Source organism: Pseudomonas sp. Wu6 (assembly GCF_019891515.1).
Classification (GTDB): domain Bacteria; phylum Pseudomonadota; class Gammaproteobacteria; order Pseudomonadales; family Pseudomonadaceae; genus Aquipseudomonas; species Aquipseudomonas orientalis_A.
This window is the reverse complement of the sequence record NZ_JAFLXH010000034.1, coordinates 1-57671: the sequence shown is the minus strand read 5'-3', so window position 1 is coordinate 57671 and position 57671 is coordinate 1. Positions and strand designations below refer to the sequence as shown.

The 57671-nt window shown below is 61.6% G+C and carries 47 protein-coding genes and 1 pseudogene (1 of these 48 running past the window's edge); 35 read left to right on the top strand and 13 right to left on the bottom strand.

Annotated features, from left to right (window positions below; genetic code table 11):
• The 6 genes and pseudogenes from J1G34_RS21145 to J1G34_RS21120 form a co-directional block, all read left to right on the top strand.
• Positions 1-99: the final stretch of a carbohydrate ABC transporter permease gene (locus J1G34_RS21145; protein ID WP_065887345.1), read on the top strand. It extends 732 nt beyond the left edge of the window; the window shows 99 of its 831 coding nt (coding positions 733-831); its start codon lies beyond the left edge, outside the window; it ends in the stop codon at positions 97-99.
• 23 nt (positions 100-122) lie between these two features.
• Positions 123-1226: an ABC transporter ATP-binding protein gene (locus tag J1G34_RS21140; protein ID WP_222994584.1), complete on the top strand. Its 1104-nt coding sequence runs from the start codon at positions 123-125 to the stop codon at positions 1224-1226.
• An 18-nt stretch (positions 1227-1244) separates the two neighbouring features.
• Positions 1245-2726 (top strand): mannitol dehydrogenase family protein, encoded by a 1482-nt coding sequence (locus tag J1G34_RS21135; RefSeq protein ID WP_122462872.1) that lies wholly within the window; start codon positions 1245-1247, stop codon positions 2724-2726.
• Positions 2727-2865: 139 nt separating this feature from the next.
• Positions 2866-4347 carry a xylulokinase gene (gene xylB / locus J1G34_RS21130; RefSeq protein WP_222994583.1) on the top strand — a complete coding sequence of 494 codons (1482 nt, stop codon included), beginning with the start codon at positions 2866-2868 and terminating at the stop codon, positions 4345-4347.
• A 12-nt stretch (positions 4348-4359) separates the two neighbouring features.
• Entirely contained in the window at positions 4360-5298 is a 939-nt protein-coding gene (locus J1G34_RS21125; RefSeq protein WP_130138835.1) for a carbohydrate kinase family protein, read from the top strand.
• A 118-nt stretch (positions 5299-5416) separates the two neighbouring features.
• Positions 5417-8024, top strand: a pseudogene (locus J1G34_RS21120) (autotransporter family protein).
• A gap of 57 nt (positions 8025-8081) precedes the next feature.
• Here the strand turns inward: J1G34_RS21120 and J1G34_RS21115 are convergent.
• Entirely contained in the window at positions 8082-8348 is a 267-nt protein-coding gene (locus tag J1G34_RS21115; RefSeq protein WP_065887355.1) for a DUF1652 domain-containing protein, read from the bottom strand.
• Positions 8349-8718: 370 nt separating this feature from the next.
• Between J1G34_RS21115 and J1G34_RS21110 the strand changes: the two genes are divergently transcribed.
• Both J1G34_RS21110 and map read left to right on the top strand, forming a co-directional pair.
• A complete protein-coding gene (locus tag J1G34_RS21110) occupies positions 8719-8922 on the top strand; it encodes a ParD-like family protein (protein WP_065887356.1) in 204 nt (67 codons plus the stop codon).
• On the top strand, positions 8919-9674 hold the full coding sequence (gene map / locus J1G34_RS21105) for a type I methionyl aminopeptidase (RefSeq protein ID WP_065898361.1): 756 nt from the start codon (positions 8919-8921) through the stop codon (positions 9672-9674). The genes J1G34_RS21110 and map overlap by 4 nt, the downstream gene beginning before the upstream one ends.
• A 123-nt stretch (positions 9675-9797) precedes the next feature.
• On the opposite strand, the gene sfnG is transcribed toward map, so the two are convergent.
• Positions 9798-10883 carry a dimethylsulfone monooxygenase SfnG gene (gene sfnG, locus J1G34_RS21100; protein WP_065893171.1) on the bottom strand — a complete coding sequence of 362 codons (1086 nt, stop codon included), beginning with the start codon at positions 10881-10883 and terminating at the stop codon, positions 9798-9800.
• Positions 10884-11148: 265 nt separating this feature from the next.
• On the opposite strand from sfnG, the gene J1G34_RS21095 reads away from it, so the two are divergent.
• Complete coding sequence (locus J1G34_RS21095; RefSeq protein WP_222994582.1) at positions 11149-12387, top strand: acyl-CoA dehydrogenase family protein; 1239 nt, start codon at positions 11149-11151, stop codon at positions 12385-12387.
• Between the two features lie 555 nt (positions 12388-12942).
• On the opposite strand, the gene J1G34_RS21090 is transcribed toward J1G34_RS21095, so the two are convergent.
• On the bottom strand, positions 12943-13728 hold the full coding sequence (locus tag J1G34_RS21090) for a sulfite exporter TauE/SafE family protein (protein ID WP_065887360.1): 786 nt from the start codon (positions 13726-13728) through the stop codon (positions 12943-12945).
• A 194-nt stretch (positions 13729-13922) separates the two neighbouring features.
• Between J1G34_RS21090 and J1G34_RS21085 the strand changes: the two genes are divergently transcribed.
• The 3 genes from J1G34_RS21085 (at position 13923) to J1G34_RS21075 (ending at position 15733) form a co-directional block, all read left to right on the top strand.
• Positions 13923-14444 carry a DUF3455 domain-containing protein gene (locus J1G34_RS21085; protein WP_222994581.1) on the top strand — a complete coding sequence of 174 codons (522 nt, stop codon included), beginning with the start codon at positions 13923-13925 and terminating at the stop codon, positions 14442-14444.
• An 87-nt stretch (positions 14445-14531) separates the two neighbouring features.
• Complete coding sequence (locus J1G34_RS21080; protein ID WP_222994580.1) at positions 14532-15062, top strand: sigma-70 family RNA polymerase sigma factor; 531 nt, start codon at positions 14532-14534, stop codon at positions 15060-15062.
• Positions 15059-15733: an anti-sigma factor gene (locus J1G34_RS21075; protein ID WP_222994579.1), complete on the top strand. Its 675-nt coding sequence runs from the start codon at positions 15059-15061 to the stop codon at positions 15731-15733. Before J1G34_RS21080 ends, J1G34_RS21075 begins: the two co-directional genes overlap by 4 nt.
• On the opposite strand, the gene J1G34_RS21070 is transcribed toward J1G34_RS21075, so the two are convergent.
• Positions 15734-17035: an ATP-binding protein gene (locus J1G34_RS21070; RefSeq protein ID WP_222994578.1), complete on the bottom strand. Its 1302-nt coding sequence runs from the start codon at positions 17033-17035 to the stop codon at positions 15734-15736.
• A gap of 3 nt (positions 17036-17038) precedes the next feature.
• Positions 17039-17740, bottom strand: coding sequence for a response regulator (locus J1G34_RS21065; RefSeq protein ID WP_065898372.1), 702 nt, complete (start codon positions 17738-17740; stop codon positions 17039-17041).
• Between the two features lie 227 nt (positions 17741-17967).
• Between J1G34_RS21065 and J1G34_RS21060 the strand changes: the two genes are divergently transcribed.
• From J1G34_RS21060 to J1G34_RS21040, 5 genes are all read left to right on the top strand, one after another.
• Positions 17968-19110: an efflux RND transporter periplasmic adaptor subunit gene (locus tag J1G34_RS21060; protein ID WP_065898374.1), complete on the top strand. Its 1143-nt coding sequence runs from the start codon at positions 17968-17970 to the stop codon at positions 19108-19110.
• Positions 19111-19116: 6 nt separating this feature from the next.
• Complete coding sequence (locus tag J1G34_RS21055) at positions 19117-22215, top strand: efflux RND transporter permease subunit (protein ID WP_065893162.1); 3099 nt, start codon at positions 19117-19119, stop codon at positions 22213-22215.
• 125 nt (positions 22216-22340) lie between these two features.
• Positions 22341-22982 (top strand): DUF1345 domain-containing protein, encoded by a 642-nt coding sequence (locus tag J1G34_RS21050; RefSeq protein WP_065898380.1) that lies wholly within the window; start codon positions 22341-22343, stop codon positions 22980-22982.
• Between the two features lie 73 nt (positions 22983-23055).
• Positions 23056-23895 carry an AraC family transcriptional regulator gene (locus tag J1G34_RS21045; protein WP_065893160.1) on the top strand — a complete coding sequence of 280 codons (840 nt, stop codon included), beginning with the start codon at positions 23056-23058 and terminating at the stop codon, positions 23893-23895.
• 54 nt (positions 23896-23949) lie between these two features.
• Positions 23950-24549 carry a LysE family translocator gene (locus J1G34_RS21040; RefSeq protein WP_065893159.1) on the top strand — a complete coding sequence of 200 codons (600 nt, stop codon included), beginning with the start codon at positions 23950-23952 and terminating at the stop codon, positions 24547-24549.
• 50 nt (positions 24550-24599) lie between these two features.
• Here J1G34_RS21040 and J1G34_RS21035 read toward each other — a convergent pair whose 3' ends face one another.
• From J1G34_RS21035 to J1G34_RS21025, 3 genes are all read right to left on the bottom strand, one after another.
• A complete protein-coding gene (locus J1G34_RS21035) occupies positions 24600-26855 on the bottom strand; it encodes an autotransporter outer membrane beta-barrel domain-containing protein (RefSeq protein WP_222994577.1) in 2256 nt (751 codons plus the stop codon).
• A 237-nt stretch (positions 26856-27092) separates the two neighbouring features.
• Positions 27093-29150 carry a hypothetical protein gene (locus J1G34_RS21030; protein ID WP_262411896.1) on the bottom strand — a complete coding sequence of 686 codons (2058 nt, stop codon included), beginning with the start codon at positions 29148-29150 and terminating at the stop codon, positions 27093-27095.
• 119 nt (positions 29151-29269) lie between these two features.
• On the bottom strand, positions 29270-31258 hold the full coding sequence (locus tag J1G34_RS21025; protein WP_222994576.1) for a hypothetical protein: 1989 nt from the start codon (positions 31256-31258) through the stop codon (positions 29270-29272).
• A gap of 261 nt (positions 31259-31519) precedes the next feature.
• Here J1G34_RS21025 and J1G34_RS21020 point away from each other — a divergent pair, with 261 nt between their 5' ends.
• From J1G34_RS21020 to J1G34_RS21000, 5 genes are all read left to right on the top strand, one after another.
• The gene (locus J1G34_RS21020) at positions 31520-32587 is read left to right on the top strand and encodes a LacI family DNA-binding transcriptional regulator (protein WP_347709497.1); all 1068 of its coding nucleotides are present in this window, start codon (positions 31520-31522) and stop codon (positions 32585-32587) included.
• A gap of 94 nt (positions 32588-32681) precedes the next feature.
• A complete protein-coding gene (locus tag J1G34_RS21015; protein WP_065898391.1) occupies positions 32682-33464 on the top strand; it encodes a sugar phosphate isomerase/epimerase family protein in 783 nt (260 codons plus the stop codon).
• A complete protein-coding gene (locus tag J1G34_RS21010) occupies positions 33457-34398 on the top strand; it encodes a sugar kinase (protein WP_065893153.1) in 942 nt (313 codons plus the stop codon). Before J1G34_RS21015 ends, J1G34_RS21010 begins: the two co-directional genes overlap by 8 nt.
• Positions 34399-34443: 45 nt before the next feature.
• Entirely contained in the window at positions 34444-35739 is a 1296-nt protein-coding gene (locus J1G34_RS21005; protein ID WP_065887373.1) for an MFS transporter, read from the top strand.
• Positions 35739-36716: a 2-hydroxyacid dehydrogenase gene (locus tag J1G34_RS21000; protein WP_222994575.1), complete on the top strand. Its 978-nt coding sequence runs from the start codon at positions 35739-35741 to the stop codon at positions 36714-36716. The genes J1G34_RS21005 and J1G34_RS21000 overlap by 1 nt, the downstream gene beginning before the upstream one ends.
• 531 nt (positions 36717-37247) lie before the next feature.
• Here the strand turns inward: J1G34_RS21000 and J1G34_RS20995 are convergent.
• Positions 37248-38873: a methyl-accepting chemotaxis protein gene (locus tag J1G34_RS20995; RefSeq protein WP_222994574.1), complete on the bottom strand. Its 1626-nt coding sequence runs from the start codon at positions 38871-38873 to the stop codon at positions 37248-37250.
• A 232-nt stretch (positions 38874-39105) separates the two neighbouring features.
• Between J1G34_RS20995 and J1G34_RS20990 the strand changes: the two genes are divergently transcribed.
• The 3 genes from J1G34_RS20990 to J1G34_RS20980 are packed head-to-tail and all read left to right on the top strand — an operon-like array spanning position 39106 to position 41567.
• A complete protein-coding gene (locus J1G34_RS20990) occupies positions 39106-40536 on the top strand; it encodes a nucleobase:cation symporter-2 family protein (protein ID WP_222994573.1) in 1431 nt (476 codons plus the stop codon).
• Positions 40537-40548: 12 nt separating this feature from the next.
• A complete protein-coding gene (locus J1G34_RS20985; RefSeq protein WP_222994572.1) occupies positions 40549-41010 on the top strand; it encodes an LEA/WHy family protein in 462 nt (153 codons plus the stop codon).
• 5 nt (positions 41011-41015) lie between these two features.
• Positions 41016-41567, top strand: coding sequence for a GNAT family N-acetyltransferase (locus tag J1G34_RS20980; protein ID WP_065898397.1), 552 nt, complete (start codon positions 41016-41018; stop codon positions 41565-41567).
• Positions 41568-41783: 216 nt separating this feature from the next.
• Here the strand turns inward: J1G34_RS20980 and J1G34_RS20975 are convergent, their stop codons facing one another.
• On the bottom strand, positions 41784-42710 hold the full coding sequence (locus J1G34_RS20975) for a carbon-nitrogen hydrolase family protein (protein ID WP_065898398.1): 927 nt from the start codon (positions 42708-42710) through the stop codon (positions 41784-41786).
• Between the two features lie 92 nt (positions 42711-42802).
• Between J1G34_RS20975 and J1G34_RS20970 the strand changes: the two genes are divergently transcribed.
• Positions 42803-43702, top strand: coding sequence for a LysR family transcriptional regulator (locus J1G34_RS20970; RefSeq protein WP_065893270.1), 900 nt, complete (start codon positions 42803-42805; stop codon positions 43700-43702).
• On the opposite strand, the gene J1G34_RS20965 is transcribed toward J1G34_RS20970, so the two are convergent.
• Complete coding sequence (locus J1G34_RS20965; protein WP_003190904.1) at positions 43695-43949, bottom strand: hypothetical protein; 255 nt, start codon at positions 43947-43949, stop codon at positions 43695-43697. The two genes, J1G34_RS20970 and J1G34_RS20965, sit on opposite strands and share 8 nt — an antisense overlap.
• Before the next feature lie 162 nt (positions 43950-44111).
• Here J1G34_RS20965 and J1G34_RS20960 point away from each other — a divergent pair, with 162 nt between their 5' ends.
• Entirely contained in the window at positions 44112-44432 is a 321-nt protein-coding gene (locus J1G34_RS20960; protein ID WP_065887380.1) for an ElaB/YgaM/YqjD family protein, read from the top strand.
• 188 nt (positions 44433-44620) lie between these two features.
• Here J1G34_RS20960 and J1G34_RS20955 read toward each other — a convergent pair whose 3' ends face one another.
• The gene (locus tag J1G34_RS20955; protein ID WP_222994571.1) at positions 44621-45652 is read right to left on the bottom strand and encodes an Ldh family oxidoreductase; all 1032 of its coding nucleotides are present in this window, start codon (positions 45650-45652) and stop codon (positions 44621-44623) included.
• 181 nt (positions 45653-45833) lie between these two features.
• Here J1G34_RS20955 and J1G34_RS20950 point away from each other — a divergent pair, with 181 nt between their 5' ends.
• A complete protein-coding gene (locus J1G34_RS20950; RefSeq protein ID WP_222994570.1) occupies positions 45834-50972 on the top strand; it encodes a dermonecrotic toxin domain-containing protein in 5139 nt (1712 codons plus the stop codon).
• A 20-nt stretch (positions 50973-50992) separates the two neighbouring features.
• Here J1G34_RS20950 and J1G34_RS20945 read toward each other — a convergent pair whose 3' ends face one another.
• On the bottom strand, positions 50993-51262 hold the full coding sequence (locus J1G34_RS20945; protein ID WP_065887383.1) for a PepSY domain-containing protein: 270 nt from the start codon (positions 51260-51262) through the stop codon (positions 50993-50995).
• A gap of 149 nt (positions 51263-51411) precedes the next feature.
• Here J1G34_RS20945 and J1G34_RS20940 point away from each other — a divergent pair, with 149 nt between their 5' ends.
• The 7 genes from J1G34_RS20940 to J1G34_RS20910 all read left to right on the top strand — a co-directional run bounded on the left by J1G34_RS20940 (position 51412) and on the right by J1G34_RS20910 (position 57407).
• Entirely contained in the window at positions 51412-52407 is a 996-nt protein-coding gene (locus J1G34_RS20940) for a FecR family protein (RefSeq protein ID WP_222994569.1), read from the top strand.
• Between the two features lie 300 nt (positions 52408-52707).
• On the top strand, positions 52708-53163 hold the full coding sequence (locus J1G34_RS20935) for a hypothetical protein (protein WP_065887385.1): 456 nt from the start codon (positions 52708-52710) through the stop codon (positions 53161-53163).
• Entirely contained in the window at positions 53163-53714 is a 552-nt protein-coding gene (locus J1G34_RS20930; RefSeq protein ID WP_130139207.1) for an adhesin, read from the top strand. The genes J1G34_RS20935 and J1G34_RS20930 overlap by 1 nt, the downstream gene beginning before the upstream one ends.
• A gap of 69 nt (positions 53715-53783) precedes the next feature.
• Entirely contained in the window at positions 53784-54521 is a 738-nt protein-coding gene (locus J1G34_RS20925) for a hypothetical protein (protein ID WP_065887387.1), read from the top strand.
• A 61-nt stretch (positions 54522-54582) separates the two neighbouring features.
• Positions 54583-55263, top strand: a complete 681-nt coding sequence (locus tag J1G34_RS20920; RefSeq protein WP_122484550.1) for a C39 family peptidase — start codon at positions 54583-54585, stop codon at positions 55261-55263.
• A 37-nt stretch (positions 55264-55300) separates the two neighbouring features.
• A complete protein-coding gene (locus J1G34_RS20915) occupies positions 55301-56044 on the top strand; it encodes a hypothetical protein (protein ID WP_130139206.1) in 744 nt (247 codons plus the stop codon).
• Between the two features lie 49 nt (positions 56045-56093).
• Positions 56094-57407 carry an autotransporter outer membrane beta-barrel domain-containing protein gene (locus J1G34_RS20910; protein WP_122582599.1) on the top strand — a complete coding sequence of 438 codons (1314 nt, stop codon included), beginning with the start codon at positions 56094-56096 and terminating at the stop codon, positions 57405-57407.
• Positions 57408-57671: the final 264 nt, after the last annotated feature.

The window sequence follows — 57671 nt, the reverse complement described above, 5'->3', positions numbered from 1 at the left end:
TCCGCCGTGTCGACCCTGGCCTGCGCGCCGATCCTGATCTTTGGCTGGATCAGCCAGAAGCAGTTGGTACGCGGCTTGTCCTTTGGCGCCGTCAAATAATAATTCCAAGCGGAGGGCCCATCATGGCCAACCTGAAAATCAAGAATCTGCAAAAAGGCTTTGAAGGTTTTTCCATCATCAAGGGCATCGACCTGGAAGTGAACAACAAGGAATTCGTGGTGTTCGTCGGCCCGTCGGGCTGCGGCAAATCCACGTTGCTGCGGCTGATCGCCGGCCTGGAAGAAGTGACCGAGGGCACCCTCGAACTGGATGGCCGCGACATCACCGAAGTGACCCCGGCCAAGCGCGACCTGGCGATGGTGTTCCAGACCTACGCGCTGTACCCGCACATGAGTGTGCGCAAGAACATGTCGTTCGCCCTGGACCTGGCCGGCGTCGACAAGAAAATCGTCGAGAGCAAAGTCAATGAAGCGGCGCGCATCCTGGAGCTGGGCCCGCTGCTGGAGCGCAAGCCCAAGCAGCTCTCCGGCGGCCAGCGCCAGCGCGTGGCGATTGGCCGGGCGATTGTGCGCAACCCGAAGATTTTCCTGTTCGACGAACCGCTGTCCAACCTCGACGCCGCCCTGCGCGTGCAGATGCGCCTGGAACTGGCGCGCCTGCATAAAGAGCTGCAGGCGACCATGATCTACGTGACCCACGATCAGGTCGAAGCCATGACCCTGGCCGACAAAGTCGTGGTGCTCAACAGCGGCCGCATCGAACAGGTCGGCTCGCCGCTGGAGCTGTACCACCAGCCGGCCAATCTGTTCGTGGCGGGTTTTCTCGGCACGCCGAAGATGGGTTTCCTCAAGGGCAAGGTCACCCGTGTCGAAGGCCAGGGCTGTGACGTGCAGCTCGACGCCGGCACCCTGATCAGCCTGCCGCTCAGCGGCGCCAGCTTGAGCGTGGGCAGCGCGGTGACCCTGGGCATTCGCCCCGAGCATCTGGAAATCGCCGCGCCGGGCCAGACCACCCTGACCGTCACCGCCGACGTCGGCGAGCGCCTGGGCAGCGACACCTTCTGCCACGTCATCACCGCCAACGGCGAGCCGCTGACCATGCGCATCCGTGGCGACATGGCCAGCCAGTACGGCGAGACGCTGCACCTGCACCTGGACCCGGCGCACTGCCATCTGTTCGACACCGATGGCGTGGCCGTCACCCGCCCCCTGCGCGCCGCCGCCTGATTTCGCGAGTATTACGCCATGAAGCTGAACAAACACACCCTCACCCAGTTGGCACCCGAAGTACAACGGCCCACCTATGCCATCGCCAGCACATTGCAAGGCATCGCGCATATCGGCGTCGGCGGTTTCCATCGGGCGCACCAGGCGTTTTACACCGATGCTCTGATGAACACCGGTGAAGGCCTGGACTGGAGCATCTGCGGCGTGGGCCTGCGGGCCGAAGACCGCAAGGCCCGCGACGACCTCGCCGGCCAGGATTATCTGTTCACCCTGTATGAACTGGGCGACACCGACGACACCGAAGTGCGCGTGATCGGCGCGATCAGCGACATGCTGCTGGCCGAAGACGGCGCCCAGGCGCTGATCGATAAACTGGCCGAGCCGGCCATCCGTATCGTGTCGCTGACCATCACCGAAGGCGGCTACTGCATCGACGACAGCAACGGCGAGTTCATGGCCCACCTGCCGCAGATCCAGCATGACCTGGCGCACCCGAACGCACCGAAGACCGTGTTCGGTTTTCTCTGCGCCGCCCTGACCCGGCGCCGCGCCGCCGGCACCCCGGCGTTCACGGTGATGTCCTGCGATAACCTGCCGCACAACGGCGCTGTGACGCGCAAGGCCCTGCTGGCGTTCGCCGCGCTGCACAATGCCGAGCTGCATGACTGGATCCAGGCCAATGTGAGCTTCCCGAATGCCATGGTCGACCGCATCACGCCGATGACCAGCACTGCCCACCGCCTGCAATTGCATGACGAGCACGGCATTGACGACGCCTGGCCGGTGGTGTGCGAACCTTTTGTGCAATGGGTGCTGGAAGACAAATTCGTCAGCGGGCGCCCGGCCTGGGAAAAGGTCGGCGTGCAGTTCACCGATGACGTAACGCCTTACGAGGAAATGAAGATCGGCCTGCTCAACGGCAGCCACCTGGCCCTGACGTACCTGGGGTTTCTCAAGGGCTACCGGTTCGTTCACGAAACCATGAACGACCCGCTGTTTGTCGCCTACATGCGCGCCTACATGGACCTGGACGTCACGCCGAACCTGGCGCCGGTGCCGGGCATCGACCTGACCGAGTACAAACAGACCCTGGTCGAGCGGTTTTCCAACCAGGCGATTGCCGACCAGTTGGAGCGCGTGTGTTCGGATGGCTCCTCGAAGTTTCCAAAGTTCACCGTGCCGACCATCAACCGCCTGATTGCGGGCGGCCGTGAGACTGAGCGCGCTGCACTGGTGGTCGCTGCGTGGGCGTTGTATCTCAAGGGTGTCGATGAGAATGGCGTGAGCTACACCATCCCTGACCCGCGCGCGCAGTTCTGCCAGCAACTGGTCAGCGATGACAGCTTGATCAGCAAGCGCTTGCTGGGGGTTGAAGAGATTTTCGGCACGGCTATTCCCAACTCGCCCGAGTTTGTGGCAGCGTTCGAGCGGTGTTATGCAAGTTTGCGCGATCACGGCGTCACTGAAACCCTGAAGCGGTTACTGCAGAAACCGGCTTAAAACTGTGGGAGGGGGCTTGCCCCCGATGAGGGTGTGTCAGTTAATAAACCTTTCACTGACGCACCGCTATCGGGGGCAAGCCCCCTCCCAGATTGACCGCATTGGCAACTCCAACAATAAAACTGCTGAGCACTCCATCATGACCCAGCAAAACCTGTTCCTCGGCATCGACTGCGGCACCCAGGGCACCAAGGCCATCGTCCTCGATGCATCCAGCGGCAAGGTACTGGGCCTGGGCGCCGCCGCGCACACCCTGCTCAGCGGCGCCAACGGCCGGCGTGAGCAACACACCCAGGAATGGCTGGACGCCTTCACCGAAGCCACTCACCGCGCCTTGCAACAGGCCGGGGTGGACGGCCAGGACATCCTCGGCATCGGCGTGTCCGGCCAGCAACATGGCCTGATTCTGCTCGACGCCCAGGGCCAGGTGCTGCGCCCGGCCAAGCTGTGGTGCGACACCGAGACCGCCGCCGAAAACGAGCGCCTGTTGCAGCACCTGGGCGGCGAAAGCGGCTCGCTGGAGCGCCTGGGCGTGGTCATTGCGCCGGGCTACACCGTGTCCAAACTGCTGTGGACCCGCGAACAGCATCCGGACCTGTTTGCGCGCATCGCCCATGTCCTGTTGCCCCATGACTACCTCAATTACTGGCTCACCGGCCGCGCCGTCGCCGAATACGGCGATGCTTCAGGCACCGGCTATTTCGACGTGCGCCGCCGGGAATGGGACGTGGCGCTGCTGCAGCACATCGACCCCAGCGGGCGCCTGCAAGCGGCGCTGCCCAAGCTGATCGCCGCCGACCAGGCGGTGGGCACGATCCTGCCGGGCATTGCCGAGCGCCTGGGCATCAACCCCCAGGCCATCGTCGCCAGCGGCGGCGGTGACAACATGATGGGCGCCATCGGCACCGGCAATATCGCACCGGGCGTCATCACCATGAGCCTGGGCTCATCGGGCACCGTCTACGCGTTCGCCGACCAGCCCAACGTCAGTCCCCAGGCGTCGGTCGCCACCTTCTGCTCCTCCAGCGGCGGCTGGTTGCCGTTGATCTGCACCATGAACCTGACCAACGCCACCGGCGTGGTGCGCGAGCTGTTCGAGCTGGACTTGAACACCTTCAACGCCCTGGTCGAACAGGCCCCCATCGGCGCGGACGGGGTGAGCATGCTGCCGTTCCTCAACGGCGAACGGGTGCCCGCCCTGCCCCAGGCCACCGGCAGCCTGCACGGCCTGACCATGACCAACCTGACCCGCGCCAACCTGTGCCGTGCGGTGGTCGAAGGCACCACCTTCGGCTTGCGTTACGGCCTCGACCTGCTGCGCCAGACCGGCCTGCAAAGCCTGGGCATCCGCTTGATCGGCGGCGGTTCGAAAAGCCCGCTGTGGCGGCAGATGGTTGCCGATATCATGAACACCGAAGTGGTGTGTACCGAACAAAGCGAGGCCGCAGCCCTGGGCGCGGCGATCCAGGCGTCGTGGTGCCAGTCCGGCGAATCCCTGGCCAGCCTGTGCGACAAATGCGTGAGCCTTGACCCGGCCAGCCGCACCCTGCCGGTGCCGGCCAATGTCAGGGCCTATCAACAGGCCTACGAGCGCTATCAACAGCTTGTGGCAAACCTTTAAGAGCGAACGACTATGTATCTGGTGTGCGGTGAAGCGCTGTTTGATTTTTTCAGCGAGGAGGATGCCAGCGGGCTTGCGTCCAAGGTCAACTACAAGTCGATTGCCGGTGGGTCGCCGTTCAACGTGGCCGTGGGCTTGCGCCGCCTGGGCATCGAGGCCGGACTGTTCGGCGGAGTGTCCACCGACTTCCTCGGCCGGCGCCTGGTGCAGGTGCTCGAGGATGAAGGCGTGAGCCGGCAATTTCTCGTGGAGTTCGCTGCACCGACCACGCTGGCGATGGTTGCCGTGGGTGCCAATGGCTCGCCGCAATACAGCTTTCGCGGCGAAGGTTGCGCCGACCGGCAACTGCAAGTCGCGCATCTGCCGGTACTGGGCGATGAGATTCGCGGGCTGCATATCGGCTCGTTCTCGCTGGTGGTGCAACCCATCGGCGACACGCTGCTGGCCCTGGTCCAGCGCGAAAGCGGCAAGCGCCTGATCAGCCTCGACCCCAATGTGCGCCTTAACCCGCAACCGGACATCCAGCTGTGGCGCGACCGTATCGCCGAGCTGGTCAAGCATGCCGACCTGATCAAGGTCAGCGATGAAGACCTGCACCTGCTCTACCCCGAGCAATCGCCCGAAAGCGTGCTGCAAGACTGGCTGCAACACCGCTGCCAGCTGATATTTCTCACCCGTGGCGGCGACGGCGCCAGTGTGTTCAGCCGTAGGCACGGCACCTGGTCACAACCGGCTATCGACATCGTGATGGCCGACACGGTGGGCGCCGGCGATACCTTCCAGGCGGCGTTGATCGCCTGGTTGACCGAGCAGCAATTGGACTCGGTTGAAGGGCTGCACCAGCTCAGCCGCGAACAGATCGACGCCATGCTCGGCTTTGCCATCCGCGCGGCGGCGCTGACCTGCACCCGCACCGGGCCGGACTTGCCCTACCGTCGCCAATTAGGCTGATAGCCCCACCGGCCGCGCCCTGCGCGGCCTTTACCTTTTATCCAAAAAGCTTGCCATGCAGCGAAGCTGTGCTACACCGAAGAACAGCAGTAACTAAAAACAATACGTAGGACGCGTCATGACCAAGGCATCTGGTTTCCCAACCCGAGCCGTTATTGCTGTCGGCATCCTTTCACTGCAGTACTTCACGCCCCAGCCCGCGCATGCCGCGTGCGCTTTCAGCCCCGGTCCCGGTGACGATACGTTCGTCTGCGACAGCGGCACCAGCACCGCCGGGCTCACCGATCTTCAGGGCAACAACCGACTGACGCTGCCCGCCGGTGGTACGGGAACCATCAACGGCCCTGTCACGTTCGGCGCGGGCGCCGATCGCATCCTGATTGATGCCGGCAGTATCCTGGGTGCCGTGCAACAAGGCACCGGCATCGATGACTTCGTCATGAACGGCGGGCGGATTGTTTCGCTGGCCCAGGGCGATGGCCTCGATACCTTCCTGATGACCGGCGGCGTCATCGAACGGGAATTCGTCGACGGTGACGTGGCGCGGCAAACCGGCGGCACGATTGGCCGGGTCGACATGAAACTGGACGATAACGTCTACGAGATGACCGGCGGCGAGATCCTCGGCAACCTGGTCACCGGGTTCGGCAAGGACAGGATCGACATCTCGGGAACAGGCAGCGTCGGCGGCAATATCAGCACCAGCGGCGGCGATGACATCATTACGGTGAGCGGCGGCGTGATCAAAGGTGAAATCCGCGCCAGTTTCGGCAACGACACGTTCATCTGGCGCAATGGCGGCGCAATCCAGTCTTCAGTCTTGATGGGCGATGGTGACGACACCGCCTTGCTCAGCACTCTTGATGAAAGCCGTTTGGCCGCCACGCCGTCGATTGACGGTGGCCTGGGCAATGATCAATTGACGTTCGATAACAGCACTTCCAGTACGCCCACCCGCTATATCGGCTGGGAGACGGTCAACCTCAACAACGCCTCGCGCTTTGCTCTGGCCGGGGACTTTTTCCTCGGTGACAGTGCGAGCAACACCGGTACGTTCAACATCGATGGCAGCAGTACCCTGGCGGTGAGCCAGGGCGCAATCCGCCCCTACACCGCGGGCCAACTGGCGACGCTGAACAATGCCGGCACTGTTGACATGACCACCGACAACAGCGCGAACAGTTCATTGACGGTGCATGGCAACTATGTGGGCAATAACGGCCAGCTGTGGCTGCAAAGCGTCCTCGGTGATGACAACTCCGCGACCGACAAGCTGGTGGTGTCCGACGCAATTATCGGCGGTCACACGCAACTGGGCGTCACCAATCTGGGCGGTGCAGGCGGGCTGACTCAGAAAAGTGGCATCGAGGTGGTCCAGGCCCTCAACGGTACGACCAGCAGCGCAGATGCCTTTGCGTTGCAGGGCTCGGTGTCTGCCGGTGCCTATGAATATCGGCTGTTCAAAGGCGGCGTGACCGCCGGCACGGAAAACAACTGGTACCTGCGCTCGTCGGTGGTGGCCGTGCAGCCACCCGTCGTCCCGCCGGTACCGCCCACCCCGCCGGTGGTGGTGCCTGTTGCGCAGATTACACCGACGCCTCCCGTCGTCCACCCCGATGAACCAGCGGTGGAGCCGCCGACCGCGCAACCGGTCGCGCCAATCGAGCCTGCGGTGCCACCGCCGAGCCAGGTCGCGGCAGCCGACTCACCGCAACCTGCCGCCGGCAGCCCGGCGCTGCCAACGGCCGTGGTCGGTGCAGAGCCCATGCCGCTGTATCGCCTGGAGGTGCCGGTGTACTCGGTGGTGGTCCCGGCCGCACAAATCATGACCCGGATGGCCCTCGGCACCTTTCATGAGCGCCAGGGCGAGCAAAGCCTGCTCACTGAAACGGGCGCGGTTGCGGCCGGCTGGGCGCGTGCCTATGGCGGGGATCTGAACAAGAGCTGGTCGGGCACCGTGTTGCCAAGCTTCGACGGCAGCGTCAAGGGCTATCAGGTAGGGCATGACCTCTACGCTGGGCAAACCGGCGGCGGGCAACTGCAACGTGTCGGCCTGTTCATCGGGCAGAGTCGCTTGCGCGGCGACGTGAAAGGGTTCGCCGAAGGTTTTCAGGACCGGCGCTCCGGGCGGATCAAACTCGACGGTGATAACTTCGGCGCCTACTGGACGCTGACCGATCCCAAGGGGTGGTACATCGACCTGGTGGCCATGGGCACACGCCTCGACGGCGACAACACGTCCGACCGCGGCGTAAAGGTGAACACCAAGGGCGATGCCCTGGCACTCTCCGCTGAAGCGGGTTATCCCATCAGCGTTTCCGAACATTGGGTGATGGAGCCCCAGCTCCAGATGATCCGCCAGACCATCGACCTGGACAGCCAGCATGACGGTATTTCCAAGGTGTCGTTCGACTCCCAGGCCTACTGGACCGGACGTCTGGGTGCCCGCGTCAAGGGTCGCTATCGGGTGGGCAATATGCCCGTCGAACCTTATGTGCGCGTCAACGCCTGGCGCACGTTCGGCGGCAGCGACACGGTGACTTACGACGATGTGGACCGCATCAAGATGCGATCACAAGTCGTCCACCGCCGATGTCGGCGTAGGGGTCGTCGCCCACTTGTCGCCGGCGGTGAGTGTTTACCTGGCGGCGGACTACACCACTGATATGGACGGTAATGCCCAGAAGGGTGTGGGCGGCAACGCCGGGGTACGCCTGAGCTGGTGAACGGCAGGAGGCCTGGTCAATACAGGCCTCCACGTCAACGCAGGGCCGGGCGCACGCTTAAAAACCACGCCCTCCTGCTCGCTGCAGGACCGGCGTGTGCGCCTGCTTGAGGTCTTCACGCAGCCCGGCGATCAGGTTGCAAATGGCGCGACTGCTGTCGAGTTTGTCGGCGCTGATGCCTTTGACCTCCAACTCCACGCGATCACGGTCGCGGTCGTCGTACACCTTGATCGTCAGCGACGCATCTTCGGCTTTGGTGCACTCACACCGCTTGGGCAGGAAACTTCCTTCAATAATGCTGCGAAGCTCGAGTTCAGAAAGCATGGCCAACCTCTCCTTGTTTGAGACTGCCAACAGTTTTTATAGGGTCCGGCAGGCACTTGCCCGCCACGTCTTGCCGGCCTTGGAAGACGCCTTCAACTAATGAGCCTACTCGGCAAAATCCACTGCGGTTGTAACCTTTCTTCATAAGCTCAGCGCTTGCTTATACGCCGTACATCCGACAGTTCACATCATCGTCGAACCGCGCCGATTAAACGTTTAACCGTCAGTCTCAGATCGGGCGCAACAGGCGTGGTCGATTTTTCAGCAACATGTGGCAAACAATCAGCCACTCAACCAGCCGTCGAGCGGAGCTTTCGAAAAGCATACGAAACATATACGCTTCGTATATAAATCCTCCACAGTGAAGCTTATGGGCATCGTCAAGATCACCGACCAACTGCACGAACAACTGCGCCTGGCCAGCGCCGCGATGGACCGTTCCATCAACGCCCAGGCCGAGTTCTGGATCAAGATCGGCCTGCTTGCCGAGCTCAATCCTCAGTTGCCCTACAACGACCTGATCAACAAACTGTTGCTGGACAAACCTGACCTGATCAGGGGGCGCAGCCAATGATCAAGACGCCGCAACAGCTTGCGCTGATGCGCGAGTCCGGGCGCCTGCTGGCCCAGGTGTTCAGCATGCTCGACAGTTTTGTCGTCGCCGGTCGCTCCACCCTGGAGCTGGACAGCGCTGTCGAAACCTTCATCCGCCAGACGTTGCAGGCCCGCCCGGCCAGCCTCGGGCAATATGACTACCCCTTCAGCATCAATACATCGATCAATGAAGTGGTGTGTCACGGCATGCCCAGCGCGAAGCAAATCCTTAAGCATGGCGACATCATCAACATCGACATCACCCTGGAAAAAGGCGGCTTTATCGCCGACTCCAGCAAGATGTACATGATCGGCACGGTGACGCCCAAGGCGCGACGCCTGGTAGAAATGACCTTCGAAGCGATGTGGGCCGGCATCCGCCAGGTCAAGCCCGGCGCGCGCCTGGGTGACATCGGCCATGCGATCCAATGCCATGCGCAGGCCAACGGCTACAGCGTGGTGCGTGAATACTGCGGCCACGGCATTGGCCGGGAAATGCACGAAGAGCCGCAGATCCTGCACTTCGGCCGTCCCGGCACCGGGCTGGAACTGCGCGAAGGCATGGTGTTCACCATCGAGCCGATGCTCAACCAGGGCAGCGCCAAAGTGCGCAGCCTCAAGGATGGCTGGACGGTGGTGACCAAAGACAACAGCCTGTCGGCGCAATGGGAACATACCGTCGCGGTGACGGCGGATGGGTTTGAGGTGTTGACCCTGCAACCGACCGCCTGACCCGATCGTTCCCACGCTCCGCGTGGGAATGCCGCCCTGGATGCTCTGCGTCCGCTCTTGAAGTCGTGACGCAGAGCGTCACAGGATGCATTCCCACGCAGAGCGTGGGAACGATCAACCGGGTCAGGCCACCTGCTTGACGGAGGCCTCGGCTTCCAGCTCACGCACCAGCGGCAACACGCGTTTGCCGAAATATTCCACTTCTTCCTGGAAGTGCAGGAAGCCGGCCAGCACCAGGTCCACGCCCACCGCCTTGAGCGCGACGATGCGCTCGGCAATCTGCTGCGGGGTGCCGATCAGGTTGGTCTTGAAGCCGTCGTTGTACTGCACCAGGTCTTCAAAGCTGGACTTGGCCCAGTTGCCCTCGCCTTCCGGTGACGCCTTGCCGGCCTGCCTGGCGGCATCGCCAAAAGCATTGACCGCTTCCGGGTCGGCCTTGTCGATGATGTCCGCCAGCACGGCCCGCGCTTCTTCTTCAGTGTCGCGAGCGATCACGAAGGCGTTGACGCCGATCTTTACCGAATGATTATTGGCGGCGGCCTTGGCACGGATATCGTCGACCTGGGCCTTGATGCCTTCGGGGGTGTTGCCGTTGGTGAAGTACCAGTCCGACACTCGTGCCGCCATGTCGCGCGCGGCCCTTGAACTGCCGCCCTGGAACACTTCGGGCTGGCCCAGTGGCTTGGGCCTGAGGGTGTAATTGTTGAAACGGTAAAAGTCACCCTTGAAGGTGAAATCGTCCTGTGTCCACACACCTTTCAAGGCGCGAATGAATTCTTCGGAGCGACGATAGCGCTCATCGTGCTCCAGCCACGGTTCGCCGATGGCCTGGAACTCGCCCTTGAACCAGCCACTGACGATATTCACCGCGATGCGGCCGTTGGTGAGCTGGTCGATGGTCGCCAACTGCTTGGCCGCCAGCGCCGGTTGCCAGGGACCCGGCAGGATCGCCGCAATCACCTTGAGGGTGGTGGTCGCCGCGAGCAACGCGTGGCTGAACGCCACTGACTCGTGCTGGTTTTCCGCGCCGTAGCCGGCGGTGAAACGAATCTGGGTCAGGCCATATTCAAAGCCGGCGGCTTCGGCCAGTTGCGCCAGTTTACGGTTGTAGTCGATGCCCCAGTGGGTGCGCTGCTCGATCTTGCTGACCACCAGCCCACCGCTGACGTTGGGCACCCAATAGGCAAATTTCACGGCGTGTTGACTCATTGGAGGTACCTCGCACAAAGGAATGTAGGAGGACTTGAGCAGCAAGCGTGCCAGCTATGGGTACATGCCCTGCCCTTGCGGGTTGTGGCGCGAAACCTCGGGGTTACGCAAGGCGCCGCGACTGTCATGCAACACTGCATTTTGTGCAAACGCTGTTGCTGGAGCAACAGCGGCTGGCCTCCTCGCGCCGTAAACACGGGCCGCCGCGCCCGGCACGGACTGTGCAAACACCCAGGGACTTGATCACAGCCCAGGAGCCGCACCCATGACCGAGCAACACGTCATCAACCCGCTGTCCATCGGCGTCGACTACCCCGCCCTGGCCGAACGTTTCCGTCCCATCTTCCAGCGCATCGCCGACGGCGCGGTGGAACGCGAACACAGCCGCACCCTGCCCTATGAGCCGATCCGCTGGTTGAAGGAAGCCGGTTTTGGCGCGGTGCGCGTGCCGGTGGAATATGGCGGCGGCGGCGCGTCGCTGCCGCAGCTGTTCGAACTGTTGATCGAACTCGCCGCCGCCGACTCCAATGTGCCCCAGGCCCTGCGCGGGCATTTTGCGTTCGCCGAAGACCGCCTGAATGCGCCGCCGGGCGCGGCGCGCGAGGTATGGTTCAAGCGCTTTGTCGACGGCGACATCGTCGGCTGCGCCTGGACCGAAATCGGCAATGTCGCTATCGGCGACGTGGTCACCCAGGTCAGCCCCAACGGCGGCGACTGGACACTCAACGGTGAAAAGTTCTACAGCACCGGCAGCCTGTTTTCCGACTGGATCGATGTATACGCCCAGCGCAGCGACACCGGCGCCGACGTCATCGCCGCCACCCGCACGCGCCAGCCCGGGGTGGTGCAAAGCGATGACTGGGACGGCTTCGGTCAACGCACCACCGGCAGCGGCACCACGCGCTTTACCAATGCCGTGGTCGAAGGGCAAAACGTGATCGACTTTGCCACCCGCTTCAAATACCAGACCGCGTTCTATCAACTGGTGCTGCTCGCCACCCTGGCCGGCATCGGCCACGCGGCGCTCAACGACGTGGCCCATCAGGTACGCACGCGCAAACGCATCTACAGCCACGGCAACGCCCCGCATGTCAGCCAGGACGCGCAGGTACAACAAGTGGTAGGCGAAGTCGCCGCGCTCGTCTACGCAGCCCGCGCCAGCGCATTGCAGGCCGCACTGCCGGCGCAACAGGCCTACCTGGCCCGCTTCGGTGGCGATAACGCGGCAGAACGCAAAGCCAACGTCGCCGCCGAAATCGAATCCGCGACAGCCCAGGTGGTGGTGTCGGAATTGATCCAGCGAGCCACCAGCCAACTGTTCAACGCCCTGGGAGCCTCCGATGTGCGCCAGGGCAAAGCCCTGGACCGGCACTGGCGCAATGCGCGAACCGTGTCATCGCACAACCCGCTGATCTACAAGGCACGGATTGTCGGCGACTGGGTGATCAATGGCACCGAGCCACCGTTCGTCTGGCAGATCGGCAACGGCCCGGCAAAAGCCTAATGCCCGTAGGAGCGAGCTTGCTCGCGAAAAACTCACAGGCACCGCGTTTATTCAGGAAGCCCGCGTTATCGTTGACGTTTTTCGCGAGCAAGCTCGCTCCTACAGAGGGCGATGCGCAGCCATGGGTATCGACACAACGCTAACCACGATGCGCAGCGAGCCGCTCTTGATCTTGATCTGCTTTTGATCTCAGGCGCCCCGTTAAACCACGCTGGCCGAACGCAGGCTTGAATCCGTGGGCAACCCGGCAGGACGCCGGGTTAGCCGCCCCGCGCCATGGATGGCGCGTGGCGGCGGCCCACGGATTCAAGCCTGCGTTCGGGCACACCGAGCCTAAGCGAGGTGCCGAGTGGTGGGGCAAGAGCGTTTTGCTTACTTTTGCGCTTTTCAAAAGTGAGCCGCCGTCAGGGCGGAACCCTAAGCAGCCGTGACCGCAGCAACGGATATGTACTCGGTCCGATCCAACATCCTGGTCGGCCCAGAGGCCGCCATCGGGAGCAAGCCCCCTCCCACATTTGAGGCCGACAAAGCCCCACATTGGAACCGCCGCTTACCCTAGAACGCCAGTTTGTAACCCACCGCCATCAACATCACCGCCAGACAAGGACGCAGCACACCATCCGGAATCCTGCCCGTCATATGACTGCCCAGATAAATCCCCGGCAGCGAGCCCATCAGCAGAAACCCCAACAGATGCCAATCCATATTGCCCATGCTCGCATGGCCCAGCCCCGCCACCAAAGTCAGCGGCACCGCATGGGCGATCTCGGTGCCCACCAGACGGCGCGTAGCGAGAAACGGATACAGAATAAACAGCGCCACGGTCCCCAGCGCGCCGGCGCCGATGGACGTCAGCGCCACCATCGTGCCGAGCACCGCGCCCGTCACCACCGTCAGCGCATTCAGATTGCGCGGGCGCATGGCGTAGTCGTCACCGGCATGGCGCTGGGCGAACGCCAGCAAACGTTGCTTGAACAGAATCGCCAGGGCCGTCAGCAACAACACCACACCCAGCGCCTGCTTGATCACCGCGTTCATCGCGCTGGGGTCGGTGTGCAGGCTGGCGAGGAACCACAGGGTCAGCAACACTGCCGGCACGCTGCCCAGGGTGAGCCAGCCGGTAATGGTCCAGTCGATGTTCCTGTTCTTGCTGTGCACCAGCACCCCACCGGACTTGGTGATGGCGGCATACAACAGGTCAGTGCCCACGGCAGTGGCCGGATTGATGCCGAACCACAACAGGATCGGCGTCATCAACGAGCCCCCACCGACGCCCGTCATGCCTACGATAAAACCTACGATCAGGCCGGCAACCACGAACCCCACATTACCCACATCCATCAAAGCTACCTGCGGCCTTATAAATTTCTGGCGGCAGGATAGCGATTTTTCTTATAACCACTTATATCAATATGATCTGACTTTATGCTTTTTTTTAAAAACCCAACTTTTTTTGCACACCGCTGCATCCAATCGGCATGCCTCCCGAGTAGCAGTCAATGTAACCCTGCTGTCCTACCCAATGGAGAAACACCATGCACGTTAAAGCACTGCTTTGCTTGACCAGCTTGCTCATCGTCGCACCTGCCGCCTTTGCGCAGACCGGCGTGCCCGACGGCATCAAGGTGCCGGATGGCCATAAGGTGACGATGGAAACCACCGGTGTCGGCGAGATCACCTACGAATGCCGCGACAAGGCCAACGCGCCGGGCCAGACCGAATGGACCTTCGTCGGCCCCAAGGCGGTGCTCAACGACCGTAATGGCAAGGCAGTGGGCAGTTATTTCGGCCCGCCCGCCACCTGGCAGGCCCAGGACGGTTCAAAAATCACCGGCACCCAATTGGCTGTGGCACCGTCGAGTCCGGGCAACCTGCCCTATCAGTTGGTCAAGGCCAATCCGGCCAAGGGCAAGGGCGCCATGACCGGCGTGACCTATGTGCAGCGGGTTGCGCTCAAGGGCGGTGTGGCACCGGGTACGCCATGCACCGTCGCGAACAAGGGCCAGCAGGAACGGGTCAAGTACCAGGCCGATTACATTTTCTGGGCAGCCAACTGAACAAACTCGGCTACGCTGGCCATGCAGGAGCGAGCGCGCTCGCTCCTGCAGAGGACGGTCGTTCACTCAGTGGCAGGAAATGTTGGTTTGCCTGAAATCATCTTTGATTACGAAATGTGCCTGTTGGCCTGCGCCCGTGGCGATCAACGCGCGCTGCATCAGCTCTACGAGCATGACAGCAGCCGCTTGCTCGGCGTGGCGCTGCGCATCACCCGAAACAGGGCTCAGGCTGAAGACATCGTGCATGACGCCTTCATCAAAATCTGGCACGGCGCGCGCAGTTTCGATCCCGACCGAGGCTCTGCACGCGGTTGGGTGTTCAGCGTGACTCGGCACCTGGCCCTGGACGCTGTGCGCAATGCCGGGCGCGTGGTGCCTCTGGATGATCAGTACGAGCCACTTGCCGAACCTGCCGATACCTTTGAATTCGCCGCGCGTTCCGGGCAAATCCACCACTGCCTGGAACGCCTCGACCCGGCGCGCCGCAGCTGCATCCTGCATGCCTACGTGGACGGTTACTCGCACAACGAAATCGCGCAGAAACTGAGCACGCCGTTGGGCACCGTCAAAGCCTGGATCAAACGCAGCCTTGCCGCCTTGCGGGAGTGCATGGCATGAACGACACACTTGATGAACTGGCCAGTGAATACGTGCTGGGTACCCTGCCCGCCGAGCAGCGCAATGAAGTCCGGCAACGTCTCAAGCACGATGCGGCACTGCGTGCGGCAGTGGATGACTGGGAGCAACGCCTGTTGCCCCTGACGGCGCTGGCGCAACCGGTGCGCCCTTCGGCGCACGTGTGGCGGCGCATCGAACGCCACCTCGCAGCCCCGCACAACCACGTGGCGTGGTGGAACTTGCTGCCTTTCTGGCGTGGCCTGGCCGCTGCAGGGTTGATGGCAACCGTGGTACTGGGCACGCTGCTGCTGATACGCCCGCCCATTGCCGAGCCCAGCTTTTTGGTGGTGCTAGTGGCGCCGCAAAGCCAGGCCCCCGGTTGGGTGATCCAGGCCAGCGACAACCAGCGGATCCAATTGATTCCACTGGGCGTGATGCAGGTGCCGGCCGACAAGGCCCTGCAATTCTGGACCAAGGCCGATGGCTGGCAGGGGCCGGTGTCCCTGGGACTGGTCAAGCCGGGCCAGACGTTGTCGGTGCCACTGGACAAGCTGCCACCGCTGGCGCCGAATCAATTGTTCGAGCTGACCCTGGAAGACCCGAACGGCTCGCCCACCGGTAAACCGACCGGGCCAATCCAGGCCATCGGCCGCGCGGTGAAAGTGCTGTGATCAATCGACGTTGGGCAACCACACGCGAAACCGCGCCCCGCCCAACGGTGAAGCCTCGGCGGTCAAGGTGCCACCCTGGGCTTCCAGGGCCCGCCGGCTGATGGCCAGGCCCAGGCCAAAGCCCCCGGTGGCGCGGTCGCGGCTGCGGTCCAGGCGATAGAACGGCTCGAAGATGCGTTCGCGCTGATCCGGCGGAATGCCGATACCGTCATCATCCACGCGAATTTCACAGCCTTTGGGGCAGACCTTGACGCCGACCTGGATGCGCTTGTCGCAGTAACGCGTGGCGTTGCGCAACAGGTTCTGCAGCGCGCGGGCAGTGAGACGCGGATCGAGGCTGAAGCCCTCCACGGCGCAGTCGAGCGCGACCTCGATGACGATCTCGGGGTTTTCCAGCTCATCGTCGACGCTACCCAATACGCTGTCGATGAATTCATCCAGCACCACCTCCACGCGTTCCGGCAACTGCGCCGGGTTTTGCAGGCGGCTGTAGGACAGCAACTCCAGCACCAGCTCATCCAGCTCACGAATATGCGCCACCAGGCCCTGCAAGCGTTCCCGGCTGGCCGCCGGCAGATCTTCCGACAGCGCCAGGGCCAGGCCGAAATCCAGGCGCGTCAGCGGTGTGCGCAGCTCGTGAGACACCGCGTTAAGCAGGTCGCGCTGCTGGTTCAACAGATGCTCGATGTCATTGGCCATGGCGTCGAACACTGCCGCCAGGCTGCCGATGCTGGAACTCGGCGGGATTTGCGTGCGTTCGGCCAGGTTGCCCTTGCCCAACTGCGCGGCGGTGCTTTTGAGACGCTCCAGGTCGCGCCAATGGGGGCGCAACCACACCAGCAGGCAGGCCAGCAGCGCGGCGCCGACCAGCACGTTCATCGACCAGTACAGCAGGTTCATGTCCAGCGGGTCCGGCGGGATGATCAGTTTGACCGCGAACTGCTCGTTGATCGGCGAGCTGACTTCCTCCATCCAGCCCCACTCACCCAGGCGGACCACCGGTTTGCCCTGCTCCAGTAATCGCTCCTCGGCGGGCGTGTAGCGCGCGTCCTGGCGCAGCAGCAATTGCACCTTCAAGGGCGCGAAGTCGCGGCTCAGTTGCTCGGTGACCTGCGACCAGCGTTCCACCGGCGCGCGCAGGTATTGCTTGACGATAAGCGTTTGCTGGCCACGGGACTGTTCGACGTTGTAGTTCAGGTAGCGGTGTTCAAACAGCTGGATCACCAGCTTGGGGATCAGGAAAATCGCCGCGCTGTAGGTGACGATAGTGATCAGGTAGAGGCGCAGCAGGACACGAAACATGGCTCAGCATTCCCACTCGGAACGGCTGAACAGGTAGCCCTTGCCCCACACCGTCTTGATCTTGCGCGCTTCACCGGCGTGGTCGTCGAACTTGCGGCGCAGCTTGGAGATGGCCACGTCCACCGAGCGGTCGGTGCCGTTGAACTCGATACCGCGCAGGCGCTGCAGGATCTGGTCGCGACTGAGCACTTCACCGGCATGCCGCGCGAGTACCACCAGCAGGTTGTACTCGCCGCTGGACAACTCCACCGCCTGCTCGCGCCAGGTGACGCTGCGCTCGGACAGGTCGATGCACAGATTGCCCATGATGATGCGGTCGCTGGCCACCTGGGGCTCCGACAGGCTGCTGCGGCGCAGCAGGGTGCGCACACGGGCGAGCAGCACGCGAGGCTCGCAGGGTTTGGTCACATAATCGTCGGCGCCCATCTCCAGGCCCAGGACCTGATCGTGGCTGTCGTCACGGGCCGTGAGCATCAGGATAGGCAGGCCCGCCGAGTCCGCGCGCAGCAGACGGCAGACCTGCAGGCCGTCGAGGCCGGGCAGCATCAGGTCGAGGATCACCAGGTCCGGCGGGTTCAGCCGCGCCCGCTCACGGACCTGGTCGCCACGGCTGAGCACGCTGACATGGTAGCCATTGCGCTCCAGGTAGCTGGCAATCAACTCGGAGAGTGCGGCGTCGTCTTCCACCAGGAGGATGTTGGGCATGAAGGTGTTTCCAGAAAATACAGTGAGGTGTCGTACACAAATCCATGTGGCAGGTGGCAAGCCCCCTCCCACATTTGATCTTCATTGCAAGCAAGGTTGTGCAAGGATATACGCCCTCAGCGCCCCGCGCGCCGCCCCTTACATTTCTTCACACACGACCTACACAGCTTCACAGCACCACGGCGCAGGTGACTTTAGGATGCGCCAGTCAATATTGGGATAAGAGCATGTCAAAGAATCTATTTGCGCCGTTTTGCCTGCTGGCCCTCACACTGGCGCTGAGCGCGTGTGGTCAGTCAGCAGACGAAGCGCCACAAATGCCGCTGGCCAAAGTGCGTGTCGAGACGCTGCAAGCCAAGCCCCTGTCCATCACCAGCGAATTGAGCGGGCGCATCGCCGCGCCGCGCATGGCGCAAGTGCGCGCCCGGGTTGCCGGGGTGGTGATGCAGCGCGTATTCAATGAAGGCCATGACGTGAAACAGGGCGACGTGCTGTTCCGCATCGATCCGGCGCCCTTCAAGGCCGACCTCGACAGCGCCCAGGCCAACCTGAGCAAGGCCGAGGCCAATGCATTCCAGGCACGCCTGCAGGAGCAGCGCTACAGCCAGTTGGTGGAAGGCAACGCCATCAGCGGCCAGGACTACGACAACGCCCGCGCCGCCCTGCGCCAGACCAACGCTGAGGTTGCCGCGCAAAAGGCTGCCGTCGAGCGCGCCAGGCTGAACCTGGGTTACGCCACCGTGACCGCGCCGATTTCCGGGCGCATCGGCCGTGCCCTGGTGACCGAAGGCGCGCTGGTCGGCCAGAACGAAGCCACGCCGCTGGCGGTCATCCAGCAGTTGGACCCGATCCACGCCGACCTGACCCAGTCCACCCGCGAGCTCAATGACCTGCGCCGTGCCTTTCGTGCCGGCAGCTTGAAGCAGGTCGGCCAGGACCAGGCCAAGGCCACCCTGATCCAGGACGACGGCAGCCTGTACCCGTTGCCGGGCAAGCTGCTGTTCGCCGAAATCAGCGTCGACCCGGGCACCGGGCAGATCATCCTGCGCAGCGAGTTCCCCAACCCGGACCTCGACCTGCTGCCCGGCAGCTTTGTGCGGGTGCGCCTGGAACAGGCGGTCGACAAACAAGGCCTGAGCGTGCCGCAACGCGCCATCACCCGCGACAGCGCCGGCATCCCCATGGTGCTGTTGCTGGACGGCGAGCAAACCGTGCGCCAGCAGCCGGTGGAGTTGGGCGCGGTGATCGAGGATCGCTGGATCGTCAGCAGCGGCCTCAAGCCCGGTGACCGCATTGTCGTCGAGGGCCTGCAACATGCACGCCCCGGTGAAAAAGTTGAAGTGGACGACAGCCCGCTCGTGAAGGAATAACCCGCCATGCCGCAGTTCTTTATCGACCGCCCGATCTTCGCCTGGGTGGTGGCCTTGTTCATTTTGCTGGCCGGCGTCCTCGCGATCCCGCAATTGCCGGTGGCCCAATACCCCAACGTCGCGCCGCCCAAGGTGGAAATCTACGCGGTGTACCCTGGCGCTTCGGCCCAGACCCTGGATCAAAGCGTGGTCAGCCTGATCGAGCAGGAGCTTAACGGCGCCGATCACCTGCTGTATTTCGAGTCCCAGAGCAGCCTGGGTTCGGCGACCATTACCGCCACGTTCCAACCGGGCACCAACCCGGAGATGGCCCAGGTGGATGTGCAAAACCGTCTCAAGGCGGTGGAGTCGCGCTTGCCGCAAGCCGTGACGCAACAAGGCTTGAAGGTGGAAAAAGTCTCGGCCGGCTTCCTGCTGCTGGTAACGCTGACATCCGAGGACGGCAAGCTCGACGACGTGGCGCTCAGCGATTACCTGGCGCGCAACGTGATGAACGAACTCAAGCGCCTGAACGGGGTGGGCAAGGCCCAGCTGTATGGCGCCGAGCGCGCCATGCGCATCTGGATCGACCCGCAGAAGCTGATCGGCTTCAACCTCACCCCGGCCGATGTGAATGCCGCGATCAGCGCGCAGAACGCTCAGGTCTCCGCCGGCAGCATCGGTGATCTGCCAGCGACAAACACCCAGGAAATCACCGCCGCCATTCTGGTCAAGGGCCAATTGTCGACGCCGGCAGAGTTCGCCGACATCGTCCTCAAGGCCAACCCTGACGGCTCTACCGTGCGCATCGGCGACGTGGCGCGGGTGGAAGTCGGCAGCCAGGAATACCAGTTTTCCACCCGACTGAACGGCAAGCCGTCCACCGCCGTCAGTGTGCAACTGTCGCCCGGCGCCAACGCGCTGAACACCGCGAACCTGGTGCGGGCGAAGATGGACGAGCTGTCGCGCTTTTTCCCGGCCAATGTGCAATACAAGATTCCGTACGACACCTCGCCGTTCGTGAAGGTCTCGATTACCAAGGTGGTCTACACCCTGCTCGAGGCGATGGCGCTGGTGTTCGCGGTGATGTTCCTATTCCTGCAGAACGTGCGCTACACCCTGATCCCCACGCTGGTGGTGCCGATTGCGCTGATGGGCACCTTCGCTACCATGCTGTTACTGGGCTTTTCGATCAACGTGCTGACCATGTTCGGCATGGTGCTGGCGATCGGCATCCTGGTGGACGATGCGATTGTGGTGGTGGAGAACGTCGAACGGATCATGGCGACTGAGGGCCTGTCGCCCAAGGAGGCGACGAAAAAGGCCATGGGCCAGATCACCAGCGCCATCATCGGTATCACCCTGGTGCTGGTGGCGGTATTCCTGCCGATGGCGTTCATGCCAGGCTCCGTGGGGGTGATCTACCAGCAGTTTTCGCTGTCGATGGCCACCTCGATCCTGTTTTCGGCCTTCCTGGCCCTGACCTTGACGCCGGCGCTATGCGCCACCTTGCTCAAGCCGATTGCCCAGGGCGAGCACCATGCCAAGGGCGGCTTCTTCGGCTGGTTCAATCGGCGCTTTGAACAGCTCACCGACCGCTATGAAGGCTGGGTGGCCTATGCCCTCAAGCGCAGCGGCCGTTACCTGCTGATCTACCTGGTGCTGCTGGTGGGCCTGGGGCTGCTGTTCAGTCGCCTGCCCTCCTCGTTCCTGCCGGTGGAAGACCAGGGCTACACCATCACCGATATCCAGTTGCCACCGGGCGCGAGCAAGAACCGCACGGTGCAGGTGGCCGAGCAGATCGAGGCGCACAACGCCACGGAACCGGGGGTGGGCGATACCACCATGATCATGGGCTTCAGCTTCTCCGGCTCCGGGCAGAACGCGGCGCTGGCGTTTACCACGCTCAAGGACTGGTCGCTGCGCAGCAGCGATGATTCGGCTTCGTCGATTGCCGACCGCGCCAACATGGCCTTCAGCGAGCTCAAGGATGCGATTGCCTTTGCGGTCCTGCCCCCCCCGGTGGACGGCCTCGGCACCTCCAGCGGCTTCGAGTTCCGCCTGCAGGACCGTGGCGGCGTCGGCCACGCGGGGCTGATGGCTGCGCGTACCGAGTTGCTGGAAGCGGCCGCGAAAAGCCCGATCCTGGCCAACGTGCGCGAAAGCGCCCTGGCCGAAGCGCCGCAGATACAGCTGGAAGTGGACCGCAAGCAGGCCAATGCGCTGGGCGTGGCGTTTGCCGATGTCGGCAATATATTGTCGTCGGCCATCGGTTCGGCCTATATCAACGACTTCCCCAACCAGGGGCGCATGCAGCGCGTGGTGGTGCAGGCCGAAGGCGACCAGCGCAGCCAGGTGGCGGACTTGATGAAGATCAACGTGCGCAACAACGCCGGGAAAATGGTGCCGCTGTCGGCGTTTGTCGCAGCCAAGTGGACCCAGGGCCCGACGCAGCTGACGCGCTACAACGGCTACCCCGCCATCGCCATCAGCGGCGAAGCGGCGCCAGGGCACAGCACCGGCGAGGCAATGGACGAAATCCAGCGTCTGGTCAGCCAGTTGCCCGCAGGTTTGGGCCAGGAATGGACCGGGTTGTCCTTGCAGGAACGCCTGTCCGGTTCCCAGGCGCCAATACTGTTGGGCCTGTCGCTGCTGATCGTGTTCCTGTGTCTGGCGGCCTTGTACGAAAGCTGGTCGATCCCGACCTCGGTCTTGCTGGTGGTGCCGCTGGGTGTGCTTGGGGCGGTGCTGGCGGTGAGCTTGCGCGGCATGCCCAACGATGTGTTCTTCAAGGTCGGCCTGATCACCATCATCGGGCTGTCGGCGAAGAACGCGATTTTGATCATCGAGTTCGCCAAGGACCTGTATGAACAGGGCGAGGACTTGGTCGACGCCACCTTGAAAGCCGCGCGCCTGCGCCTGCGCCCGATCATCATGACCTCGCTGGCGTTCATCCTCGGCGTGGTGCCGCTGGCGATTGCCACCGGGGCCAGCTCGGCGAGCCAGCAGGCCATTGGTACGGGGGTGATTGGCGGGATGATCACGGCGACGCTGGCGGTGGTGTTTGTGCCAGTGTTTTTTGTGGTGGTGATGAAGTTGGTGCGCAAGCGCGACAAAGACGCTTAGTCCAGCCAAGCGCGGTAAATCATGTGGGAGGGGGCAAGCCCCCTCCCACAGGGTTATCGATCAAGTTCATGATCAAGTACAACCGAATAAGCTATGGTGCTCAAAACTACCCAGTATGAGCCGCCATGCCCTTCCTCGCCCGCACCCACCCTCGCCTTTCATCCGCCGCCGTGCTGGGCCTTGCCGTGGGCCTCCTGGTGCCGGCCGAGGCGTTGGCCAGCAAAATCCTGATCGGCTGGAACGCCGGCGTCTGGACCTACCTGGTACTAATGCTGTGGCTGACCATTCGCGCCAAGGCCGAGGACGTCAAGCGCATCGCTGAAGTCGAAGACGAAAACGCCGGGCTGGTGCTGTTCATGGTGTGCATCGCCGCCATCGCCAGCCTGGCAACCATCACTTTCGAATTGGCGGGCAGCAAAGACCTGGCAACCACCGAGCGCCTGTTGCATTACGCTTTCACCGGGGTGACGGTGATCGGTTCGTGGCTGCTGATCGGGGTGATCTTCAGCGTGCACTACGCCAGGCTCTATTACACCTGGAATGGCAAGGAACCGGCGCTGCGCTTTGCCGAAGGCTTGCTCACGCCCAACTATTGGGATTTTCTGTATTTCTCCTTCACCATCGGCGTGGCGGTGCAGACCTCCGATGTGGGCGTCGCCACCCGCGGCTTGCGCAAGGTAGTGCTGGGACAATCGTTGATCGGCTTTTTATTCAACACGGCGATTCTAGGGTTCTCGATCAATATTGCCGCAGGGCTGTTCGGCTGAGGCTGCACAAACCTTCTAGACGCAGGGCCGACCGTGGGCCCTAATGGCGATACACATTCATCCTCGGTGATTTATGGCCGCGCACAATTGGATCGATCTGTCCCAGGACGCCGATACCGGCATAGAGACCCTGCGCGCGCATTTCCAAGGGCACGCCTACGACCCGCACTGGCATGACAGCTACCTGATCGGCGTTACCGAGCAAGGGGTGCAGCAGTTCAATTGCCGGCGCACCCGCCATAACAGTGTGCCGGGCCAAGTGTTCCTGCTGGAGCCTGGAGAGATCCACGACGGTAACGCGCCCACTGCCGATGGCTTCACCTACCGCATGCTTTATCTGGACCCGTACTGGCTCGCGCGCGAAGTTTCGGCGGTGTTCGAGCAAGCCCCGGCCGACCATCAACTGAGCTTCGCCCGAACGTTGACCCATGACCCGCAGCTGGCCCAGGCGACCAGCCAGGCGTTCCAGAGCCTGCATCACAACGAACTGCGGATCGTGCGGCAAAGTGCACTGGATCAGTTGCTGGCCCGTCTTACCGGGCAACTTCACTGGCGCCGCCGCTACAGCCAGGACCCGCGCCTGCCGCAGGTCGCCCACAGGGCGCGGGAATACTTGCATGACCATCTGCACCACGACATTGGCATGGACGAACTGGCCCTGGCCTGCGGTGTCGACCGCTTTCGCCTGACCCGCGCGTTCAAAAGCGCCTTCGGCCTGCCGCCCCATGCCTACCTGGTGCAATTGCGTCTGGCCCGCGCCCGGCACTTGCTCGCCAAAGGCGCACAACCGGCCGATGCCGCCAGCGCGCTGGGGTTCGCCGACCAGAGTCACCTGGGCCGCTGGTTTGTGCGGGCGTATGGACTGACGCCCGCCGCGTACCGCAAGCGCTGCTCAAATCTTCCAGACAGCTGAGCCGCAGGCGAATGAAGATCGACTCCATCAATGGCTTTACCGGAGTGCTTCGCCATGCTGTCCACCTTCATCCCTTTCATGCTGTTCGCGTTCGTCGCCTCTATCACACCTGGCCCCACCAATGTGCTGGTGTTGAGTAACAGCGCGCGTTATGGCTTCAAGGCCGCGCTGCCGATCATCCTCGGCGCGTGCACGGGTGCCGCAGGCATCGTCTTGCTGGTAGGGTCGGGGCTTGGCCAGTCGCTGACGCAAGTGCCCAAGGTGCAAAGCGCCATGCAATGGGCCGGCGTTGCCTGGTTGAGCTACCTGGCCTGGCAGATTTACAGCGCACCGCCCAAGGCTGTGAGCCCGCACACCACCAGCAAGCGCCTGGGCCTCACCGGCGCCGCCGGCCTGCAATTGATCAACCCCAAGACATGGATGATGGCCGTGGCGGTGGTCAGTGTGTTTGCCGGCAATGGGCCGGACCGCCAGGCGCAGGTGCTGTATTTGTCGCTGCTGTTTTTCGCGATTTCCCTGCCCTGTCTCGGCGCCTGGGCGATATTGGGGGCCGGCTCGAATCGGTTGCTGCGCTCGACCAAGGCGATGCAACGCTTCAACCGGTGCACGGCCTTGCTGCTGTTGGGTTCGACCTGGTTGAGCCTGCTGATCTGAAGACGAAAAAAAGGGAAGCCGTAGCTTCCCTTTTCACGTAGACACGCGCCTTAAAAATCGTAACGCACGCCAAAGTTGACGCCCCAAGGCTGGTCGATTTTCTTGCCCTGGCTGGTTTCGATGTCGGCATGCAACTTGACGTTCTCCGATACGGTCATGGCCACACCAGCCGCCAGCTCGATGCGCGAGCCGGACAGGTCGTTGTTGAAGCTCTGGTCGTTGATGAACACCTTGTTGCTCTGGTCAAACTCATGGGCCACCGCAGTGCGCAAATAAGGCTGCAGGATACCGCCGCTGTCCAGTTGGATGTTCTTGCCCGCAGTCACACCGAGCTTGCCGACCACCGAGCTGGAACGATCACCCTTGGCGTGCAGCCCATTGGTCAGGTCGTAGCTTTGCGCCTGGGTGATGGTGGCCGACAACTGCCCATAAGGCTCGACGAAAAAGCCGTCGTCCAACTTGATATGGCGACCGAATTCAGCCGAAGCGCCCACGGCGTTTTGCGCATAGTTGCCTTTGGCTTTCTTGCCATCGCTCATGGTCACATTGTTATCGGTGTGCAACCGGTTGAGCTTGGCCACGCCATCGAAGTACAGACCGCTTTCAGCGTCCATCCAGGTGGCATAACCGCCCACGTAGTAGCTCTTGACCTCGCCGCTGCTGCCACGGTTCAGACTCAGGTCGGACACGCTGTGACCGGCCATCATACCGGCGATCCACTGGCCATCACCGCTCGACAACGGCGCGTCGGCACCGATGGTGAAGCCCTTCTGGTTCTGCGTGTAGCCCGCACCGTTCTTGTTGGCCGCTACGTCGAACTTGTTGCCGTAGCTGCGCATCCACATACCGTTGCCCGCGCCTTCGCTGAAGCGCAATTCACCCATGCGCGTACGCAGGATGCTCATCTCGCCATACAGCACGGTCGGCGCGCTGTTGAACAAGGCCAGCACCGAGTGAGCGGTGGTACTGGTGCCGCGACGGGAGGGGTCGAGCAGCCAGTCGGTGCCTTCTTTCTTCAAGCCGTAATCGAAGGCGCCAATATCAACGGTGCCGCCCGCCAGGGCGAACTGCGCATCACCGCCTTCGGTGTGCACCACCTTGATCGGCTCGCCCTTGGCCAGCTCGGAGCCGGTGGCGGCCAACAGCAGGCTGTGGTTGCCTTCGGCCTTGCCCTGTACGTTGAGGAAGTCGGTCTGGTTGGTGGAAAAGTCGGTGTGCATGATGAAGGTGCCATTACCGTCCAGGCTCTTCACATCCAGTTGGTAAAACGCGTCCGGCGCGCCGAACTCCACGGCGCCACCGCCCATTTTCAAGGCGTCGACAGTGCTGTTGCCGACCAGCACCCACGTGGACGCTTCGTTCACGCTCAATTCGGCGACGTTCTTCAACTGGCCGGTCAGAAAGGCACCGTTATTGAGTTGCACTTTTGCCTGGCTGCCGTCTTCGACCACTACGTCACCGAACAGCGAGCTGCTGTCCACGTTCAGGTTGGCTGTGGAGCCGCCGGTGACTTCAAGGAGATTGCCGTTACCGCCGATCAGGTTGGAGCCATTGCGAACCTGGATGTCGGCGTTGCTGCCCTGCCGAGTGAAAATGGCCGCGCCGCTTGTGCCTTCAACACTCGAACCGTCCAGCACCAGGCTGTTGCCCAGTACACCGGAGGAGCCGTCGATGCCCATTTGCACGCCGTTTTGCCCGCCGACAATCTGGCTGTTGGTGGCATAGGCCTGACCGCTGAACAGGGCAATCCCCACACCGGTCGCACCGGTGGCCTGAACCTTGGTATCGACCAGGTCAAGTACGCTGTAGGCGCTGGCACTGGCGCCGCGCTGCGTGCCGGTGATGGTGGAGTTGACCACTTTGATCTTGGAGCCCTCTTTGGACCCGTCTTGCCGGCCGGCGACCAGCCCGCTGCCGTTTTTGTTGAGGATGTTGCTGTTGGTGATAAATACATTGCTGTCGCTGGCCTGCACGGCGGCATTGGCGGTGCTACGCGCAATGACATCAGAACCGTCGATACGAACAGTGGACGTATAGGCAGTAATGTCCTGGGTAGAACTGCCCGGGTCGAGTGTCAAGGTTGCGGACTGACTGGAAATGTTCTTGGTGACGGCCCCCTTGACCGTAAAGCCGGAGCCTGGCTTTAACTCAAACGCGTCCGGGGTTCCCCCAGGCACGACGAAATCATCAGGCTTGGTGATGACACGGGCTTCGGCGGCATGCGCGACAAGCATCAGCAAGGTAACGGCGTTGACTTTCAACGCCAGACTTAAAGGCGATGGCTTGAAATTGAATACAATTGACATTGAACGGACCTCTGGGTTGGCATTCCTTCACGGAAAAAATATGGCCGGATCCAAAGTGCGCGGGAGCCAGCCAAACGAGCGGTGCCAAGGTATCCAGAGCGGTTACCATTTTATGTAGGATTAATCTTAAGTAGCCGTATGAACTGGGGTTTGAGAGCGAAGTCAGAACAGTTTTTTTCGAGAAAAAAAAACCTAAGAGCGGGATCATCGCTCTTAGGTCTTAATGACTAAACACAACTAAGCGGGTACAGGAGTTCCATCACAGAAAGTGCCAGGCGTCCCTGGCGCGCCAGCTCTATGACCGCGCGCTCGATGCAGAGCTTCGTCGGAGTCCAAGGTAGTGCCACCACTCATTGGGATGCTGTACCAGAGTTTCATCGACCCCATCAGGCGTGCAGCAGCATTCGGTTGAATGGTTTTGAAGACGGTCGCGTAAGGCCCCAAATTCACTTCGAACCCGAGGTTGATATCAGTCTCCGTCAGGATGGTCCTGGTAGCCAAGCCAACAGCAGCGCCTACGGGCGTTGTTCCGAGGTCATCGCTGTAGCCCTGCGAATGCAACGTCACCACCATATTGATTCGAAACTCATTGCTGGGTGGAATAAACACCACCAGGTTCCCAGGGGGCGGCCCCACAGGCCTGAAACTGTCACAGTTGATGAAGCCGGCCGCGTTGAGGTTTCTCACTACCGGAGGGTCCAGTGAGATGACGATCGCAGTCACATTGACGGGTGTGATAGGCGACTGCTGCGTATTGGTAGTGCCCGCCGATTCAATGGTGTAATACGCCAATTTGGTCCCGTTTTTACCGTCGAAGATGGCGGCCCACGAAATACTCATATCGACTTCCTGGTTAGCGGCGCCACCGGTGATCAAGCGGGACTCAACCATATTGCCGTTATAAAAAAGCTTGATCGTAAAATCTCTGGCGTCAGGTGTCGGGGGGTCAGCCCACAGTCTGATCCGCGCGATGGCAGCTCTGGACGCATGCGCCGGGGTCAATTGGTTGTCATCCGGCCCTTCAGTGCCGTCCTGCCGCACGCCTATCACGCGTACCGGATTGAGCTTGGTGTTGATCGGATCGGGACCCTCCGGGGTTGGGCCTACGACAAACAGGTCCAGGTCGGTCGTCGCCGTCAAGCCCGCGGGGTAACTGACCGAGCGACGCTTGACCACATAGGAAACCGTCAATGGCAACTCGCCTACCGTGGCCCCATAGAGTGCGACCAGTGTCGCGTAATTGACCTGCACCGGAATCGGAAAAATTGCGCTTGCGACCGGAAAGTCGGGCAAGGTTTGCCTGCCCAGGGGGGTGGTGAGGGTGATACTCAGCACATCGTCCGCGCGCAGCACATTATCGTATTGGGCAATACGCACTATCGCGCCGTTAAGTGCCGCTACATCAGCACGGTTGAGCAAACCATCGCCGGGAACCGCCAAGTCAATGGTAGGCACCTTGAAATTGCCGGGTTTGGGAAACAGGCTCACATCCAGGTTAAACGCCCCAGACAACCTCGACTCATTGCCCGCCGCGTCCACAATCACATAGCGCAAACTATGCAAGCCATCCGGATGGCCTTGAACCACCGAAAGCGGCAGGGGCAAGCTGAGGTCTGCGGGGATCGTCCAAAACGGGTTCGTGTCACCGGCTGTCGGCAAATACGGCTCATCCAAATCAGCAAAGTAAAGCAGTGCCTTGTCGCCTGGGGCTTTGCCTTGCCCCACATAATCGGGAAATTTGAAGATTGCCGTCTGATTGGGCTTGCTCGAGAAGTAATCAGCATCCACGCTTTCGGGTAAATCAACAGGAGGGATGGGTGCAGGGATGGTCCCCACCCAACTTGCATAGGGCGGCTCAAGATCGATGATGAGCAATTGCGGGTTGGACTCGGTGCTGTTGCCAACACTGAAAACATCTATTCTATATTTCAGCTTATTGATACCGACAGGGCGCCGCCCGCGGACAACATTGATTTCAAGCCCGGTGGCCGGAACGTTCGCTGCCGGAACGATGATAGGGTTTGCCCAATCCGTCTGATCATTGGGCTGCACCCACAGCGTATAGACATCAGGCTCCAGCGGGTTGGTACTGAAATCATCCGGCCGCGGAAGGGTCACCATCATGTCTTCGCCGAGAGCGACCGATCTGGTGATCAACCCAGGAAATCCGGGCACCTCCCCCTCCAGCCTGGCGTCCGGCAAAGCGAACACGCCTGGGTTGGCTTTGCGTTCATTTTGGAAATTCCGAATAGCTTCCAGCGTTTGCCTTTTCATAATATCTCCAGGATTCTTCAAATAAGCGTAACTTCCAGGCGCGAGCATCCGCGCCTTACAACATTGCGAATATTTCTAACACTCGTTCAATCACAGCAGCCTAAACTTCAGCCCATAAAAAACGCGGCAATTGCTTTAACTTATTCAGGCAGGACGAGGGTTGCTTGCCCCGTCGCGGAACAGTTAATAATGTCACCCGCCTTACAATAGCCGCCGGCGGAATATTTTAAATCGATACGAATTCTTCTGGGCACGGACTCGCCGATCAATACGCCATGACGCCTGACTTGATAAAACGCTTGCGCGGAACCAAAGTCGTACATGGGTACAACTTTTTCTTCATAGGGCGCTACCGTAAAGTCCAACCCATTGATCAAATCATAATCGCTATCAAAGGATTTACTCTCGGCATAGCGAGACTCTTCAATCACCGGCCCCTCCCAATTATTCGTGTGGTATCCAGCCCAAAAAAACCTCACGACATCATCAAGTTCAAAGCCTTGATCATGGGCTATATGCCAATGCACGCCATAAAACACCTCGGGTTTTGAGCAACAGGCTAAATAACCAGCTCCGCCTACCAGGGTATGTTTCAATATCGGCGCTGGAAATGAGATCAGCGTGCCAGTGTTGACATTGACGAATGTGTTTTCAGACTGTTGTTCATTCACACCATTACTGGTGGTGTAGTACACGGGCAAGGCAGGATGAATAAAACCCGCCATGACCGCCCAGGGAATGACCGTGGAAAACACCAGCTGGCCTTCTACATCCCCCGCTTGAACGGTGTAGGACGCGACCGGCCCCACACCGTTCCAGAAGAACCGCAGGACTTGCCCCGGCTCCGGCTTTTCATACAGGAAGACGCGGGCCCGCGCGCCGGCCGGGTTGTCATCATGGTTGACCACATTCGGGAGGTTGGACACCAGCCCGCGAACCTCTGCCAGGGGTAAATCCGGATTCAGCAGTGCCGGGGCATTGGCGTGGTCCTGCCCGGCGATGGTCAGGTTCACATTCACGCGAATGGCAAACGAAGGAAAAGGGGGCAAGGTGCCGCGAATAATCTCATAGCGTACCGGCACCGTTTCCGGCGCCAGCGTATCCGTCAGCGGCCCGCGCAACACCGGCCACGGAATCGGCACATCGATGGGGAAGCCCGTGACGGGATGAAGCGAGGTGGGTCGGCCCTTCCAATACACCACAACCTGATCCCCGGGAGCCCAGCCAGTATAGCTGCCGATCCGCACAAAAATCCCGGCCCTGGCATCTTCGCGATTGATCAACAAGTCGCTGTAACGCTCAGGAGGAAAGATTTCGGGAGGCGGCAGATCAGAAGGCAAAGGGATCAGGCCCAGTTGGAACGGAAGGCCCGCACTGCGATCACTGAAATTACCGGCCTTGTCAAAAATGCGAAAAAAGATATAAGCGGCGCCATTGTCCAGACGACGAAATACGTCGGCGGGCAGATACGCGATCAGGGGCTCGCCACTCGATACCCACTCGTACAGGCCGTCCTCACGCGCGACTGGTGGGTTGGGCAGATTGGAGGTGTAGAAGTGAAGGACGTCGCCATCGCTACGTCCCCTGTAAGGCGGCACATGAAACGCAACGAGAGGGTTGGCGAGCAGATACGCCTCGTCCATCACCGGTGACGGCGGCACCACAAACTCCAGATGATCCGCAGGGTTCAACAACTGGGGCTCATCCATGTCCACGGTGAGTGTGCGTTTAGGGTCCAGCACAGTCACCCCGCCAAATGAGTCGGTGACGGAGTAATAGAGCTCAACGGGGCCCGATAAGGCGCGCAGTACGACCAGCGGAATGAACATTTGGTGGTCGATCGGTAGTGGCGGTGGCGGCGCATTGATCGTCAGGGAGTCGCTATAGACCACCGTACCGCCCCGTGACCAATACAGAGTCAGGATATGGGGCGTATCCAGCGGTTCCGGTGGCGGCCCCCACTGGGGGATGAGCACCTCAAGCGGTGCAAGCATCAGCGCCGCCGGAATCAGGCCCTCCGGATCCAGCGGGTCCACCCCGGGAATAATCATCGGGGCCAATGCCAGAGGCCCGTTGTCATACAGCCTGGAGCTGTCGGCGCTGATCGCTGATTCGTAGGTATCGGACATAAACATTTCCTCAACATGGCAGCCGGGAACAACCAGCAATCACCGTAAGAGCCGGCCTGGGGTTGAAGAAATTAAAGCCTCAATCACACCCGTTCGATACTGTCAGAACTCACAGGTGTGGCTATCCACTCGTCGGATTCCAGCCGTTCAAGCACGCAGGTCCATCAGGTTTTTTCTTGACGACTCGCACGGTGTGGTGTCTTCTGAAACCGGTTTCAGCGTGTACCGATTGTTTAATTCCAATAAGAAAGGCCCGCCACCGTGACTTCTTTTTCCTCCGCCCAGCGCAGCCGTGTGACCATGCTCAATGTGGCCGAACGCGCCGGTGTGTCCAAAGCCAGTGTGTCGCGCTTTATCGGCGACGACCGCGCCCTGCTCTCCGATGCCATCGCCCTGCGTATCGAGCAGGCCATCGCTGAACTCGGCTACCGCCCCAACCAGATGGCCCGCGGCCTCAAGCGCGGACGCACACGCCTGATCGGCATGCTGGTGGCCGATATCCGCAATCCCTACTCCATCGCGGTGATGCACGGTGTCGAAACCGCCTGCCGTCAGCACGGCTACAGCCTGGTGGTGTGCAATACCGACCGCGATGACGAGCAGGAGCGCCAGCACCTGGCGGCGCTGCGCTCGTACAACATCGAAGGGCTGATCGTGAACACCCTCGGCCATCACCTCGACCAACTGCTGGAACTGCAACGGGAAATGCCCCTGGTGCTGGTGGACCGCAAGGTCGAGCCGCTGCACAGCGACTTGGTCGGCCTGGACAACCCGGCGGCGGTGCGTATGGCGGTGGAGCACCTGGAGCAACAGGGTTATCGCGACTTGCTGCTGGTCAGCGAAGCCACCGATGGCACCAGTTCGCGCCTGGAGCGCCTGCACAGTTTCAACGCCGAGATTGCCCGGCGCCCGGACTTGACCGGTGCCATGGTTGAACTGGATGGCGAGCTGGAGAGCCGCCTGCGAACCTTTCTGGCCAAGCCCGGCCCCAAGGCGCTGTTTTGCGCCAACGGTGTTGCTGCGCTGGCCTGTACACGGGCGCTGAAAAACCTGGGCAGCAACCTGTTCGATGATGTCGGCCTGATCGCCCTGGATGACCTGGAGTGGTATCCACTGGTGGGCAACGGCATCACCGCCCTCGCCCAGCCCACCGAGGCGATTGGCGCCACCGCGTTTGACTGTCTGCTCAAGCGCCTGCGTGGCGACACAGCCCCCACCCGCACCCTGGATTTCCTGCCCCAACTGATCATCCGAGGCTCCACCCAACTCCCTGTAGGAGCGAGCTTGCTCGCGAAAATCGCCAACGGTAACGCCGCGACTCTGGTTTAACGCGGCGCTCTCTGGTTTTTCGCGAGCAAGCTCGCTCCTACAGAGTCGTACGTTCTTTCAAGAAAAATGAAACCGGTTTCAGAGGTAAACAATAATGCATGAATATCCCGTCTCCATCAGCCTTTCCAGCTACGGCGCCGACCTCGTGCGCCAGCAGGGCCAATTGAGTTTTGTCGCACTGTTGAGCGCCGCCGGTGCCCGGCGCATCGAATGGCGTGAAGAACTGCTCACCACCGAACAGCCCGACACGCTGGCCGGCGCCGCCGCCGAGCACGGCCTGGACTCGGTGTTTTCCTCGCCCCTGGAACTCTGGGTGGCCGGGCGTGCCCAGCCTAATCCGGACCTCGCCGCCACCCTCGACCGCGCCCAGGCCTTCGGCTCGGGCTGGCTGAAAGTCTCCCTGGGTTACTTCACCGACACCAACGACCTGGAGAGCCTGCAGGCCCTGCTCGATCGCCACGCGGTCAAGCTGCTGGTGGAAAACGATCAGACCCTGCATGGCGGCCGGATCGAGCCGATGCAACGGTTTTTCACCGAGGTCGAACGCCTGGGCTTGCCTGTAAAGATGACCTTCGACATCGGCAACTGGCAGTGGCAGGACCAGTCCGCCCTCACCGCCGCGCGCCTGCTGGGCCGGCATGTGGACTACCTGCACTGCAAGGCCGTCGCCCGTCGCGCGGACGGCAAGCTGGTGGCCGTGCCGCCCGGCGCCACCGATTTGCATCTGTGGGAACAACTGCTCACGCACATGACTCAAGGTATTACCCGGGCGGTGGAGTTTCCGCTGCAGGGCGATGACCTGGTCGAGGTGACCGCACAACAGGTCGCCACCCTCGCCCGCCTTGGCCAACCCCGTGTGGAGAATGCCCATGTCTGAGATCGATATCCTGTCGTTTGGCGAGACCATGGCGATGTTTGTCGCCGAGCAGACCGGCGACCTGGCCCAGGTCGGCCAGTTTCACAAACGCATTGCGGGCGCCGACAGTAATGTCGCGATTGGCCTGTCGCGCCTGGGTTTCAATGTGGCGTGGCTGAGCCGGGTGGGTGATGACTCCCTCGGGCGCTTCGTCGTCGACACCCTGGTCAGCGAAGGCCTGGACTGCGGGCATGTGGGCGTCGACCCGCTGCACCCCACCGGCTTTCAGCTCAAGTCCCGCGAAGAGTCCGGCGCCGATCCCCAGGTGGAATATTTCCGCAAAGGTTCGGCGGCCAGCCATTTGTCGGTTGCGGACATCCGCCCGGCCCTGCTGCAAGCCCGTCACCTGCATGCCACCGGAATTCCGCCGGCGTTGTCCGAGGCCACCCGCCAATTGTCGGTGGAGCTGATGACGCAGATGCGCAAGGCCGGGCGCAGCGTGTCATTCGACCCGAACCTGCGCCCCTCCCTGTGGAACAGCCAGGCGCAGATGATCCGCGAAATCAACGCCCTGGCCGGCCTTGCGGACTGGGTATTGCCCGGCCTGGGCGAAGGCCGGCTGCTCACCGGTTTCGATGACCCGGCGGATATCGCCGCGTTCTACCTCGACCAGGGTGCCGAAGCCGTGGCGATCAAGCTCGGCCCCGATGGCGCCTATTACCGTACGCAGATGGACCAGGGCTTTGTCGCCGCCGTGCGCGTGGACACGGTGGTCGACACCGTGGGCGCCGGCGATGGTTTTGCCGTGGGCATGATCAGCGCCCTGCTGGAAAACGCCAGTTTTCCCGAGGCGGTACAACGCGGCAACTGGATCGGCAGCCGCGCCGTACAGAGCCGTGGCGACATGGAAGGGCTGCCTACCCGCGCCGAACTACCCCACCGATCCGTTGCATAACCCACTACCTGTTGCCACAACTACAACAAGCTCAGGAGCAACCTTATGGAAACCGCGAAACTTGCCACCCGCCGTTGGTGGTACATCATGCCCATCGTGTTTATCACCTACAGCCTGGCCTACCTGGACCGCGCCAACTATGGCTTCGCCGCCGCCTCCGGGATGGCCGAAGACCTGATGATCACCCCGGGCATGTCGTCCCTGCTCGGCGCGCTGTTTTTCCTTGGCTACTTTTTCTTCCAGGTGCCGGGGGCGATCTACGCGCAGAAGCGCAGCGTCAAGAAACTGATTTTCGTCAGCCTGATCCTGTGGGGCGGCCTGGCCACCCTGACGGGCGTGGTGTCCAACGCCTACATGCTGATCGTGATTCGCTTCATGCTCGGGGTGGTCGAAGCCGCGGTGATGCCGGCGATGCTGGTGTACCTGTGTCACTGGTTCACCCGTGCCGAACGCTCGCGGGCCAACACCTTTCTGATCCTCGGCAACCCGGTGACCATGCTGTGGATGTCGGTCGTCTCGGGCTATCTGGTGCAGCATTTCAGCTGGCGCTGGATGTTTATCATCGAGGGCTTGCCGGCGGTGCTGTGGGCGTTTATCTGGTGGAAGCTGGCCGATGAGCGCCCCAAGGATGCCAAGTGGCTGAGCGACAGCGAAAAGCAAAGCCTGGAAAGCGCCCTGGCCGCCGAACAGGTGGGTATCAAGGCGGTGAAGAACTATGCCGAAGCGTTCCGCTCGCCGAAGGTGATCATCCTCGCGCTGCAGTTCTTCTGCTGGAGCATTGGCGTGTATGGCTTTGTATTGTGGTTGCCATCGATCCTCAAGGCCGGCCTGAAAATGGACATGGTCGAGGCCGGCTGGCTCTCGGCGCTGCCGTACCTTGCCGCCGTGATCGGCATGCTGGTGGTTTCCTGGGGCTCGGACAAGCTGCAAAAGCGTAAACGCTTTGTATGGCCGCCGCTGTTGATTGCCTCGATTGCGTTTTATGCCTCCTATGCACTCGGCGCGGAACACTTCTGGTGGTCCTACACGCTGCTGGTGATTGCCGGTGCGTGCATGTACGCGCCGTATGGTCCGTTCTTTGCCATCGTCCCGGAAATCCTCCCGGCCAACGTCGCCGGTGGCGCCATGGCGCTGATCAACAGCATGGGCGCGCTGGGCTCGTTCGGCGGCTCCTATCTGGTGGGTTACCTCAATAGCAGCACCGGCTCGCCCGGGACCTCCTACCTGCTGATGAGCGGTGCATTGCTGCTGTCGGTGGTGCTGACGATTTTCCTCAAGCCGGGTGCCAGTGACCGTGAACGCACGCCCTTGGCCACCCTCGACATGAAGGCCCATTCCTGATGAAAAAATCCGTGGTTTTATACAAGAAGCTGTCTGCGCCGCTGATGGCGCGCCTGCATGAGCAGGCCGACGTGACACTGATCGACGCACTGGACGAGACCGGCCTGGCCCGCTTGCGCGACGCCCTGCCGGGCGCCCACGGGCTGCTGGGCGCGAGCCTGCGCCTGGATGCCGGGCTGCTCGACCTGGCGCCGAAACTGGAGGCGGTGGCGAGTGTCTCGGTGGGCGTCGATAACTACGATATCGACTACCTCACCCAACGCGGCATCCTGCTCAGCAACACGCCGGACGTGCTCACCGAAACCACCGCAGACACCGGCTTTGCGCTGATTCTGGCGACTGCCCGGCGCGTGGTGGAACTGGCCGACCTGGTGCGCGCCGGCCAATGGAACAAGAACATCGGCCCGTCGCATTTCGGCAGCGACGTGCACGGCAAGACCCTGGGCATCATCGGCATGGGACGCATCGGCGAAGCCCTGGCCCAGCGCGGGCACTGTGGCTTCGGCATGCCGGTGATCTATCACAGCCATTCGCCCAAGCCTGCGGTAGAAGCCCGCTTTGACGCGCAGTACCGCAGCCTGCAGGATTTGCTCAAGGAAGCCGATTTCGTCTGCCTGACCTTGCCGCTCACCGCCGAGACCGAGAAGTTGATCGGCGCCGAGGAGTTCGCGCTGATGGGGCCGGAGACGATCTTCATCAACATTTCACGGGGCAAGGTGGTGGACGAAGCGGCGCTGGTCGAGGCCTTGCAGCAGCGCACCATTCGCGCCGCCGGCCTGGATGTGTTCGAGAAAGAACCGCTCGATCATGCGTCCCCGCTGCTGCGCTTGAACAATGTGGTGGCCACGCCGCACATCGGCTCGGCGACCCATGAGACGCGCGAAGCGATGGCCAGGTGTGCGGTGGATAATCTGTTGCAGGCGTTGGCGGGCGAACGGCCGCAGAATCTGGTGAACGCGGCCGCCTGGAAGCAATAGCGCCCTGACAACAGGGATCAAATGTGGGAGGGGCGGTGCGACGATTCGACTTGCCCACGATGGCGGCCTCTGGGTCGACCAGGATTTTGTGTCGATCCCGGCCCAAATGTGGGAGGGGGCTTGCCCCCGATGGCGGCCTCAGAGCCGACCAGGATGTTGGATCAGATCGAGTACATATCCGTTTCTGCGGTAACGGCCACTTAGGGTTCCGCCCTGACGGCGGCTCACTTTTGAAAAGCGCAAAAGTAAGCAAAACGCTCTTGCCCCACCACTCGGCACCTCGCTTAGGCTCGGTGTGCCCTCTCTCCGGCTTGAATCCGTGGGCCGCCGCAATGGGCCATCCCTGGCCCAGTGCGGCTAACCCGGCGTCCTGCCGGGTTGCCCACGGATTCAAGCCTGCGTTCGGCCAGCGTGGTTTAACGGGGCGCCTAAGATCAAGATCAAGAGCGGCTCGCTTCGCATCGTGGTTACGGTTGGCGCTACTGAGTTGTGTAGACAGCCCCCTCCCCCATTTGAACCGTATTTCAGATTTTAGATAACGAACCGGGCCACCATCGCGTTCAGATCCACCGCCAAGCGTGACAGCTCATGGCTGGCCGCACTCGTTTGATTGGCGCCCGCCGCCGATTGTGTCGCCAGGTCGCGGATATTCACCAGGTTGCGATCCACCTCGCGCGACACCTGGGCCTGCTCTTCGGACGCGCTGGCGATCACCAGGTTGCGTTCGTTGATCAGGCTGATCGACTGGGTGATCTGCTCCAGTGCAACACCGGCGGCACGGGCCATTTCCAGGGTACTTTGGGTGCGCTGGTTGCTCTGCTGCATCGATTGCACGGCTTCACCGGTGCCGTTCTGGATGCCGGCGACCATTTTTTCGATTTCCTGGGTCGACTGGGCCGTGCGATGGGCCAGTGCGCGCACCTCGTCGGCCACCACCGCAAAGCCACGCCCGGCTTCACCGGCGCGTGCCGCTTCGATCGCGGCGTTGAGCGCCAGCAGGTTGGTCTGCTCGGCAATCGCGCGGATCACATCGAGGACCTTGCCGATGTCGCGCCCTTGCGCCGCCAGCCCCTCGATCATGGCCGCCGTGTTTTGCACGTCCTGGGTCATGGTCTGGATCGCGCCGACCGTCTCGACGACCCGGTCGCGGCCTTCCCGTGCGGCCTGGTTGGATTGGCCGGAGGCTTCGGAGGTGGACACCGCGTTGCGCGCCACCTCTTCCACGGCGGCGGTCATCTCATTGACCGCCGTGGCCGCCTGGTCGATTTCATTGTTCTGTTGCTGCAAGCCCTTGGAGGCTTCCTCGGTGACGGCGCTCAGTTCTTCGGCAGCCGACGCCAACTGCGTGGCCGAGCCTGCAATGTGCTGGATGGTCTGGCGCAGGTTGGCCTGCATGGTCGACAAGGCATTGATCAGCCGCGCCGGTTCGTCCTTGCCATCGTCTTCGATAGCCGTCGTCAGGTTGCCGCCGGCGATGCTTTCAGCCGCTTGCACGGCCTTGCGCAGCGGCGCGACGATGCTGCGGGTCAGCAGCCAGGCCAGTAACACCGTGAGCAACGCAGCGGCCACCGACACCAGGATGACGCCGGTAATGGCCACTTCGTAGCTGTGTTCTGCCTGGGTATCGGCGGCCTTGGCACCGGCGGCGTTGAGGGCAATCAGTTTGTTCAACTGCTCGCCCATCTGGTCGGTGCCGTCTTTGATACGGCTGTTGATCAGCGCGCGCATTTCATCGACCTTGTCTTGTTTGGACAAGGCAATCATGTCGGCTTGCGCCTTGAAATAGTTGTCCAGGGTGGTCGCAAATGCCTTGTACAACACCGTCTCCTCGGCACCTGCCGGCAGCGAGGCGTAATGGGTCTGCGCCGCCTTGACCTTGTCGACCAGCACGCCGATGCGGGTTTCGGCTTCCTGCAGGGCGACCGGCTCACGGTTGACCAGCACGCGAAAGGACAGGATGCGCATGCGCAACACGTTTTCCGTCATTTGCCCCAGGTACGTCACGCTGGGCAACTGATTGGTGCTCATGTCCAACGAAGCCTGGCGCATCAGGGTCATGCGGTCGACTGCAAATACCCCCAGGATGACCACCAGAACGGCGATGAAGGCAAACCCGAGAAAGGCGCGAGGGGCGATATTCAGATGACGGAGGGACATAGGGCTGCTCTCAGAAAGGGTGTTTGCGCGCATCCCTGCCGCGAAACGATCGGTCAGCGACAATGCGCTGCCAGACTTTGGCCACCGTTGTTGTTATTGATAGGTGGACCTATAAGAACTATCGGCACGCCCGAGGGTTTTATGCAGGGGTTTCATAAATATTTTTTTACACTTCAGGCAATCCGCCGTTTCTGGCATCCTGCGCCTCCATTTTCCGACCCGAGCCCTCATTTTGTCTGACGCTCAAGCCCCTCGCCCGCGCTATAAATCCGACCTGATCTACGGCCTGGAAGACCGTCCGCACTTCACTGCGGCGGTGTTTGCCGCCCTGCAGCATGTGCTGGCGAGCTTCGTCGGCATCATCACCCCGACCCTGACCGTCGGTGGCGTGTTGGGCCTGGAAAGTGAAGTGCCGTATCTGGTGAGCATGGCGCTGTTCGTCTCGGGGCTCGGCACCTTCGTGCAGGCACGCACGTTCGGCCCCATCGGCTCGGGCCTGTTGTGCCTGCAGGGCACCAGCTTTTCCTTTATCAGCGTGATTTTGAGCGCCGGGTTCATGGTCAAGGCTCGCGGCGGCGGTACCGATGAGATTCTTTCGACGATCTTTGGCATCTGCTTTTTCGCAGCCTTTATCGAAGTGGTGCTCAGCCAGTTCATCGGCAAGTTGCGCAAGCTGATTACCCCGGTGGTCACCGGCACCATTATCACCTTGATGGGGTTGTCGTTGATCAAGGTCGCGGTGACCGACATGGCCGGCGGTTTCGGCGCCAGCGATCTGGGCGCGGCGAGCAATATGGGCCTGGCGGCGCTGGTGCTGCTGACCATCGTAGTGCTCAACCGCTTCGACAACCCGTTCCTGCGCCTGGGCTCGATCGTGATCGGCCTGACCCTGGGTTTTGTCGTGGCCTGGTGGCTGGGCCGCGTCGACATGGCCGCCCTGCCCCAGGTGCCTTTGATCAGCGTGCCGGTGCCGTTCAAGTACGGTTTCTCGTTCGACTGGGTGGCGTTTATCCCGGTGGCGGTGATCTTCCTGATTTCGCCCCTGGAAGCCGCCGGTGACCTGACCGCCAACTCGATGATTTCCCAGCAGCCGGTCAAAGGCCCGCGGTATATCAAGCGCATCAAGTCCGGCCTGCTCGCCGACGGCCTCAACTCGGCAATGGCGGCCACCTTCAACAGCCTGCCGATGGTGACGTTCGCCCAGAACAACGGCGTGATCCAACTGACCGGCGTGGCCAGCCGCTACGTGGCCTACTTCATCGCCGGCCTGCTGGTGCTGCTGGGGCTGTTCCCGATGATCGGCGCGGTGCTGCAACTGATGCCCAAACCCGTGCTGGGCGGCGCGACCCTGATCATGTTCGGCACCGTGGCCGTGGCCGGCATCAAGATCCTCGCCGAAGCCGGGTTGCACCGACGCAACGTACTGATCGTGGCGATTTCCCTGGGGATGGGCCTGGGCGTTGCGGCCGTGCCCGAAGTGCTGCGCGACTTGCCCAAGGCGCTGCATAACATCTTTGAGTCGCCGATCACCGTGGGGGCGTTCTGTGCCATCCTGCTGAACATTTTCCTGCCCGAAGCGTTCATAGAGCTGGAAGAAGATGAATTCGATCCGGAGTCCTCGACCCTCAAGGTCATGCAGGACCCGGACGTTACGAAACAGTAGGAGCACGTTCAGATGCGCAAGCTCATGGTTGTATCGGTGTTGTTGCTGACCTTGAGCGCCTGCGCGCTGTTGCCCCAGCGCGATCCGGTCAACATCAACGTGGTCGGCATCGAACCGCTGCAAAGCCAGGATTTGGAAGTGCGCTTCGCCGTCAAGCTGCGGGTGCAAAACCCCAATGAAACGGCGATCGACTACAACGGCGTGGCCCTGGACCTGGAAGTCAATGGCCGGCCGCTGGCGTCCGGGGTGAGTGATCAGGCGGGCAGCATCCCGCGTTTCTCCGAGACGGTGCTGATGGTGCCGGTGAGCGTTTCGGCGTTTTCCGTGTTGCGCCAGACGTTGGGCCTGAGCAAGACCCAGAGCCTGAATAACCTGCCGTATGTGCTGCGCGGCAAGCTGGCGGGCGGGTTGTTTGGGACCATGCGCTTTGTCGAGCGCGGCACCCTGGATTTGCCCAACACCGCCACCTGGTGACCCTCATGCAACCGACGCTGTTGACCGAACGCCTGATCCTGCGCCCGCTGGTACTCGACGATGCCGAGGCGATCCAGCAACAATTTGCCCATTGGGAAGTGGTGCGCTATCTCAATGCCATGGTGCCCTGGCCCTACCCGGCCGATGGCGCGCGCCGCTATCTTGAGGAACTTGCCCTGCCCGCCATGGCTCGCGGTGAGCAGTGGCACTGGTCGATTTGTCTTAGAAGCGCGCCTGAACAGTTGATCGGCAACATCAATCTGACGGACGAGCAGGATGACAATCGCGGCTTCTGGCTGGGCCCGCAGTGGCAGGGGCAAGGGTTTATGTCCGAGGCCAGTGCCGCCGTGACCGACTATTGGTTCAGCGTACTTGAGCGCCCCGTGCTGCGCGCGCCCAAGGCGGCGCCAAACCTTGGGTCACGGCGAATTTCCGAGCGTACGGGCATGCGCCTGGTCAGGACAGATGAGGGTAAATTCGTCGCCGGCACGCTCCCACGAGAGATCTGGGAGATCACTCGCCAAGAGTGGCTGAAATCCCAATCCCCCAAACCCTGAAGATCACATGTGGGAGGGGGCTTGCCCCCGATTACGGTCAGTCAAGCGTACGCCGCCCTCTGTAGGAGCGAGCTTGCTCGCGAAAAACGTCAACGATAACGTGTGCCTCCTGAATGAACGCGGTGCCTGTGAGTTTTTCGCGAGCAAGCTCGCTCCTACAAAAAGCCTTAACTGACTGGCATTAAGCCAAGCCCCCTCCCACACGTTTAACCGCGTTTAGTCAGTGATAGAGCGCACACCCGGCCTGGCGCGCTCGTCCACCGTCAACTCAAAAATATCCGGCCTGGCGTAGTGCCCCACCACGTCATAGTCATAGCGTGCCCGCACCAACTCATCGGTATCGATCCGCGCCGTCAACAGCCCCGCTTCACCCACCAGCGGCCCGGCAAGGATGTCGCCCATCGGCCCGACGATCACGCTGCCACCGGCAATCAACGGACGATCCGCCGGCCAGTTGGCAACCTCCACGCCCAACGCCTCGGGCGAGGCCTGCACCTGGCAGGCGCTTACCACAAAGCAGCGCCCTTCATGGGCCACGTGGCGCATGCTCACCTGCCACATCTCGCGTTCATCCACGGTGGGCGCGCACCACACCTGTACACCCTTGGCGTACATCGCGGTGCGCAACAGCGGCATCATGTTTTCCCAGCACACCGCTCCGCCAATGCGCCCTACCGCAGTGTCGACTACCGGTAAGGTGGAGCCATCGCCCTTGCCCCAGATCAGTCGTTCGGTGCCGGTAGGCATCAGCTTGCGGTGCTTGGCAACCAGGCCGCCCGACGGCTCGAAATACAACACGGTGCAATACAAGGTGCTGCCACTGCGCTCGATCACGCCGAGCACCAGGCTGGCACCGGTGCGCGCCGATAACCCGGCCAGCGCCTCGGTCTCGACACCCGGCACATCGATGGCATTGGCAAAATACCGCGCAAAGGCTTCACGGCCCTCGGGCAGGCGGTAACCCAGTTGCGTGCCAAACCCTTCGCCCTTGGGATAGCCGCCGAGCAAGGCCTCGGGCATTACCACCAGTTGCGCGCCGCTGCGCTGAATCTGCTCTTCATAGCTCAGTATCTGTTTGAGGGTTTCGGCCTTGCCGCCCGGCAGCGAGCCAATTTGTAAAGCAGCCACGGTAGAAACAGGCATCACAGTCACTCCAAGTCGGTGGGGGTTGCCCATTCTCCGGCCAGGCTTGATCATGAATAAAGCCCACCTCAGTGCTAAATGATATGAGCCAGATAAATATCGCAGACGTCGACTTGAACCTGCTCAAGACCTTTGAAGCCCTGCATGACGAGTCCAGCGCCAGCCGCGCAGCGTTGCGCCTGGGGGTCACCCAGTCGGCCATCAGCGCCGGCCTGCGGCGTTTGCGCGAGTTGTACGGCGATCAGTTATTTGTGCGCACAGGACGTGGACTGGCACCCACGACACGCGCCAATCAGTTGAAACCGGTGATCAGCGAAGCACTGGACCGCTGCCGGCAAAGCCTGGCGATGATCAACCCGCAGAGCCCGAACTATCAGGGCCGCTCCGTGGTGCTGGGGCTGTCGGACGACTTTGAGATTGCCTACGGCCGTCGACTGATGGACAGCGTCGCACAGCGCCTGCCGAAACTGCGGGTCATTTTCCGCCAGACCCACAGCCAGATTGTCGCCGACGGCCTGCTCGACCGTAGCCTGGACCTGGCCATCACCGCCGGCGGTTTTGCCGAGCGGCGCCTGAGTCGGCAAGTGCTCGGCGAAGGTGACTATCGCTGCCTGGTGGACCCGGACAGCCTGGCGCCCGGCCAACAACAGATCGACCTGACGGAGTTCGTCGCGCGTGAGCATGTGCTGGTGTCGTCGGGCGGGTTTATCGGCATTACCGATGAGGGTTTGGCGGCGCGCGGCTTGCGCCGCCAGGTGTGCGCGTCCACCAGCCACTTTGCCGCGCTGGCGTTTCTGCTCAAGGGCAGCATGGCGGTGGCGACGATCCCCGGGCATGCCGCCGAGGCCATCGCCCGCCTGACCGGCTTGCGCGTATTGCCCTGCCCGCTGGCGCTGCCGCGCTACCCGGTGGAACTGGGCTGGCGCACCCAGGCCCAGCTTGACCCTATGTTGTTGAAGGTGCGTGAGGCGATCGAGGCGAGCTTTATTTAGCCGCTGCCATCAGCTTGTTGACTTCACTGCGCACCATGTTGGAAAACTCCGGCGGCGACATGCCGTCAAGTTCGGCACGCACCCATTCGGCCCATTTGCCCTTGCGCTTGGCGCGCTCACCGAACAACCGCGCGGCTTCGCCCTTGGCCTTGCCCAGGTTGGTTTGCCACAGGTCGTAGAGACGGGACTTTTCATCTTCCAGCTCGGCGCGTTCGGCGAGGGTCTTGTTGGCGAGATTGAAGCTCATGTTGAATTACCTGCTGCACAAATAGGGAACATCTTACACTGAAGGTCCAAAGGACCCGATTTGGATTTTGCCGCAAATGGGCGGCCGGCAAAATAACTGCAACTTTTGCCGGCGCCCGATACTCCATTGTTCACTGTCACATTCACTTGCAAGGAGTCACACATGGCCCGCAAAACCGCCGCCCAATCCGTCGAAGATCAAATCAAGGACCAAGCCTTCAGCGAACTGACTGCGCTGATCGAAGAATCCGACAAACTGCTCAAAAGCAGCGCGTCCCTGGTGGGTGAGGAAGGTGAAACCCTGCGTGAGCAGGTTGCCATCAAACTCAAGCAAGCCCTGGACTCCGTGTCCAATGTGCGTGAGCGCAGCAAGCCGGTCGTGGATGCTACCGAAACTTACATCGGTGGCCACCCATGGCAGACCGTGGCCATTTCCGCAGGCTTTGGCCTGGTGGTTGGCCTGCTGCTCGGTCGCCGTAACTGACCGGTACGGGTTGCGCTGATTCAAAGCTGGAACTCGGTATAAAGGTGGGAGGGGGCTTGCCCCCGATAGCGGTGGATCAGTCAGTTCATTTATGGCTGACCCACTGCCATCGGGGCAAGCCCCCTCCCACATTGGGTTTCATTGTTCGCTGAATCCTATATGTCTGCCGGCACCCCTCGCACCCGTGTTCAATCCCCAGCCCATTCCTGAAGCTGGTTCAGCTCCTGCACTGGCAGTTCTATGCCTGTTTCCAGCGATTTTGCCCGTGCGCGATGGCGCCGATCCCCCGGTAACCGGCGCAACCCCACCGCATGCATCTGCCGCACCAGTTCATGGCTGCGCTCGGCGAAGCTTTGCCCGGCGGTCTTGCTGGGATCGATCACGATCAGTAACTGGCCGGTCCAGGGCGTACGCGCCCCCGGATGGTCGGCCCAATTGAATTCAAAAGAAAAATGGCCGCCTGTCAGCGCTGCCGCCAGCAACTCGACCATCATCGACAACGCCGAACCCTTGTGCCCGCCAAACGGCAACAGTGCGCCGCCCTCGAGAATCGCTTTCGGGTCCTGGGTCGGCTGGCCCAGGCTGTCCACGCCCATCCCCGGCGGCAGACGTTCACCGTTGCGCGCGGCAATTTGCACATCACCGTGGGCGATGGCACTGGTGGCCAGGTCGAACACAATCGGCGCGCCGCCTGCCTGGGGCGCCGCGAACGCGATGGGGTTGGTGCCGAAGAGCGGCCGGTCGGCCCCGTGGGGTACCACGCACGTCATGCTGTTGACCATGCTGAGCGCCACCAGCCCTTCTTCGGCGAACGGTTCGACATCCGGCCATAACGCGGCAAAGTGATGGGAATTATGGATCGCCAGCAACGCAATGCCGGCGCTGCGGGCCTTGCTCACCAGCAGCGCACGCGCGGCCGCCAGGGCCGGCTGGGCAAACCCATTGCCGGCATCGACCCGTACGAAGCCTGACGCCACATCGCTGACCGTGGGCACGGCAGCGCCGTTGACCCAGCCGCTGGCCAGGGTCGACAGGTACCCCGGGATGCGAAAGATACCGTGGCTGTGGGCGCCATCACGTTCGGCGCTGGCGCAGTTGTGTGCAAGGATCGCCGCCACTTCCGGCGAGGTGCCGTGCCTGACGAAGATACGCTGGAGCAATCCCACCAATTCAGTGAAGCTGATGAAGGCTGTGACAACGGTCGCAGACTGCGCAGGCATTTGAAGCTCCGTTTTTATGATTGGAAGGGGCAACGAATGGACATCCAGACCGTCGATTAAACACCACCCACGACGCTTGCTGTCAACTGACGGCGAGACTCAGGCTTGACTCAATAGTTACCCCCCGCCCGCCACGGCTGCCCGCCTACCCTGTGTGACCCTATTCACGCTGGAGACAGGCATGACCCGCGTCACCCCGCCGTATTTTTTTGACGAATTCCTGCTGCCCGTCAATCGCTCGACCCTGAGCGAACGCGAACGCGCCCTGGGGCTCACCGTCAAGGACCTGGAATGGCTGCACGGCATGTATTACGCCAGTGACGCCAGCCGCCAGGATACGCGCCTGCAACGCCACCCCATGCGCGTCGAAAAGCTGTTGATCAACCGGGTGGGCCACGCGGCGATCGTGCTCGCCGGCGCGTTTGCGATGAGCCCGAGCCCGGACGGGGCCAAGGCCCTGCTGTACACGCCCTACGGCGGTATCCAGGTGTTTGACAGCCACGCCGCGCTGCTCACAGAGCTCAGCCAGGCGCTTGCCGATTCGCTGCAGCGCGTGGCGTTGCTCAGCTTCCTGTCGATCGCGCAGCGCAACAGCCTGTCGGCAGACAGCGTCTTTACACTCACCACCTCGCCGGTGCCGGGAGCGGTCATGGACGACCAGGAGCAAGCCCTGCAGGCCTGCCAACGGGCAAACGTGCAAGCGATGCTTGAGCACTTGCAGAAAACCCCGACCCTCTCGGACATGCTCGACACACTGCTCGGGATCATGGCGCACGCTGATTTCCCCGGCCTGGATCAACGCGAAACGCGGGTAAACAGCTTTATCCATAGCCCGACGGACACCGACCGCCGCTGGATTGACTCCCTGACGCTGCGTGAAGCGTTCCTGCAGTTTTATGTAAAACATGCCTGGCCTGCGGGGCAAACCCGCGAATTCATCAACCCCAAACATGTCACTGCCGACTTCACCCCGACCCGGCTGGAGCAAGACCGCAAGCATTGGGAAACGCTCATCGAGCAGACCTCCGGCACGCTGTCCAAACTGCTCGAGAGCCTGCTGCAGACCTACTGGAACGAAGACATCGACAGCGGCACCTCACGCCTTGATCTGTTCGCGCAGGTAATGGCGGACAAGTTCCGCCTCGACGTGCTGCTCAAGCGCCAAGCCGGCATCCTCAGTGCCGACGAAAGCCACGTGCTCCAGGCCCTGTTCCTCAGCGACCAGGGCGCTCGCAGCGCCTACGCCGCCGACTTGAGCGTGGAGAAAGTGCGTATCCATGCGCCCTACCAGCACTACGTGGAACTGGCCAGCACCCTGATGCTGCATCAAAGCCACGCCTACCTCTACACCCAGTCCCGTGGTGTGCAGGTGCTCCAGGACCTGGATGACCTTAAAGACGCACTGCTGACGATGCTCACGGCGGCCGGACACGAAGACGAACTGCTCAATTTCCTGTCCCTGGACGAGCGCAACACCTTTATCGGCCTGGACTCGATCAACGTTGCCGCACGTCCCGTCTCCGGGCATGTGTTCAGCGACATGCTCGAAGACATCGTCGCCAAGCAGACCAGTAATATGAACCATGCCCTGGGCCTGTATCGCAGCAGCGCCGGCCAGGTGGACCTGGATGCCTTGCTCGATTACGCCCTGGACATCCGCACCATGCTCGACAGCCGCCTGGCCGACCTGGACACCCATGGGCGCTGGACGATACATCCCGTCAGCAGCGGCAATGGCCGTCCGTCCACCGTGCAGGCCGAGCGCGCCAAGCTGCACCAGCAGCGCCTGCGAGCTGCCGAGGAAGGCCTGAACAGCGAACGCCTGAACCACCCGACATTGCGCGGCATGGTCACCCTGGCCCTGAACACGGAACTGCAGACGCGCCAACTGGACCTCAAGGCCGATGACGTCTTTATCAATACCTACGCCTCCAGTGCCCAGCAGCGCGAAGAGCGCCTGCCCCTGTCGTCCCTGAACATGGTTGAACACTTCATCGAGCGCCTGGGCCAGGCGAGCAAGCCGCTTCCCGTGTCGTCCAGGACGGGCTTCTACGAAAGGCGCAACCAGGGGGTTGCGCTGAAGCTCAATAACCTCACCCTCAAAACCTTCAACGACACGATCGAACGGGTGTTGAAGGTTTTTGCCGGCCATGAGCTGCGTGACCTGCCGCGCCTGTTCCTGGACAACAACCGCGACAAGCACGCGCATTCGATGCTGCTGGGCTTGCGCAGCGAGGCTGAACTGCGGTTGCTGGGTAAAACCCTGACGGGCCAAAGCCATGCCATTCTCGATACGGTACTGCGCAGCGACAGCCTGGTGCGCCTGACCCGGCATGGGGTCAACGGGTTTCTGCCGGATGCCTATGCGCTGGCGTTGCACCAGGGCACGTCCGACGCGCTGCTGCCGCTGGCCAATCTGTTTGTACTGACCGAGCGCGGCGGCCTTGACCCGGCGCGTTCGGGCCAGGCGCTCCTATGGACGCCACGGCGTGGCCATGAAGTGTTTTCATCGGTCTCGGCCCTGCGCGACTCCATTGCCCAGCGCCTGGCGCATCCGGTCAAACGGCTGACGCTGCTGGAGAATCTGCGCTTGTCCCAGCGCGTGCCCCATCAGGTGTATCGCCTGGCGGCGCTGCAACGCATTGACGATAACCTGCTGGACAATCGCCTGAAGAGCTACGACGAGCAAGTCATCGACGCAGTCGATCATCTACTGGCCATGGACTTGCCGGCGCGCGCCGTACAGGACCGCCTGGATGCGCTCCTGCAAATCCCCGCGCCTACCAACCTGGCACGGGCCAGGGCGCTGGCCGACGCAATGATCACCCAGCAACTGCTGCCGGTGTGGCTGGCAATGGCGCCTGCCCAAGAGCAGATTTACCATGCCGAACTGCTTGAGCAGTACCGCAACAGCGCCCCGCAAGAGGAGGACTACCTCCATGGCCTCCCGACCCTTCGCGAGCACACTTTTTCCGCCCTGGAAAAGCTCCTGAAGGCACGCTTTCCCGAGCACACCATCAGCCCCGACGACGTGCTGATTCCCGTGCACCAGGCCCTGGATATCCATACCTGCAGCTTGACCGACTTCGCCTTGCGCCACTGGCCGGACCTGAACAAGCAGGCCATTGTGCCGCGTTCGCGCACCGCCACACCGCTGCCTGACACCCTGGATGCCAAGACAGTGATCCAGATGGTGCGCCAGTTGGACGTGAAATCGGTCTACCAGCAGCTGTTGCAAACCGCGCTGGACACCCGCACAGAGGCTGCGCGCCAACGTCGGCGGCGGTTCTGCCGGCAATTGCCCTGGCAGGTGCTGCAATACGCCCACGAGCACCATCTGCAGGAACGCCTGTCGACCCAGGCCCTGGGCTGGGTGCAGCAGGCGTTCGATATGCCTGACGCCCTGGCGCGTGCGGCGCTGGAGGGCGCGTCGGTGCTGTTTCGGCCCGTGGAACTGGTGGCGACTGCGGGTGCCACGGCCGCCAAGGTACTGGGCATGTACCTGATCAGCGCGCCGGATAAAGAGGCCGGCGCCGTGGTGTTGTACGCGCCCTACAGTGAAAACCATGTGCTCAAGCACTACGATAATGAACAAGCGCTGCTCGATGAGCTGGAACGACCTGGAGCACTGCAGGACTGGGTCATCCAGCACCTGGAAGATCCGCACCAGGCCGTTTACCGCGACTTGCTGCTGAACAACCGGCATCGCCCCTCGGATATTCGCCTTGCCTCGTCTGCCATAACCGGCAATCTGCTGCAGTATCTGTTCAGTGAGAACACGCTGATCCTGCTGAACATGTTCGCCTGCCAATTCAAGGAAGGCGCCCAGACGCTATGGGATAAAGCGGTCGACCTGTTCGGCAAGGGCATTGCCATGGCGGTGCACTTCATGGCGGGCAAACTCGCCTATCCGCTGGTGGTGTGGCGCAGCTACACGCTGGTCAAGCGCTCAATGGAGGCGCTGCAAGTGCACCAGTGGCGCGCCGCGATGAAGGACTTCATCCTGGCCGTGGTGCAAATGGCCGCGCTGTACAGCGAGCTCGACGGCAGCGAAACCGCGCCGCCCGATAACGCTGACGTCGTCGACCTGCCCCAGAGCAACCTCCCCACGGCCACTGCCCCGGGCCTGCGGGACGTCACTGCCATTTCGCGCACACGGCTGCAGCGCTTCGAGGATCATGACGTCGCCCTGGAGAACCTGGAGCTGACTACCTCCACCCATGTTTACGAGGACCCGGCGAGCGCCAGGACGTATGTACCGCTGGCAGGCAAAGTGTATGCGGTGACGAAAACCAAGGAGCACTGGCGCCTCGGCAATAACGATCAGCAGGGCCCCTACGTGGGTCGCAATTCAAATGGCCATTGGGTGTTGGACCTGAGTTTGCACAAACCCCGCTTCGGCCAGGCCTGGACGCGTCAGAAAACGCAACGGGCGCAGCGGCGCGAGATCAATATTGAAGCGCGAGGCATAAGGGCGATTGCCGCTGTCTCCAGTTGGAAAGCCCAGGCCATCGACGAAGCGTTGAACGTGGCGACTTACTATGCCGTCAACTGCAAGCGCAACATCCGCCATTTTGCACAGCTGATCACCCCTGATAGCCGAGTGGGTCTGTTTTTATGCGACCTGTTCGGCACCATCAACCTGGCACCGGACCAGGTAAGGAAAATCGAGACCCTCATCGACGGAATACTCGATGAATTGAGTGACCCGACCTTGATCGGCCCTGACTCAATGCGCCTGGTCAGCGGCGAAAGCCTGATGGACCCCACGAATGATTACGCGATGGTGCTCATCGATGACAGTGAACGCAAAGTGTTTTTGTTCGAACGTTTCTTCGATCCGAATCTGGCTGAATACGCCAACATCCTGAATGCCCCCTTCGATATATTCGCTCACGCCAGGGCTTCTACGCTGATTCATGAACTGACGCATTTACGGTTCAAGACCGAAGACATTGCCTACCTGCGGAGCATGGAACCCTTCCGCGACCTGATCGATACCGCAAAGCCTGGCGCTCAGGCAGTGAAAACCCGCCAGGATGACTTGCAAACGACCGCACTGTCCACGCTGACGCCGGCCCGAATGCTGTTCAAGACATGGGATGACATATCCAATACCTGGGAAGATTACGGCGTTTTCACCACTACCCACTACCTCAAGCGCAAAGTCCTGGGGATTACTGGCGCAAAGACCCTGAATGAGGCACGTCAGGTGTTCATGAGCAATATCGACAAACGCATCGACGTCATTCTCACCAACGCCGATTCGGTCACTTACCTGATTACGCATCTGGGGCGCATGCTGGATGTGGGGGCCTGAACAGGCCCCCAGCGGGCGGATCAGTCCTTCTGATCTCGCAGGACATTGCCCGACATGCCGTCGATGCGAGCTTCGTAGACGGTGCCGTCGGATTTGCGGCCCTTGACTTCCCAATAGCCGTTATCGTCGGCTTCGGCGGCATAAACTTCGGTATACCCAGCCTTGGTCTTGGCCACCTCAATGGCTTTTTCAATGGTGATCCAGCCCGCTCCCGGCTTGTCGGCCAGGGCAGCGCCGGCACTCAGCAAAGCGGTGGTGGCACACAGGGCAGCTAAGGTTTTCTTCAACATGTTTAGTACTCCATGGTTGACGACAGGTTAATTCCTGAATTTTTAGGCGCGCTCAAACAAGAATAAGTTCCAATTGATGTGCAATCGCCATGCTGCTGTTCTCGCCGTGTGCTTCAGAGAGTTAGAATGCGGGAAATCAGGATGAGTCAATGAGCGAACAGTCCCTTTCAGAAGCCGAGTACGACGCCATTACCGACGCCGCCGCGCATTGGTGCATGCGCCTGCATGCCGAGGATTGCTCGGCCGCTGAGCGCCAGGCGTTTGAACAATGGCACGACGCTCACCCGCTGCATGCGTTCGAATACGCGGCGATGCTGGAAGTCTGGGACGTGGCCGATCATCTGCCGCGCAACACACCGGCGCCGGTGGTGTTGCCGTTCAAACCGCGCAAGCGCTGGCGCACCTACGCGGTCGCCGCCGCCCTGTGCCTGGGTGCCTTGCCACTGGCCGCCTTGACCGGCTGGGAAGCCGGCTGGCTGCCCAGCGCCTATAAACACTACGAAGCAACCAATGGCTTGCGCAAGATCACCCTTGCTGATGGCAGCCAGGTGGAATTGAACCTGGGCACCGAACTGGTCTATAGCGATTACAAGGACCGGCGTCAGGCCAGCTTGAAAAAGGGCGAGGCGTTTTTCAAGGTCGCCCATGACAGCAATCACCCCTTTGTCGTGCAGGCTGGCGAGGGGCAGGTGCGCGTGACGGGCACCCAGTTCAATGTCTGGACGTATGCCGACCAGGTGCGGGTGATTTTGCTTGAAGGCTCGGTGCAGATCGCCAGCGACGCGGTGCATGGCAGCGTGCCGCTGACCCCGGGGATGCAGGCCAGTTACCAACGGGGCGACGCCACCCCGCGCGTGGCGGCGATCAAACCCGACGACACGGCCCTGGCATGGCGCACGGGCAAACTGGTGCTCGACAACCTGGCCCTGGCCGATGCGCTGCCGCTGATCAACCGCTACCTGGACAAACCCGTAATGCTGGCGGACGCAGGCACCGGGAGCATTCGCATTGGCGGTATTTATAACCTCAGTGAAGTCAATAACCTCATCCCCTCCCTGCCCAAAGTATTACCGGTCTACCTGACCCAGAATCAGGACGGCAACCCGGTACTCAACTCCATTCCGCGTAAAACCCCCAAAGGCTGAGCCTGCGCCTGCCGCGTGACCTGTCCATTTTTGAAACACCCAACTGTCTTGAATCGCCCGGCGGGGACGGATTCATCGTTTTGTCATGGACACTGTTTCATCACTGATACAGCTGGCGCGAGCGACCGGGCCTACGACGCCGGGCGAGGACTGTTTCAGGGTTGAAACAGCACAACCGACGAAACCGTCGGTGAAAACCATAACCTGCTGAATCCAAAGTAAAAACAAAAACCGGCACGCCTTCTGCTCTGTCCCCTACAACGCTGTTTAGGGTCAGCGTGAATAATAAGGATTGCCACCGTGAACACATTCACTCATGCCTCGATAAACGCACTGCTGATCAGTTGCGTGCTCAGTGCCGGCGCCAGCCTGCCGAGCCAGGCGGGTGACGGCGTGATCGTGACGGGGCGCGCCGTCCAAGGACATATGTACGGGCGCACCTCGCTCCCGGACCCCTACCCCAACACGGCCAACGCCAACCCCAGCAAAGAAGTGATCAGTGCCATGTCCGGCGAACTCAGCGACCGTGACATCGGCGGCATCAGCAGCGGCTCGAGCCTTGCGCGCTCGGTGCAGCCCAACGGCAATCTGTCCGGCCTGGGCGCCACGCACACCGGCATGTCGACCCTGGGCAGCGGCGCTGCCGCCGGCCATGGCGCCGGCGCCGGCAACGCAATGGGTGGGCAGATCAGCGATTCGATCCAGCGCGGCATGGCCCCCTTGAACAATCTCGGCAGCATGATGGGGGGCAAGTGATGAAGCACCTCCTGTTGATAGTCGCCCTGCTGGGCAGCGCAACGGCCCTGGCTGACAACACCGCCGTGATCAATGGCAGCGGCAAACAGTACGAGGGTGTCTTGTCGATCAACCAGGCCGCCGGCAATCAACAGCAAATGTCCAACAGCCGCGCGATTGTCCTCGGTGGCCAGGCCACCACCGCCAATATCCAGAAGCTCGACGGCAACGTCGACCCGTCCCTGAACGCCAAGGCGGCGATCCTGGGCACCTCCTTTACCAACGGCAACGGCGTACTGGGCATCAATCAGTCGGCCGGAGCCAATAACCAATCGATCAATGCGGTGCGGATCAGCCTGAACCCTGGCCCGCAAAGCATCGATGACAGCGTCCTGTTGCAACAGAACACGACGACGCTGGCAAGCGACTCAGGGTCCACCTCCACCACTGGCAGCCGCCAGGTCGTCACCAGCGACCAGGCCTTCACCGGCAGCCGAGGAGTGATTCAGGTGAACCAGAGTGCCGGGGTGGGGAACCGAGTGGCTAACACCCTGGGCATCACTATCAAGTAAGCGCTTGATAGACCTTAGTTAGACCGTACCAACACTTAACCCAACTAATTAGAAGCAAGGAGAAACACCATGAAACCTCAAATGGCGCTCAAACCACTGGTTTTCGCTCTCGCCGCGCTCATGGCTGCCGCTGCTCAAGCGGGTGGTGGCTGGCACCCAGCCCCTCAACCTACTGGCACCGTCGCCTCCGTGGTCACCGATGTGCAAAAAAGCCAGGGCAACAAATTCGAGGACAGCAACACCGAAAACAACGCCTCGGCCGACAACTCGGTGACCGGCAACAGCGGTAACGTGGGCGTCAACGTACAGTCGGGCTCCGGCAACCAGGCGGATAACGCCGGTGCCATCTCCAGTGCCAAAGGCGACTTTGCCACCGTGTTCGCCGTGATCGATGTGGATCAAGCCAGCACCAATAACAACTTCGTCAACAAAGGCACGCAAAACAACGCGTCCCTGGACGGCTCCGTCAACGGCAACTCCGGCAACGTGGGTTACAACGGCCAGGCCGGTCAAGGCAACGAAGGTAAAAACAACCTGGCAATCACCACCGCTGACGGCAAGAACATCGCCGCCGCCTCCAACACCGAGCAGAACTCGCTCAACAACAGCTACCTCAATACCGCCGTCAGCAGTTATGGCTACGGCAAGCCTCAATACGTGTCCAACAACTCCAGCCTCGACAACTCGGTTAACCGCAACTCCGGCAACGTGGGTGTAAACCTGCAATCGGGCGCGGGCAACCAGGGCAGCAACAGCCTGTCGATCGGTCAAGGTTGCAGCGTCTGCTCCAGCGGCGTGCGTTTCTGATCCAACGGGGCCTTGGCAACAAGGCCCTTTCTTATTCCAGTGTCCAGCAGGTCAGTCGATCATGCGCTTCGCGACCCTCACCCTCCTGATGTTGCTCACCGGCCCCACTTGGGCAGGCACCATGGCGATCTCCGCCATGCCCGGCGGTGCGGTGATTTTCAAGAAGGTCGAGAGCATCCGTGAACGCCGGTTCGCCAACCTGGTGGAACAGAAAACCGATTTCAGCTGTGGTGCTGCGGCACTCGCTACCATCCTGCGCCAGGCCTATTGGCTGGACGTCGACGAAGACCACCTCATCAAGGGCATGCTGGTCAATGCCGACCAGGACCTGGTGCGTACCCAGGGTTTTTCCATGCTGGACATGAAGCGCTACCTCGAAAGCATCGGCATGCGCGCCCGGGGCTACAAGATCGCCCCGGACACCCTGGTCACCGTGAAAATCCCGGTGGTGGTGTTGCTGGAAATCCGTGGCTACAAGCACTTTGTGGTGATGCAACGGGCCGACAGGGACTGGGTGTATGTCGGCGACCCGGTGCTGGGGCACAAGCGCTATTCGCGGGATGACTTCGTCAAGGGCTGGAATGGCATCGTGTTCGCCGTATTGGGTGAAGGCTACGACAAGGCCAACATCCTGCTCGACCCGCCTGCCCCCCTGACCGCCAAGAACCAGCTGAACGAGTTCCGGCCCGTAGGCGACGCCGAACTGATGGATTTCGGTTTTATCCAGAGCGACTTCTTCTAGAAGCGCAATAAGGGGCAGGACGCTCCAGGAGCAAAAGATGAACACTTCCCGTTGGCTGACGGTTTTGTGTCTGGCAGCCTCGATGCCCGCTTATGCTTCATCGGGCTTCAAACCGATCGAACTCAAGGACGCGGAAATGGCCGAGCTGCGTGGCCGCTATGTGATGCCGGGGCGAATCATCAGCTTCGGCATTGTCATGAGCAGCACCTGGACCAATGCGGTCGGCGACAGCATTACCGGCAAGGCCAGCATGCAGTTGGACAAGACCACCATCACCCCACAGTTCTACGTGCAAACCACGGGTGCGGCGGGTTCCGGAACGCCCACTGCCGGCGGCGGTAACGTGATCGGCGGAGCCGGCCTGACCAGCGGCCAGGGCGTGACCCAAAGCGTGCGCGCCGCCGGTGATGGCAACACCGCCAACAACCATGTCGGCATCAACGTCACCCAGGACGGCTTTGCCCCTGCCAACGCCGCGCAGTCCGGTCAGGTACTCGTGGCCGGTGGCACCGTCACCGGCGACAGCAAGGCCGGTCAAGTCAGCGTGTCGGCCAACAATGGCGGCCTGCAAATGGCGATCCAGGCCAACCACAACCAGGGCAACAGCCTGCAGCAGATCGGCGGCGGGAATGTGCTGCAAGGCACGGTTTTGACCGGCAATAGCAACTTCGTCAACAACATGACCCAACTCAACGTGGTAATGAACAATAACGGTTTGAACAACGGCGCATTGAACTGCAATCTGGACCAGCTAAAAGGCCTACGCACGCTCGGTTATTGAACTACGCTGACCCTCGACACTTACGCATTGGAAAAGGACGGCTTCTTTCATGCATCGATCGTTATCGCTCCGCGCGGTGATCTGTTTAAGTACGCTCTTGCCCGCATCCGTGCTGTATGCCGCGCCGGATGCCGATATCGAAACCCTCAAGCGGGAACTCCTGGAACTCAAGCAACGCTACGACGTGCAGCAAAAGGCCTTGGCCGTGCTGGAACAACGTGTACGCCAGGTGGAAGATCAACCGGCCACGCCGGCCCCCAGGCGCCTGGCCAAATCCCCCGCCGACTTCAAGCAAGGCGGCACGACCGTCGCAGGCACCGGCGCGGCAGCCGCGTCGGGTGGCGCGGGCGGCGGCGCGGGCGGCGGCGGCAGTTCCTACGGCCAGTCGCTCAAGGACGACTCGGCGCCTGCACAAAGTGTCAGTAACCTCTACAACGAAGCCAGCGGCTTTTTCGGCAACGGCAAGTTCAGCCTCGAGACCGGCATCACCTATGCCCGTTACGACGCCCGCCAGCTGACCCTCAATGGTTTCCTGGCGCTGGACTCGATCTTTCTCGGCAACATCAACCTGGACCGGATCAAATCCGACAGCTGGACCCTGGACCTGACCGGCCGCTACAACCTCGATAACCGTTGGCAGTTCGACCTCAACGTGCCGGTGGTCTACCGCGAATCGACCTACCAGTCCGGCGGCGCCGGCAACGATGCCACGGCCACCTCGGAAGCGTCCGTGACCCGCGACCCGACCATTGGCGACGTCAACTTCGGCGTGGCGTACAAATTCCTCGATGAAACCCCTAACCTGCCGGACGCCGTAGTGTCGGTGCGGGTGAAGGCGCCTACGGGTAAAGAGCCGTTTGGCATCAAACTGGTCAGGCAACCGAGCAACGATAACCTCTACCTGCCCGAAAGCCTGCCGACGGGCAACGGCGTGTGGTCGGTCACACCGGGCATCTCCCTGGTCAAGACCTTCGACCCTGCGGTGTTGTTCGGCTCGCTGTCGTACACCCACAACTTCGAAGACTCGTTCGATGACATCAGCAGTCAGGTCAACCAGAAGGTGGGCGGCAAGGTGCGCCTGGGCGACAGCTTTCAGTTCGGTGTGGGTGTAGCCTTTGCCTTGAACGAAAAAATGAGCATGTCGTTCTCGGTGTCCGACCTGGTGCAGCGCAAAAGCAAGCTCAAGCCGGACGGCGGCGACTGGCAGTCGGTGGTGTCCAGCGATGCGAATGCGGGCTACTTCAACGTCGGCATGACGATTGCGGCCTCGGATAACCTGACCATCGTGCCGAACCTGGCGATCGGGATGACCGATGACGCGCCGGACTTCACGTTCAGTCTGAAATTCCCGTATTACTTTTGATTGAGAGGTAAACACTTTTTAAATGTGGGAGGGGCGGTGCGACGATTCGACTTGCCCCCGATGGCGGCCTCAGGGCCGACAAGGATGTTGTGTCGATCCTGGCCCAAATGTGGGAGGGGGCTTGCCCCCGATGGCGGCCTCAGAACCGACCAGTGAGGTGGTCAACTTTTTCCGGACACCTCAATCGGTGTTTTCAGGCTGTTTGCCGCTCGTACTGATTGGGCGGCAAATAGTCTAACGATGAATGCATTCGTCGTTCATTGT

What these genes read in the sequence shown, in the direction of transcription:
- J1G34_RS20930 (WP_130139207.1), top strand. Translation starts at nt 53,163, where the DNA reads ATGAAGCACCTCCTGTTGATAGTCGCCCTGCTGGGCAGCGCAACGGCC.
- J1G34_RS20965 (WP_003190904.1), bottom strand. Translation starts at nt 43,949, where the DNA reads ATGAGCTTCAATCTCGCCAACAAGACCCTCGCCGAACGCGCCGAGCTG.
- J1G34_RS21050 (WP_065898380.1), top strand. Translation starts at nt 22,341, where the DNA reads ATGCCCTTCCTCGCCCGCACCCACCCTCGCCTTTCATCCGCCGCCGTG.
- J1G34_RS21045 (WP_065893160.1), top strand. Translation starts at nt 23,056, where the DNA reads ATGGCCGCGCACAATTGGATCGATCTGTCCCAGGACGCCGATACCGGC.
- J1G34_RS20950 (WP_222994570.1), top strand. Translation starts at nt 45,834, where the DNA reads ATGACCCGCGTCACCCCGCCGTATTTTTTTGACGAATTCCTGCTGCCC.
- J1G34_RS20960 (WP_065887380.1), top strand. Translation starts at nt 44,112, where the DNA reads ATGGCCCGCAAAACCGCCGCCCAATCCGTCGAAGATCAAATCAAGGAC.
- J1G34_RS21065 (WP_065898372.1), bottom strand. Translation starts at nt 17,740, where the DNA reads ATGCCCAACATCCTCCTGGTGGAAGACGACGCCGCACTCTCCGAGTTG.
- J1G34_RS21055 (WP_065893162.1), top strand. Translation starts at nt 19,117, where the DNA reads ATGCCGCAGTTCTTTATCGACCGCCCGATCTTCGCCTGGGTGGTGGCC.
- J1G34_RS21025 (WP_222994576.1), bottom strand. Translation starts at nt 31,258, where the DNA reads ATGTCCGATACCTACGAATCAGCGATCAGCGCCGACAGCTCCAGGCTG.
- J1G34_RS20980 (WP_065898397.1), top strand. Translation starts at nt 41,016, where the DNA reads ATGCAACCGACGCTGTTGACCGAACGCCTGATCCTGCGCCCGCTGGTA.
- J1G34_RS21060 (WP_065898374.1), top strand. Translation starts at nt 17,968, where the DNA reads ATGTCAAAGAATCTATTTGCGCCGTTTTGCCTGCTGGCCCTCACACTG.
- J1G34_RS21115 (WP_065887355.1), bottom strand. Translation starts at nt 8,348, where the DNA reads ATGCTTTCTGAACTCGAGCTTCGCAGCATTATTGAAGGAAGTTTCCTG.
- J1G34_RS20910 (WP_122582599.1), top strand. Translation starts at nt 56,094, where the DNA reads ATGCATCGATCGTTATCGCTCCGCGCGGTGATCTGTTTAAGTACGCTC.
- J1G34_RS21075 (WP_222994579.1), top strand. Translation starts at nt 15,059, where the DNA reads ATGAACGACACACTTGATGAACTGGCCAGTGAATACGTGCTGGGTACC.
- map (WP_065898361.1), top strand. Translation starts at nt 8,919, where the DNA reads ATGATCAAGACGCCGCAACAGCTTGCGCTGATGCGCGAGTCCGGGCGC.
- J1G34_RS21135 (WP_122462872.1), top strand. Translation starts at nt 1,245, where the DNA reads ATGAAGCTGAACAAACACACCCTCACCCAGTTGGCACCCGAAGTACAA.
- J1G34_RS21010 (WP_065893153.1), top strand. Translation starts at nt 33,457, where the DNA reads ATGTCTGAGATCGATATCCTGTCGTTTGGCGAGACCATGGCGATGTTT.
- J1G34_RS20955 (WP_222994571.1), bottom strand. Translation starts at nt 45,652, where the DNA reads ATGCCTGCGCAGTCTGCGACCGTTGTCACAGCCTTCATCAGCTTCACT.
- J1G34_RS21125 (WP_130138835.1), top strand. Translation starts at nt 4,360, where the DNA reads ATGTATCTGGTGTGCGGTGAAGCGCTGTTTGATTTTTTCAGCGAGGAG.
- J1G34_RS21110 (WP_065887356.1), top strand. Translation starts at nt 8,719, where the DNA reads ATGGGCATCGTCAAGATCACCGACCAACTGCACGAACAACTGCGCCTG.
- J1G34_RS20985 (WP_222994572.1), top strand. Translation starts at nt 40,549, where the DNA reads ATGCGCAAGCTCATGGTTGTATCGGTGTTGTTGCTGACCTTGAGCGCC.
- J1G34_RS20915 (WP_130139206.1), top strand. Translation starts at nt 55,301, where the DNA reads ATGAACACTTCCCGTTGGCTGACGGTTTTGTGTCTGGCAGCCTCGATG.
- J1G34_RS21095 (WP_222994582.1), top strand. Translation starts at nt 11,149, where the DNA reads ATGACCGAGCAACACGTCATCAACCCGCTGTCCATCGGCGTCGACTAC.
- J1G34_RS21035 (WP_222994577.1), bottom strand. Translation starts at nt 26,855, where the DNA reads ATGTCAATTGTATTCAATTTCAAGCCATCGCCTTTAAGTCTGGCGTTG.
- xylB (WP_222994583.1), top strand. Translation starts at nt 2,866, where the DNA reads ATGACCCAGCAAAACCTGTTCCTCGGCATCGACTGCGGCACCCAGGGC.
- J1G34_RS20940 (WP_222994569.1), top strand. Translation starts at nt 51,412, where the DNA reads ATGAGCGAACAGTCCCTTTCAGAAGCCGAGTACGACGCCATTACCGAC.
- J1G34_RS21085 (WP_222994581.1), top strand. Translation starts at nt 13,923, where the DNA reads ATGCACGTTAAAGCACTGCTTTGCTTGACCAGCTTGCTCATCGTCGCA.
- J1G34_RS21070 (WP_222994578.1), bottom strand. Translation starts at nt 17,035, where the DNA reads ATGTTTCGTGTCCTGCTGCGCCTCTACCTGATCACTATCGTCACCTAC.
- J1G34_RS20945 (WP_065887383.1), bottom strand. Translation starts at nt 51,262, where the DNA reads ATGTTGAAGAAAACCTTAGCTGCCCTGTGTGCCACCACCGCTTTGCTG.
- J1G34_RS21015 (WP_065898391.1), top strand. Translation starts at nt 32,682, where the DNA reads ATGCATGAATATCCCGTCTCCATCAGCCTTTCCAGCTACGGCGCCGAC.
- J1G34_RS21000 (WP_222994575.1), top strand. Translation starts at nt 35,739, where the DNA reads ATGAAAAAATCCGTGGTTTTATACAAGAAGCTGTCTGCGCCGCTGATG.
- J1G34_RS20975 (WP_065898398.1), bottom strand. Translation starts at nt 42,710, where the DNA reads ATGCCTGTTTCTACCGTGGCTGCTTTACAAATTGGCTCGCTGCCGGGC.
- J1G34_RS20920 (WP_122484550.1), top strand. Translation starts at nt 54,583, where the DNA reads ATGCGCTTCGCGACCCTCACCCTCCTGATGTTGCTCACCGGCCCCACT.
- J1G34_RS21140 (WP_222994584.1), top strand. Translation starts at nt 123, where the DNA reads ATGGCCAACCTGAAAATCAAGAATCTGCAAAAAGGCTTTGAAGGTTTT.
- J1G34_RS20925 (WP_065887387.1), top strand. Translation starts at nt 53,784, where the DNA reads ATGAAACCTCAAATGGCGCTCAAACCACTGGTTTTCGCTCTCGCCGCG.
- J1G34_RS20995 (WP_222994574.1), bottom strand. Translation starts at nt 38,873, where the DNA reads ATGTCCCTCCGTCATCTGAATATCGCCCCTCGCGCCTTTCTCGGGTTT.
- J1G34_RS21040 (WP_065893159.1), top strand. Translation starts at nt 23,950, where the DNA reads ATGCTGTCCACCTTCATCCCTTTCATGCTGTTCGCGTTCGTCGCCTCT.
- sfnG (WP_065893171.1), bottom strand. Translation starts at nt 10,883, where the DNA reads ATGAGTCAACACGCCGTGAAATTTGCCTATTGGGTGCCCAACGTCAGC.
- J1G34_RS21090 (WP_065887360.1), bottom strand. Translation starts at nt 13,728, where the DNA reads ATGGATGTGGGTAATGTGGGGTTCGTGGTTGCCGGCCTGATCGTAGGT.
- J1G34_RS21005 (WP_065887373.1), top strand. Translation starts at nt 34,444, where the DNA reads ATGGAAACCGCGAAACTTGCCACCCGCCGTTGGTGGTACATCATGCCC.